The organism is Streptomyces sp. NPDC040410 (assembly GCF_055595715.1).
On the sequence record NZ_JBVIVK010000035.1, the window covers coordinates 1 to 53,136 of the forward strand.

Here is a 53,136-nt window from a genome sequence, read left to right on the forward strand (position 1 = left end):
CCGCAGAGACCGTGGGTTTCCGATGAACGTCCCTCAGTCACGCTGAACCCACGGCCGTCGTGCCGGTAAGAACTCTGTCACCAGCCGCAAACGGCAGTGATCTTGTGGGTGTCACCCGTGTGGGTGAGTCCTGGGTCGTACAGCTGCGCGGGATGAATACCCGAGAGGACGATCGACGACCGTGGCCCGTACCCCTTTGGACCTGGACGACCTGGTCGAGCACTGGACGCTATTGAAGGACGAGCAGGGGCTCGTGTCCGGCAAGCGCGGTGCGACGCGACTGGGCTTCGCCGTGTTGCTGAAGTTCTACACACAGTACGGCCGGTTTCCCCGGGGCCGGTTCGAGCTGCCGGGCGAGGCGGTGGAGTTCGTCGCCCGGCAGGTACAGGTACCCGCGTCCGAGCTGGACGCGTATGAGTGGAGCGGTCGGACGGTCGAATATCACCGTGCGCAGATCCGTGGGCACTTGGGCTTTCGTGAGTGCAGCGTTGCGGACGCGGACAAGTTGGCGGCCTGGCTTGCCGAGCACGTCGCGTGCAAGGAGCGGCGGCCGGAGCAGGTGCGGGTGGGGCTGCTGGCCCGTTGTCGTACGGAGTGCATCGAGCCGCCCACCCCGGGGCGGTGTGACCGGATCGTGGGGGCGGCGCTGCGGGCCGCCGAGGAGACTCTGACGGCGCGGATCTCAGCAAGGCTCACGGTGGAGAGCACGGAGCGGATCGTGGCCCTGGTCGCTGGCGCCGACCAGGACGACGGCGCGGTGCCCGGTGATGCCGGTGTAGGTGAGGGCGAGGACGGTGTGCCGGTCCTGAGGAAGATCAAGGAGGCTCCGGGCAACGTCAGCCTGGAGACGATGCTCACCGAGATCGACAAGCTGCTGGCGGTCCGGGCGGTCGGGCTGCCTGCGGATCTGTTCGCGGACGTCGCGCCGAAGGTGGTGGCCGGCTGGCGGGCGCGGGCCGCAGTGGAGTCCCCTTCCCATCTGCGCACGCACCCGCTGCCGTTGCGGGTGACGCTGTTGGCCTCGCTGCTGCACGAGCGGGAGCGGGAGATCACCGACACGCTGGTGGAGCTGCTGATCTCCACGGTGCATCGGATCGGCGCGCGGGCGGAGAAGAAGGTTACCGAGCAGTTGGTCAACGCGTTCAAGAAGGTGTCGGGCAAGGAGAGCATCCTCTTCAAGCTCGCTGAGGCGTCGATCGGTGAGCCTGAGGGCACGGTCCGGGAGGTCGTCTACCCGGCGGTGTCCGGCGGTGAGCAGACGCTGCGGGAGCTGGTGCACGAGTTCAAGACCCGTGGTCCGGTCTACCGGCGCACGGTGCAGACCACGTTGAAGGCGTCCTACACCAACCACTACCGGCGTGGGCTGATCAGGCTGCTGGACGTGCTGGAGTTCCGTTCGTCCAATCACACCCACCGACCGGTGGTCGAGGCCCTGGTGCTGGTGGCGCGGTACGCGGCGGCGGGCAACACCACGTACTACCCGCTGGGCGAGACCGTGCCGGTGCACAGGGCGATGGGCGGGGACTGGGCGGAGGTCGTCCACCGCACCGACAAGCGAGGCCGGCGCCGGGTGGTGCGCATGGTCTACGAGGTCGTCGCCTTCCAGGCCCTGCGCGACCAGCTCAAGTGCAAGGAGATCTGGGTCATCGGCGCCGACAAGTGGCGCAACCCTGATGAGGACCTTCCCCAGGACTTCGCCGAGAGGCGCGAGGAGAACTACCGCGAGCTCCGCAAGCCGCTGGACGCGGCCGACTTCGTCGACGAGCTGCGCGAGCAGATGACCACCGAGCTGACGCTGCTGAACGACCAGATGCCGCGGTTGAGCTGGCTGGACATCGCCGAGCGCAAGTCCGGCGCGATCCGGCTAACGCCGGCCGAGGCCCAGCCCGAGCCGCGCAACCTGCGCAGGATCAAGGCCGAGGTGCAGAGGCGTTGGGGCATCGTGCCGCTCGTCGACATGCTGAAGGAAGCCGTGCTGCGGACCGGCTGCCTGGACGCGGTCACCTCCGTCTCTGGCGGGGGCAGCCTGTCGGTGGAGGTCCTGGCCGAGCGCCTGCTGCTGGTCATCTACGCGTACGGCACGAACACCGGCATCAAGGCCGTCGCCTCCGGCGGCCACGGCCACACCGAGGACGAACTGCGCTACGTGCGGCGCCGGCACCTGTCGGCGGAGGCCGCCCGCGCCATCGCCGTCCAGATCGCGAACGCCACCTTCGCCGCCCGCAGCACCGAGTTGTGGGGCCAGGGCTCGACCGCGGTCGCCTCCGACTCCACGCACGTGCGCGCCTACGACCAGAACCTGTTCACCGAGTGGCACTCGCGCTACGGCGGCCGCGGGGTGCTCATCTACTGGCACGTGGAGAAGAAGTCCCTGGCCATCCACTCCCAGCTGATCAACTGCACCGCCTCCGAGGTCGCCGCGATGATCGAAGGCGCCATGCGGCACGGCACCACCATGGACGTCGAGGCCAACTACACAGACTCGCACGGCCAGTCGGAAATCGGGTTCGGCATCACGAGGCTGCTGAACTTCGACCTGCTGCCGCGCATCAAGCGGATCAACAAGGTCAAGCTGTACCGGCCCGTGGCCGGCGAACCGGACGCGTACCGGCAGCTGACCCCGGCGCTGACCCGCCCGATCCGCTGGGAACTCATCGCCCAGCAGTACGACCAGATGATCAGGTACGCGACCGCGATCCGCACCCGCACCGCATCCACCGAGGCGATCCTGCGCCGCTTCACCCGCAACGCCTCCCACCCCACCTACGCGGCGATGCTGGAGGTCGGCCGCGCGCAGAAGACCATCTTCGTGGCCCGCTACCTGCGGCTTCGGGACCTCCAGCGGGAGATCGAGGAGGGCCTGAACGTGATGGAGTCCTCCAACGGCGCGAACTCCGTCATCGCCTATGGCAAGGGCGGGGAGATCGCCTCGAACCGGCGCGACGAGCAGGAGATGTTCGTCCTGTGCCTGCGCATCCTGCAATCCGCGCTGGTCTACGTGAACACCCTGATGCTCCAGGACATCCTCGGCGAACCGAGGTGGACCGAGGTTCTCACGCCTGCCGACCGCCGCGGCCTGACCCCGCTGTTCTGGTCCCACGTACGCCCGTACGGCGAGGTGAACCTCGACATGGGCGCCCGCCTCAACCTCGCTGCGGCCTCCGTACCGGGCCCCGGGCACCGGCCGACCAGACCGCGCGAACCACCGTAAAAAATGAATGAACCCGCGCCAGTACAGCGCTGCGGGCGGGCCGCGCCAGCGTCTGGCGTGGCGCGACCTCGACACGCGGCTGCCCCGGGCTCGTGCCTGGGCCACCATGCTGGCCTCTCTGGCCTGAAGTCCCAGCTCGGGCACCCGAGAACAAGTAACCCGCCGGTAGGTTCCGGATGTTCAGCGATGGCAGCGGGCCCGACTTGGTCAGCTCCCAATTCAGTGGGGTCGGGGGCAGGTCAGCAGTGGGCCAGCACCGCCACCTCCCGGCCGAACCCGAGCACCAGCCAACCGTCCGAAGTGATGGCCACCGCGTTCACCTCAGCGGGGAACATCAACTCCGGTTCGTCTGGTCGGCCGGTGGCCAGGTCCCACACCCGCACCGTCTCGTCACCGCCGGTGACGGCGACCGGTCGGCCGTCCACCACAGCCGTCGCCACCGCACACACCGCACCGGCTGGGTCCTTCCTTCGTTCCCGTAGCTCCTTGCCACGAGGCGTCAACAACGTCATGTCCTGCAGCGTCCCGCCCGCGCGGGCAGAGTCACCTTGAGGAGGGATTGGGTCTCCAGGGCACGCTCTTTGAGGTAGCAGGGGTCCGCGACCCGCAGGGTTGCGCTGGTCATCTCGAAGGTCCCACGTCGTACCTGGTGCCCGCCGGGATGGCACCACCGTGGTCGAGGAGGAGGGCGAGGTCGGTACATCCCAGGTAGACCGGCTTGCGCCACCCGATATTGATCGACAGCCCCGCGTCGTCCGCGACCTGATAAAGCCGCTCCGCCCAGAAGGCCTCAGCCCGTTCTGCGTCATCGGAGCGGGTCGCCAGGGCGTGCAGGCGATGGTCGGCCGACGGCGGCAGGTCCCGCAGCACACGGCCGATGGCCCGGCCCTGTTCGATAAGGAAGCGCTGGCGGGTGCAGAGGCTTCCTGGGCGCAGGCCGGGCAACTCCCAGCCGAGTACCGTCTCGCTGATCTCCACGGCATCGAACAACGGCCGCACGACCCGTTCCGCGGCCTCCCGGTCGAGGACGCACAAGCCTGCGAGCCGATCTGCCGCCGCCACCACGGCTTGTGCCACACCGAGTATCTGGAGCAGGTCGTGGGGATCGCATGTGTCGTCGGTCAGCGGCTCCCCGATCTTGACCCTGCTTCCGACAGGTACGCGCAGCGCCCTGCCGTCGAGTAGGCCGAAAAGCCATCCTTCCCGATCTCCCGACGAGCACATGACAGCCCCGCCTGCCGTCAGTGACCTCCTGACCGCCGCGTAACCGTCCCCGGGAGTGGCTTCCTCGGTGAGCAGATAGCCCCACCCCGCCTGGCTCAGATACCCGGTCATAGGCGCGATCCAGGCGGCTCGCTCAGGCTGGTTCGCTCGGAGGATGCCCGCCACCGCCTCGGGTTCCTTCGTCGTCGCCACCGACCGTACGAGCCGCTCGGCGTCCTGCGCCGACACACCGGACCCCGTCAGAACGCGCGTCAGGTCATCCAGGAGTGAGGGCGACAAACCTGACTCATCGGCAACGACCTGCCCCCGCAGGAGATTCGGCGGCACCGGCTCATCGGACACGTCCTGACATGTTTCCTGCGTGACCGTTCGCCGGTTCTTCCGGCCGTCCATACGGAGGGTCCACACATGACCGCCGTTCCCGGAGCCGGAAGCGGTGTACCAGGTGCCGCCGCCCAGTGCGGTGGGCTGGCTGGTCACCGTGAAGGGGTACCTGATCTGCTCGGGAAACTGTGCCTGGGAGGCGTCGACCAGCCAGTGCCGGCCGTCGACGGTCCCGGTGATCACGGTGGTCTCGTCCAGGAATCCCCCTGCCTGGTCCCAGCAGGGTCCGTCCTCGTTGTCACCCGGCTCCACATCCGGGTGGCGTGGAGCGGTGGGGGCGAACACCTCTGCGATCACGGAGTGGTCCCGGGCATCCTGAACTTCGAGGGAGTCCTCAACGTGGTTCACGGTCAGCAGTCGACTGCCCGACGGGCTTACTCCGACCACATCCTGATCATCCAAACACTCCACCGCCAGGTTCAGGCCATCCCAGCGCCCCCAGTGCACCATGGGTCCATAGGGCCCGTTACCGCTCAGCCCCATCTGGCGGGGGTCCGGGTGGGGCACATGGGTGCTGCCGAGAAGGTCCGCCCCGATCTCCGTACGCGCCAGCACCCGCCCGTCTGCAGTGTCCAGTAGCAGCCACTCGTCCACCGCACCCCGGGCCGGACCCGGTTCTGGCAACGGTCCCATCACATACGCCCACACCAGTCGTCCGTCCGCCGAGAAACCGGCCGATCCCGAAAGTGCAAAGGAGTGGTCCTGGCTGCCCGCGTACTCGTCGAAGGACAGGTGCATCTCCTGGCAGGCCCACTGCCAGCAGCCGTGCCGGAGCTCCCAGCGGACCTTTCCCGACGGCTCCACCGCCCGAAGCGCGTGCACGCCCGCGAAGACGGCCAGGCTCCGGTCCGGAGCCACCGCGCAGGTTCCGTACCGTCGTGGCCAGGGAGCCGGAAACCGAACCGCTGCCTGCTCGGCCTGTGCCGGCGCTCCGCCCACACCGCAGACCACCAACTCCCGGTCGCTGCGCTGCCCGAGCATCATGCGTCCTGGCCGGCCCTCCAGGACCGGTGCGTCGGCCTGCGACGAGGGCAACGGGGCGGTCACTGTGGCAAGCAGTCGAGCCGTAGCAGGCATGTGAAACTCCGAGGGTTGAGGTGAATTTTGTGAACACTACGACGCGGCACAGACAACGCTGGCGCCCATAGCTCCGCCGAGCGATGATCGGCAGTTCCGACAGGGGCAGAGGTCGAACGCGAGGAGTTCAAGGTCGATGAACTGAACTTCCAGGGCGGCGTCATCGGCGGGCTTGCGATCAATGGGGCAGCGGTTCGCAGCCAGGCGTCAAACCGCAATGTGCTCGTCTCAACGGGGGGTCAGGACCGCGACCTCCCAGCCGAACCCAGCCACGAACTGGCCATCGGGAGTGAGGGCCACCGCATGGACCGGCGCGGGGAACACAAGCTCCCGCCCGACCTGTCGCGCCGGCCGCGACCGGTCGGCCGTCCACCACAGCCGTCGCCACCGCGGACACCGGGTAGTTGTGGCCGGTGAGGGTTTCGCCGACGGGCCGGCCGGTGGCCAGGTCCCACACACCCGCACCGTCCTGCCGGGGCCTCCGGTGACGGCGACCGGGCGGCCCTCCACCACGGTTGTCGCCACCGCCCACACCGCAACCCCGGATCCTCCAGTCGCCCATCTACTTCGGCGGATTGCACCCCGGCAGCGTCAACACGCAGGTCATCAGACATACCCGCATCCAACCAGCCCCCACCGACACATCCCCCCGGCCCAGCACCCGCACCACACGATCAAGTAGTCAGTTGCGTAGCCTCACGGAGAAAGTCCCCACAGTCCCAGCCCGGACAAGACTCGTCCCAGGCCCCGCATCTCACCAGATCAAATCAGGCGGGTCTTTGTCGGCCCTCTATCGCTCGGCAGGCCGCCAGGACGGTACCGCGGTAAATACCGGATTTACTGCGGCAGAGCCCCTACCGTGATCACAGCGACCTGCGGCGGGGTGATCCGGCCGCAGGAGCGAGGTGTACGCATTTACTGCGGCAGGGTCGGAGGGTGGAGCAGGCATGGCGATCGAACCAGTGACCGAACTCTGGAGCGGAGGCGCACTCCGGCTGCCGCGCGCCCGGGTCGCGCCCCTGTCCGCCCCGCCGTCGTCGTACACCGCAGCAGTCGAGCAGTACCTCACCGGCGCGGGGATCGCGAAGTCCTCCGCGAGGATCTACCGGATCTCGCTGACGACGTGGGGGTGGATGCTCGCCGGCGAACCGGCGCCGACCGGCCCCGCCCGCCGGGGTGCGAAGCCGCCCGTCTTCCCCGTCGCCGCGATCGACGACCCGGCGCTGCCGGAGGTGCTGGCCGAGCTGGCGGCGGCGCGGGCGGACGAGATGGACACCGACACCGTCAACCGGGAGCTGTCCATCGCGCGCAAGGCGATCGGCTGGTGGCAGCGCCAGGGCTGGATCGAAGGCGATCCGACGATCGGCATCGAGCGGCGGCCGGCGCCGCCGGACCGCACCAAGGCCTTGGCGGAGAACCAGATCGCCGCCCTGTGGCGCCTGGACGTCGCCCTGCGGGAGAAGACGCAGTGGAAGATGCTCTACGAGTCGGCGGCGCGGGCCGATGAGGTGCTGTGCCTGAACGTGGAAGACCTGTACCCGCAGGACAAGCGCGGGAAGATCACCGCGAAGGGCGGGGCGACGGAGTGGATTCACTGGCAGTCCGGCACCGCCCAGCTGCTGCCCCGCCTGATCGCCCGCCGTACCCGCGGTCCGCTGTTCCTCACCGACCGCAAGGCCCCGGCCGGAACGCCGACGCTGGACATGTGCCCGGAGACCGGCCGGGCCCGGCTCTCCTACCGCCGGGCTGAGGAGATCTTCGAGGAGAACACCCGGCTGCTGGCCAACCCGCTCGCCTCGCCCGAGGACATCGAGGACCTGGACGGCTGGACACTCCACCGGCTACGCCACAGCGCCCTGACACACGACGCCGAGGACGGAACCTCCACCCCGATGCTGCTGGCCCGTTCCCGCCACGCCTCTGTCCGCTCCCTGGAGCGGTACGCCCGTCCCGGAGTCGACGCGGTCGCCCGGCACGTCGGGGAACGCGACCCCGCCGCACGTCGCCGCACGTGACACCCATCGTTTGCGGCTGGTGACAGCGTTCCTACTGGCACCCCAAGTCCGCTGCGGTTCGGCGGTGCCCCGTAGGCGCGGGCTTGTATCGATGTGCGGCTCCGCCGCGTGGGCGCGACCAGCCACGATGGTGCCGCGGACGATCGACGGCGCACCTCGCGGCCCCGCGGCGGAGCCGCACATCGGCACAGCCAGCGGAGCGCTCAGCGCGCGCTCCGTGGGCGGCAGACCATGGCGGTGAAGTCGTGCCCCACATCCGGCAGTGCCGCGTCCTCGGCGGCAAAGCACCGCTCCAGCAGCGCCAGCGTCTCCGGCTCCTGGTCACGGAAGTTGTGCGCGATCCCGGAGAACGCGATGTGCAGCACCGTGCCCCCGTACGGCCGTTCCTCGACGACCTCGAAATGGCGCCGCAGGCCCGGCAGCAGCGCCGCCGCGTCGACCGCCTCCGAGGGGTCGTCCAGCACCATCGACAGTCTGCTGGGCCGCACGACACGGCGTTTGATCCTGCCGTCGGCCAGCCGTCGGCGCTCCTCGGGGAGCTGGACCAGCAGCGCGTTCGCCGCGTCCAGTTGGCCGTCGGTCCACTGGAACCGGGTGGGGCCGACGAACTCGTCGATCACGAACATCCCGCCGGGCTCGATCAGTTGGGACAGCCGCGGCAGGGTCTCGTCGAGGTCGTCGAAATGGTGCAGCGACTGCAGGCCCAGCAGCACGTCGAAGCGTTCCCCGTCGCTGGTCATCCGGTTGACGTCGGTGACCCGGAAGCGCAGGACGTCGGCGAGACCGTTCTCGGCGGCGGCGCGGGTGGCGAAGTCGATCCGTTGCTGCGCCACGTCCACGCCCTCCAGGAGACCGAACGCACCGGTCTTCGCCCAGAGCAGCTCGTTTCCGCCGGTGCCGCATCCCAAGGACAGTCCGCGCAAACCGGTGCGCGGCGCGAAGTGCTCGGCGGCCACGTACTCGGGAAACGAGGTGTCAGCGTCGCCGGTCATCAGCAGATTCCACCGCTTGACGACCGCTGGTATCGCCCACCACTCGGTCAGCGACGGATCGACCTGAGACCAGTGCTGGACCACCCGGGCGCCACCGCGTACCCGCAGCTTGGCCAGCACCGGATCGAGTTCCAGCCGCCGCACCTTGCGCAGCAGCCGGTCCGCGTCATGTCTGTTGATCAGGTTGTTCAGCACGCGAGCTCCGTTCGTACGGCTGTCAGCGACTTCGTCGCACCGAGCACCCGCTCGCTGAGGAGCACGGATCCGGGGAACAGGTAGCGCATCTCGGAGCGTGTCAGCAGCTCGATGTTGATCACGGCGTTCATCGCCGACTCCGGGCTGTCGGGACGGCTGTGGACGAGCGGCCAGTGCCTCACCAGACGTGCCCTGGCGGCCAGTGGCAGGAACTGGAAGCCGGGCGCCACGAAGTGCGGCTCGACCGGGAAGTAGCGGTACGGCGTCTGGATCCAGTGCAGCGGCGCCAGGGACTCGACGGCGGCGACGAACCGGCGGCGCTGGCTGTGGCCGCCCACGTGCTCGATGGTCGAGTTGGAGAACACCAGGTCGTAGCCACCGTGGCTGCTCAGTTCGGCGGCGACCGCCGGGTCGGTGACGTCGGCGACCTCCGCGGTGATCCAGTCGGGCAGTTCGGCGGGATGTTCCTCCAGGTTGATCAGGTGGACGTGCTTGGCGCGCACCGGTGCACGCAGCCACATCTCGGCCGTCCCGCCCAGGTCCACGACGCTCATGCTCTCGATGCCGGGGAAGCAGCGTTGGAACCTTTCCCAGCGGGCGATGCGGAGTCGTTCGCCCAGCGAGCCGGGCGCGTCGACGAATCTGTTTCTGAGGGCGCGGGATCGGGGCACGGGATCAACCACCTGTGGTCGGAACGGAAGGGGAGCAACGGTACGCGGAGCCGGCCGCTTCAACTGGGCTGTGACCATTGGGTGTAGAAGCTGGCGGGGTTCATCAGGTACCGGACGGTGGGGTGCGGCACATGGAGCACCCGGTGCCTGCGGCCGTACCGGCGGATCAGCTCCCAGTCCTCACGGGGCAGCACCTCCGGTGTCCGGCGCAGGCGGCTGAAGTGCAGTGAGCGATTGCGGCGGGCGACGAAGGCGTTGGTGTCCAGGAAGGACTCGCGGGCGGCCCGGCGCCTGTCGTAGGGCACCGACAGGACGTCGCGCTCGCTTCCGTCGGGCAGGACGCGGCGCAGCGCCGTGTAGACGCCGTCGGGGCCGCCGGGTGACTCCAGCACTTCCAGCGCCCGGGCGAGGTGGTCCGGCTCCCACAGGTTGTCGTCGTCCAGGAACGCCACATAGCGGGACCGTGTGAGCCGGATCCCGACGTTGCGGACGACTCCGGCGGTGCCGGTGTTGATCGCCAGTGAAACGGCGAACAGCCTTGGGTCGTCGGGTAGTTCGGGAAGCCCGGCGCCGTCGTCGACGACCATGACGACCTGGTCGCGTACGCTCTGCGCCAGGGCCGAGCGCACCGCGGCGCGCAGCGCCTCGGGGCGGCGGTGGGTGGCGATCACCGTGGCGACCAGCGCCGACGGCCGGGACGGGAGGCCGGCCGCGAGCCGTCGGGTCTCGGCGTTCTCGACGCGGCGGAGCCTGATCGCGGAGGGGGCCAGCACGATCTTGTTCCTGGCCTCGAAGAGCACCAGCCAGCCGAACGCCGCCTTGAGCAGCGTCCAGGGCGCGCGCGCGACCCGACGCATCATGTGGTTGCCTCCCGGTCGGGTGCCCCGCTCACGAGGACGGCTCGGGGTGGATCAGGCGGCCGTCGGACATCCTGTTGTTGCGCCACACGTTTCCGGTGCCGCCCTCGTTCCAGTGGGCGACGACGCCGTATCCGCCGGAGGCGGGGTGGTACTGCGTCGAGAAGATGTTGTCGGTGACCTTGATCCCGGTGGCGCCCTTGTCACCGCCGTAGAGGGCGTACGCGCCGCCGGCCACCCAGTTGTGGTCCACGGTGACATTGCGAACCACTCCGGTGTCCGCGAACAGGCCGATGCTTCCCGAGGCACCCTGCTTGAGGCTGGTCGGGTTGAGCAGGGTGTTGTGGCGGATGATCAGATGCCCGGTGTTGCCGCCGCCGCTGATCACCGCGTTGGTGTGCTGCCACTCGCCGCCGAGGTTGATGAATGGCCTGATGTCGTGCACGTAGTTGTCGTGGATTTCGCCCTGGCCCATGGACAGGGCGTCGCCGAACACCGAGACGTCGCACCAGCCGACCTCGATGGAGCTGCCCCCCATGTTCGACACCGCGTAGTCCACGCCTCCGTTGTCCGGCCCCTTCCCGGGCACGGCGGTGATGGTGGAGTGCAGGACCCGCAGGCCGCTGTAGCCGGGGCGCAGGTTGATGCCCCACCAGTTGTCCGAGGTGATCTTGGTGTCGATGACGGTGACGTCGTTCGCGTAGATGTCGAGCGAGCCGGTGATGTCCCAGCCCCGGATGACGAGCCCGTCGGTACGGACGGCCATGTACCCGGTCTTGTGGGGCGTGAGGGGGATACGCGGACCGGTCGTTCCGGCGTCGGGGAAGCCGCAGGCGCCGGGAGAGGCGCAGGCGGTCCTGGCCGCGGGTTTGTCGGGCGCGCCGCTTGCGCCGGCCGTCACGGTGGGCTTCCGCGTCGGGGACGGCGAGGCGTCGGGGTGCCCCGTCGCCTGGCCGTCCGCGGTCGACGGACCGGCGGTCGGTGAGGCCGAGGAGCCGCTCGCGGGGCAGGTCAGCGCGTCGTCCGGGCAGTCCGGCAACGCGGACCGGTCCGATCCCGAGCAGGCCGCGCCGACGACCGCCAGTAAGGCTGCAAGCAGCAGCCCCGCGAGCGAGCTCCGGCCGATGCGCCGTGACATCCGGCTCACCTCATGTCCTGTTGGGTAGGCCGAACCGGTGCGGACGCCCGGTGCCGGCTGTGGGACCGGTCGCCGCGGCCGACGCCGCGCAGGAAGTCGCGGCTGGGCAGTACGCACACCGTGTAGCCGGCCAGGGCGATCGTGCCGATGGCGAGGAGCGCGAGCCGGCCGTCGCCGAACTGGCGCTCCAGGCCGAGGATGATCGCGGCCATCACGGCCCCGCCGAGGAAGGGCCACGCGCAGGCCCTGGCGATCCGGCCGACGCCGATGCCTCCACGGCTGAGCGCGACGAGGAAGACGGGCACCACCATGCCGCCCGCGACCAGGACATGGGCCTGTGAGACTCCGACAATGCCGTTCAGGCGGGCGGCGACGAGGAGCACCGGGATCAGGGCTGCCAGCCACAGGCCCTGGACCAGGAAGAGCGACCGGCGTTGTCCGATCGCGACCAGGCAGTCGTAGGCGAGTTCGCCGCCGATGCGGATCAGGCCGAGGGCCATCAGCCAGGGCAGTGCCGCGGCGGCGGGAGCCCACTGGCTCCCGTAGATCAGCTGGATGACCGGCCCCGCGAGGCCGGCCAGCAGCAGGCACAGCGGGACGGTGCCGGTGATCAGTACGCCCAGGGCGCGGCTGAAGCCCTGGGCGAGCGCCTGCGGCGAGTCGGCAAGGCGGGAGAATCCGGCGAAGGAGACCCTGCGAGCGGCCTCGGAGATGATCCGCACGGGCCAGCCGGAGATGTTGAAGGCGAGCACGTAGAAGCCCAGAGACACGTTGCCCAGCGTCGCGCCCACCACCATGGTGTCGACGTTGACCACCGCGAGGGCCAGCATGCTCGCGCCTGCCAGCGGAAGCCCGAACCTCAGCAGCGCCCGGGCCTGCCCGGGGTTCCAGCCGTATTTCAGGGTGCCCGGTGCGGCCAGCCAGCAGCCGATCAGCGTCACGATGTTCCCGGCCACGGCTCCCCAGGCGAAGCTCATCGCGCCCCAGCCGTCGAAGGCCAGCAGCAGCGTCACCGAGGTGCTCAGCACGAAGTTGAGCCCGTCGATGATCATCCGCTTGCCCTGGGCGAACTCACGGGTGAGGAAGCCGCCGGGCACCTGTGCTATGCCGTCGATCACCACGCACAGGCACATCACCCGCAGTACGCCCGCGGCGTCCGGCGAGCCCACCAGGCCGGCCACCGTCGGTGCCGCCGCGAACAGCGCCACGTACAGCAGGCCGCTGGAGAGGGTGCTGAGAGTCAGTACGGTAGGCGCGAACCGCCGCGCGTCCCCCTCCCAGCGCACGATGGCCAGGCCTACGCCCAGCTCGTTCGCGGACAGCAGGACCAGCAGCACGGTCTGGGCGATGCCGTACACGCCCCATTCCGCGGGGCCCAGGGCGAAGCGCGCCAGGACGATGCCGGTGGCGAAGTTGCCCAGGCGCATGACGACGGTGTTGATCAAACTCCATCGGGCCGCCGAACGGACCTTCCGGCCGAGGGAGGGAGATGCGGGGGGTGCGGGGTCGGGGGGTGCGGGAGCGGGAGGAGCGGGGGCGTCGCTCGTCTCACCGGTCTCGCTGTCCGGTGCGCGGGCGGTGTCCATGAGTCGACTCCTCGTCGAGCGGCTCGGCGGCGGACGCCACGGCCATGACGGGCCGTGGCGTGGGCTCTGCGGCGGCTGAACCGTCCTCGGCGGACCGCGACCAGCTGGGCGGCCGCCGGATGGCAAGCGTCCCTTCCACGACCGATTCCTCGGTCGAGGGGATGGGGGTGGTCGTCTCCTCCTCCGGCTCGGCGTGCCGGGCCTCCAGCTCGGGCACGGGCTCGGGCACGGGCTGGAGCGACCTCTTGCGCGCCTCGACGTAGAAGGCGGCGACCAGGGTGAGTACCAAGCCCAGACCCCCGGCCATGACCATGTACTCGAGCCGGGTCTTGGTCTGCGCCACCGGGTTCTGCGGGGCCACGATGGTCGTCATGCGGATCATGGCCTTCGGGGCGACCGACTGCTGCTCCTGGAACTGCTCGAGCCGCTCCTTGGCATACGCGGTCAGGACGCGGTTCGAGGACAGGGCGGCGGCCTTGTCGGTGCCGGTGACGGTGAGCCACATGAGCGGCCCCTGGGCGTTGTCGGCGAGTTTGGCCTCGAAAGTCCCGGTGGCCCCGCGGGACTTGAGCTCCCGGACGGAGTCGTCGGAGTTGAGGTTGCGGGCCAGGCTGTCGGCCATGCCGGTGAGCGAGGTCTGCGTGCTCAGGAAGGGGTTGCCGTCGTAGGCAACGGTGGCTTTCTGGGAGTTGAGGAGAACCACCGTGCTCTGCGACTGGTAGGTGACCGGAACCACCAGGGTCACGGCGACCGTCAGGCCAGCGGTCAGCAGCAGTCCGGGCAGCAGAACGTACCAGCGCCTGCACATGACACGGAAGATCTCAGCGAGATCCATGGTGGTCCCCCCTCGCGGCCCGACGCCCGACGAGCATATGTTGCAATCGGATCATATGAAGGGCGTTTGATCGGTCGGTCTCGGCCTCGTACCTGCGGTGCCTCCCTCCAGCAGCACGTCGGCGATCCGGTCGCTCGCGCGGCCGTCCCACAGTTCCGGCCGACGCGGCTCGGGAGGGCTGTCCAGCACCCGGTTCACGGTGGCCACGATCCGCTCCGGATCCCGGCCGCCCAGCACATTGGTGCCCTGCTCGACGGTGATGGGCCGCTCGGTGTTGTCCCGCAGGGTCACGCACGGCACGCCCAGCGCGGTGGTCTCCTCCTGTACGCCGCCCGAGTCGGTCAGCACGAGGCGGGCGGAGTCCTGCAGGGCGAGGAAGTCCAGGTATCCGGCGGGCGGCACGAGCCGGATGCCGCCGGGGACGCCGATGTCGGTCAACCGTTCGGACGCGCGCGGGTGCACGGGCAGCAGGAGCGGGCAGCGGCCGGCGATCTCGCTCAGGGCCTTCAGGAGCGCGGCGAGGACCCCGGAGTCGTCGACGTTGGCGGGGCGGTGCAGGGTGACCAGGCCGTACTCGCCCCTGATCAGGCCGTATCGGCTGAGGATGTCCGAGGCCCTGGCCCGCTCCAGGTTGGCCAGCAGCGTGTCGATCATGACGTTGCCGACGAGGTGGATCTGGTCGTCCCGGTACCCTTCCGCACGCAGGTTCTCGGCGGCGTCGGGCGAGGGGGCCAGCAGATAGTCGCTGACGCGGTCGGTGGCGACGCGGTTGACCTCCTCCGGCATGCTCCAGTCGCGGCTGCGCAGGCCGGCCTCGACATGGGCCAGCAGCGGCCCGGCCTTGGCGGTGACCAGGGCGCAGGCCAGCGTGGAGTTGATGTCGCCGACCACGACGACGATGTCCGGGGACAGCTGGCCGAGAAGCGGCTCGAACGCGGTCATCACGCGTCCGGTCTGCTCGGCGTGGGTACCTGAGCCGACCCCGAGGAAGCGGTCGGGCGGGCGGATGCCGAGGTCGGCGAAGAACACGTCGTTCATCGCCGGGTCGTAGTGCTGACCGGTGTGGACGAGGATCACCTCGGCGCCCCGGCGTTCCAGGGCGTCCATCACCGGTTTGATCTTCATGTAGTTGGGTCGCGCCCCGGCGACGCAGACGACTCGCGGCATGGCTCAGAGCACCTCGATCGTGGGTCCGGCCGACAGCCGCCGACGGCAGTCGAGAACGAAGGGGGCGTGTTCGGCTATGAGTTCGTAGTCGAAGCTGTCATGGTCGGTGAGCAGGACCACCACGTCGGCGGCCGCCAGCTCCTCCTGCGCCGGTTCGACCCGCACCAGCCGGGTGTCCACCGGCAGGCTTTCGACGACGTGCGGGTCCGCCGCCCTGACCTGGGCCCCCATGTCGAGCAGCAGTTGGGATATGCGCAGGGCGGGCGACTCGCGTGCGTCGCCGGTGTTCTTCTTGTACGCCAGGCCGAGCAGCAGGATGCGCGAGCCGTTCACGGAACGACGTCTTTCGTTGAACAAGTCACTGATGCGGCGCGCCACATACTCGGGCATGTGGTTGTTGATGTCGTTGGCCAGTTCCACGAAGCGGAAGCTCTGGCCGAGTTCACGCTGCACGCGCCAGGACAGATATGAGGGGTCGATCGGCAGGCAGTGGCCGCCAACGCCCGGTCCTGGCGTGAACTTCATGAAGCCGAAGGGCTTGGTGGAGGCGGCGTCGATGGCCTGCCAGACGTCGATGTCCAGGTGGTGGGCGAACATCGCGACCTCGTTGACCAGCGCGATGTTCACATGACGGAAGGTGTTCTCAAGGAGCTTGGCGAGTTCGGCCTCCTTGGGCGAGCTCACCGGCACGGTGGTGTCGACGAGCTGGGCGTAGAAGTCCTGGACGGCTTTGAGGGACGCCGCGTTGACGCCGGATACGACTTTCGGGGTCTCCTTGAAGCCCCATACGGCGTTTCCGGGGTCGATCCGCTCCGGGCTGTAGCCGAGGTGGAAGTCGGTGCCCGCGGTCAGGCCCGAGCCGTCCTCCAGGATCGGGGCGAACAGGTCCTGGGTGGTGCCGGGATAGGTGGTCGACTCAAGGACGACTGTGGCTCCGGGGCGCAGGTAGCGGGCAAGGGTGACCCCCGAGTCCTTGATGTAACGGAGATCGGGAGTGCCCTCGGCCAGCGGGGTCGGTACGGTCACGACGGCGACGTCGAAACCGCCGCAGTCGCGGGCCGATTCGCTCGGCCGGTACGCGCCGCGGTCCATTGCCGCGCGGATCCGCTCGGAGGAGACGTCCTCGACGAAGGACTCACCGGCGGCAAGGCTCTTGACCCGCCGGGAGTCGACGTCGTAGCCGATCACCTCGTGTCCGACCTCGGCGGCGCGGATGGCCAGTGGCAGGCCGACGTATCCCTGTCCGATCACGACGACGCGCATCAAAGACTCCTGTTCGCGGGAGCGGTCGACGGGGTGAGCCGGATGAACTCTCGCGCCGTCATGAGGACGAAGGCGGCATTGGTCGTGAGATAGCGCCGGCCCAGGCGGCGCGGCTCCTGCAGCGCGCGGTAGAGCCACTCGGCTCCCCACCGCTGCCAGGACTCGGGGGCCCGCTTGGTGACCCCGGCCAGGATGTCGAAGGAGCCGCCGACTCCGTGCACGAGGCGGGCGCCGGTGCGGGCGCCGTAGGCGGCGGTGAAGATCTCTTTCTTGGGCGAGGTCATGCCGAGGAACAGCATCTGGGCGCCGCTGTCGGCGATCGCGCCCGCTATGGCCTCCTGCTGGGAATCGTCGAAGTAGCCGTTCCGGCTGCCGGCCACCTTCAGGCCGGGAAAGCGGTCGGACACCCGGCGCAGCATCTGCTCCAGCACATCCTGTCTGGCGCCGAGGAAGTACACGGACATGCCTGCCGATTCCGCCTCGGCCAGCAGCCGCAGGAACAGGTCGATACCGGCCACCCGTTCCGGCAGCGGGGCGCGCAGTATCCGGCCGGCCCAGACCACGGCCTGTCCGTCGGCGAGGACCAGATCGCAGCCGGCCACCGCCTTCGCGAGCCGGTGGTCGCGCCGCATGTTCACCAGCTTCGCGGCGTTGACCACCCCGATCTCGAGCTGTCTGCCGTCCCGGACCGATTCGAGGCAGCGCTGTACGGTCTCGTCCATGGTCAGCGGGTCCAGCTCGATCCCGAACAGAGACTGACGCTCGTTCATATGCGGCCCCCCTGCCAGGCGTAGAGCATCCAGCCGAATTCGTACGGCCGGCATTCGCGGTCCACGGAGGCGGGGCGGTACACCCGGTCCAGGGACTTCAGCCGGATGTTCGGAGCGACTCGGGTGCCGAGTCCTCGGGCGGCGCGTACGGCCTTCTTCGGATCGCCCCGGTAGACCTTGCGCCAGGTGGCACCGAGCTCGTCGAGGATCAACGGCTCCTGGTTCTCCGGGCGGGCGGACAGTTCGGGGACGTCCGTCATCCAGCGCAGGCCCTTGCGGATCGACGCGCCGAAGTCGGTGCCGCCCGCGTCGGCAAGATCTAACAGGGCGGTCGGCGCCATCGCGTGCTGGTGGACGCTGTAGACCGGGTAGCCCTCCACGACACCGCCGGTGCGCGCGTCGTAGTGCCACCACCACTGTCCGCCGTCGCCCTGCAGCTCGCAGATGCGCGCCGCGCACGCCTCGGACGCGGCCAGCGCCTCCGGATCGCCGTCTCCGTCGCCGCTGGCGTGTGCGCGGGCCAGGGCCTGGAGCGGGTATGTCTGGTCGGCGAAGCAGCTCACGTGCGCCCGGTACCAGGGCACCAGGCCGGGCCCGGTGGCGTGCGGGAACAGCGGGCTGTCCCCGATCCGAGCCCGCAGCAGACGGTCGCGGGCCGCGGTGAGTCGTCTCTCCACATCGACCGTGCCTCGGGCCGCCGCGAGGGCGGACAGCACCCACGCCGCCTCGACCGTGTACTGCGGCCGGCCCTCCTCGTCCAGGGCTTCGACCCGCGCGAGGGCGTCGGACACCTTGGGGTGGCCGGTCTCGGCGGCGGCCCAGGCGATGAGCGCCGCGTCACCGAGGTTGGTCACCGCGGGCAGTGACTCGACCAGCAGACCCGTGAACTCCTGGGCGGTACGCCCTCCGAGCACCGCGCGCTGACGGTCCTCGGGGAGGAACCGGGCCCCCAGCGCGGTGATGGCCGCGTACCGGGTGCTGGTCCCGCGCCGCTCCAGGGTCCAGGAACCGTCGGGTGCCTTCCGCCCGGCCATGGTGAAGGGGAAGGCCTCTCCGCCGGGGAGCAGCATCGACGCAAGCCCCAACTCGGCCACCATGAGCAGTCGTTGGGCGAGCGACAGCAGCGGCTGCTCGTTGCGACCGAGCACCGCCAGACGTGTGATGGTCATCGTTTGGGCACACCAACCCCCCTGTGGGTCCTCTTTTTGAACAGCTCGTGATGGCCGCGCGGCTGATGGCCACGCGGCGGAAGGCAGACGTCAGGCGTCGGAGCGGTCGTCGCTCCTCGCTTCAGGCACAGGTGTCCCCACCCCGTACCCCCCCTGGGCACGACTGACTTGTGCACTCACTGTGCTCGGTCTGCACAGATCGCACACATGTTATGCCTGCAGATGTTCGAGGATCGGCGTTTTGAGGGAATCAGGGGGTCATGCGCGTTCGACGAGCTCGCCGTCCTTCTCGTCGTACAGCGCGCCCGTCTCGGGGCACTCCCATCCGCCCGACTCGCCTTCCCACGCGACCAGTCGAGCGCCTGCCCGGCCGACCCATCCGATCCGGCGCGCCGGAACGCCCGCCACGAGTGCGAAGTCCGGCACATCCCGGGTCACCACGGCACCCGCCGCGACCAGCGCCCAACGACCGACGCGTACCGGCGCCACACACACCGAACGTGCCCCCAGCGACGCCCCCTCGGCCACCACCACTGCCACGGCCTCCCAGTCGCCACCGCGCTTCAGCCGGCCCTCCGGGTCCACAGAACGGGGGAAGTAGTCGTTGGTGAGGACCGCCGCCGGGCCGACGAACACCCCGTCACCGAGCACGGCGGGTTCGTATACCAAGGCGTAGTTCTGAAGCTTCACGTTGTCGCCGATCCGCACCCCCGGACCGACATACGCTCCCCGGCCCACGATGCACCCGCTGCCCAGCCGGGCGTCCTCCCGTATCTGGGCCAGATCCCAGACCGTCGTCCCGTCACCGATCGTGGCCGTATCGTCGACCTGTGCGGTCGGCTGGATCTTGAAGCTCACCTGGCTGAACCTTTCCCTTCGTCGAGCAGAGCCGGTAACGCCGTCTCGAGCGCCTCGCGCCAGGGACGGACAGGTTCGATCCCCGCCCGGCACCGGCGCTCGCGTCCCGGGACGCTGCCCGCGGGGCGGGGAGCGGACCGCACGAAGGCGGTGCCGGTGGTCGGCCGGACGTGTCCGGGGTTGCGGTCGCCGAAGCGCCGGTCCGCGCCGAGCAGCCGGAGGCCCTCCGGTGCCAGGCCGGACCAGGTCATCTCCGTACCGCTCGTGCCGTGGCCGGCCCTGGCGGGCGCGGTGACGGCGAGGGCGGCCTGCCCGAGCCGTACCAGCCGGTCCGCGAGGTCCACCGTCCAAGTGGGCAGTCCGCGCTGGTCGTCGACCAGGTCGACACGTCGGCAAAGTCGGACGGCGTTCTTGACGGACTCGAGTCTGACCATCCTGCTGATGAGAGTCCCGCCCCCACTCCGTACAGCCAGGCCGTACGCACGGCATGGCCCGCGCCCGGCCCGCCCGCTCCCCCACCGGCTTGGTACGTCCGTATGTACTGCGCTGCGCGGTGCCGTCGAGGCGTCCTCCGGGTTCGGGCTGATGCAGTCGTCTGCGAACACGCAGTCCGTCGAGACCCGCGTCAGCCTGGCGTCGGCCCTCGCGCACGCCTCGACGAGGTGCCAGGGGCCCGCCGCCGTCCACCCGCGGGAACATCCGCCTCGCACGCCTCGTCGTCGTCAACGGCCGCCAACGCGGCCCGGTTGCCCTGGATTTGGGGCCGGTGCGCACCGACCGTGCCGTGCACCGTGCCGACGCCGGTGATGTCGAGACTGCCACGGGCCAGGCCGACGGCCTTCTCGCCGTCCCGGCGACGCGATGCCGGCCCCGGCGATCGCCTCCAGGGAGCAGAACGGCAGCGGCTTGTTCGCGACCGGTACAAGTCGGTTCGCCGATGTCCGGGACATGGGGCGCAAACGGGTACCTGAGCCACCAGACGACAAGAGTGCCTTCATGGACATCACCCTACTTACGCCGGACTCGCAGACGGGGGGATTCCGCATACCGTATGGCCCGTCCGGGACGGCCCAGTGTGCCGGCCACGGCCGGGTAAGCGGCGCAGGCCCGCCCCAGGGCCGGCGAACGGAGCACCGCGAAGTCGAAAGACGGCTGTAACTTCGCCAACTGTTGGTGTAGATGTGTCAGTTGTTGCATCTCCTTGATCGCAACAGGCGGTGATCGCGATGACTCCTCAGTCGCTCTGCCCGCGATCGCCGATCCCCTCACACACCGCGAAAGGCACACGTATGGCGAACAACCGCAGGATGCGGTACGGCGGACGGATGCTGGCGCTCTCGGCGATTGCCCTGGGAACGGTCGCCGCGACGGCCGTACCGGCCCTTGCCGAGGACGAGCCCACCCGGGCACAGCTCATAGCCGACTGCGACTCGGGAGAAGGGCAGTGCACCTTCAACGAGCCCCGGTTGGGCGAGGCGTATCTCGGAGCCTTCCACCGGGTGTCCGACTCGCTCTACAACTGCAGCACCTCGCCTGCCACGCAGTCGATGACCTGGTCCGACACGGTCGGTTCCACCGACTCGGCGGGCGTTTCCGTGACCGCCGGCGGCAAGATCGCGGGCATCATCGATCTCAGCGTGACGGCGACGTACAGCCACACGTGGTCGAGCACGCACTCTGAGACCAGCTCCGTGAACATGACGGTGCGGCCCGGTGAGGTCGGCTGGATCTCCCGTGCGCAGGTGATGCAGACCGTCTCCGGCACCTGGCAGACCCACTACGACGACCCGAAGTGGGGCCACTACTTCTGGTTCGTCCCGGACGCCGTCACCGGGCCCGCCCCGAACGGAACGGACGGCCAGAGCAACGCGGTGGTCGTCAAGTCCCGCAAGATGACAGGGGAAGAGAAGCGGTCCTGCTCCAGCCGCTCCAGTAAGGCCAAGACCTTCGTCGTCCAACGCTGATCCGGCAACCCGGCGCTTGGCTGCCTCGCGGTCCCGACACCCGCGAGGCAGCCCGGCAGTCCCGCGGTACGGGCGGTCAGGCGGCCATGCCCCGGCGGGCCTGGTGAGACAGCGTTGTCCCGCAGATCCGCAACGAGTGCCTGCGCCGCGAGCCGGCGACGCTGCAGGACCGCACACCGCTGCAGAACACCACCGGCGCCCTCGCTGGTTGTTGAGGCTGTGCCCCCTGTCCCGTGAGAAGGGCCGGGCCGATCACTCCTCGTCGGCATAGAAGTCGCTGTAGTAGGCCGACCGGTCCTTCACCGTGAAGTCCTCGAAGTCCCCGGCCGCCTCACAGTCGAGCAGTCTTTTGAGGCACCCCCGAGCGGCCTCGGACGACGAGGGAGGCGCGGGACGCGATGCCAGAAACGTCTTTGTCTCGGTCAGACCGGCTCCGCACAGCAGCTGGACGTCGATCGAGCAGTCGGCGTCCATGCTCGAAGATTTCGCATGCCATATGCGCAGTACGTCTTCGAGGAGGCCGCTGTTGAACAGCTGGACGCAGCACAGAGCCATCAACTCGGTGTCCCCGAGCCCCTGCTGGTGGCGTTCCCGGCGCGTCTCCTCGTCCAGCAGTGCACGCACCTCGTCCAGCGGGCCACCGCGCGGCTGCAGCCCGTAACGGTGAAGGCATTCGTCAGCGGTCGGCACGTACGTCCTCCTCGTCCGTGGTTGTCCCTGGTGCAGGCCCCATCCCGGGGGAGGCTCCCACATCGTCCCCGGAGAGTGTCAGACCCGGGTGCCATGCTGTCGCCATGCTTCAGCAACTCGACACCGTCAACTGGGCCGGCCTGACACACGCGTACGGCGGCGCCACCGATGTGCCCGACCAGATTCGCGCCCTGCGCTCCGCCAACTCGGACGTCCGTGAGAAGGCGTTGCACGACCTGTACGGGAACATCTTCCATCAGGGCACCCGCTACGAGGCCAGCGCCCACGCCGTGCCGTTCCTTCTGGAGCTGCTCGCCGATCCCGCGACCCCGGACCGGGCGGAGATCGTCGGGCTGCTCACCCACCTTGCGATCGGGTACGGCGAGTCCCACCTGCCGTCGGGATACGACATCGCCGAGCACCGTGCCGCCGCCGTCGGCGGGGACGTGCTGCTGGCGGCCGGCAAGGCCCATGCGGACGATGACGACGAGGACCACGACGAGCACGAGGACGACGAGCCCGGCGGCAACTGGCTTGAGGAGCCGGCCTTCTACTCATACCTGGAAACGCTCGACGATGACGACGCCCACCGGGTCCACTCGTATGTCGAACTGGCGGTGTACGACGCGGTGCGCGCCGGGCTGCCTCTGATCCGGACGCTGCTGTCCCACGAGGACCCCGTGCTCCGTAGGACGGCCGCCTACACGCTGGGCTGGTTCCCGGAAGAGGCCGCGGAGAGCCTGCCCGCTCTGACCGCGGCTGCCCAGGACACCGATGCGGCGGTGGCCGCCACCGCCCTGGTGGCGACTGGCCTGAACGCGACCCCCGACGAGCCCCGGGCGATACGCCTGCTGGAGGCCGCACTGGACGATCCGCGGGAGCTGGTGCGCTGGGGCGCTGCCATCGCCCTGGCCCGGGTGCACGGACCGGCCGCTGCTCCGCGGGTCGCCGAGGAACTGCGCAGCTGGGTAGGGCGCGACGCCGAGCCGCGCGACTTCGTCCCCTTCTACGACGGGGACCTGCGGGGCTGTGCGGCGCAGTCACTGCGTCTGCTCGGTGACGCCTACGCGGACGGCTCGTTCACCGGCCTGCTGGCCTGCCTGCGCGAGGTGTCCGGCACGGAGGCGCTGCCGATAGCCGACGCGGCCCTGCGGCTGGCCTTCGCTGACGTGCCGCTGCCCAAGGGCACACCGTTCAGCGCACTCGACGAGCGCCAGCAGCGGCTGGTCCGCGTACTCGCCGAGTCTCCCGGCACCTGGCAGTTGGGCGAGATGAGGTTCGGCAACTTCTGTCTGCTGGTGTCGGGCTACGGGCTGCCGGGCACCCCTGAGGCCATGGCCACGTACTCCGCGGGGGGTTCCTGACTTGCAGGCGTGGACGAAACGTTCTGTCAGCCCTGTTGGCCGGATGCCCGCGCGACGAGCCGCGACAACGCCGTACGGGAGGAGATATCCAACTTGCGGTAGATCCGGCTGAGGTGGCTGTCCACCGTCCTCGCGCTGAGGAAGAGCTGTTCCGCGATCTCCCGCGTACGCTTGCCCACCGCCGCCAGTTCGGCGATCTCACGCTCCCGGTCGGTGAGGACGTCGAGGCAAACCGGCTCGTACATGCCAGCAGGCCACACCGACGAGCGGCCGGCGAGGATGTCGGTCCTGACCCGGGCAGCCTCCTCGCGTATCCGCTGCGCGCCGCAGTCACCGGAAAGCTCGGTGGCCGTCTCCAGCCAGGTGAGCGCCTCTTCCTCACCCCGCACCAACTGGACCGAACGCGCGCCGTTCACCAAGGTCAGGGCCTGGACGAGCGGCAACCCGCTCCGCCGGAAGGAGTCCGCCGCCCGGTCGAACAACCCGGCGGCCAGATCGTGCCGCCCTTCGGCCGCGTGCAGCATGGCGCGGGCCCGGGCCGCGTGCTGGGCCTGGAGCGGCAACTGCAACCGCTCGGCGGCGTCGTCGGCGGCGTCGGCCCAGCGGTGGGCCGAGGACATGTCACCACACCGTAGGGCAGCCATGGTCAGGATGCCCAGCAGGAAAGGGTGGAAGGGACGCTGCAGCCGCGGCAGCCCTTCACCACCGCCCTCCTCCAGCAGTGTGCGGATGCAGCCGGCCGCGTCGTCGGCGAACAGCTGGACCTGGGCGTAGAGTCCGACCGCGGAACAGCGCCACCAGCCCCGTCCGTGGGAGGTTCTGCGCAGCCCGTTACGAGCGAGCGCGACCAGCCCGGCGCTGTCGCGTCGGGACCTCGCCCACGTCAGCGCCGCCGCCCGCGTCACCATGGCCAGCCCCACACCGTCGTCCACTCCCAGGGATCTGGCCAGCAGTTCGGCGTCAAGCGCCCGGCGCCGGGCGTCGGCCAGCTGACCCGTCCACTGATCCAGCAGGGACAGGCCCATGAGCTGATTGAGCACGACGGGCTTCCGACTACCGCCGCATGCCGCCTCAAGTCCTCGGCCCAGATGACGGTAGGCGTCCGTGAACCGCTCCAGGTACATCTCGGCACGGCCCAGCATCGCGAACGCTTCGGGCGTGGCCGCGGCTGTCGCATCCGGCAGGCCGTCCACCAGCCGGGCGCACTCCGTGACCTTGTGGGCGGCCTCAGGCAGCAGGCCCAGCTGGGTGTCGCCGAACGCCGCCAGGACACGCAGGCCGTACGCCGTCCCCCCGGCCGCTCGGTCGGCCTCGCCGACCAGGTCGCGTTCCTTCCGGTACGTGCCCCACTGCACCGCGATGTGCCCGTGGGCGACGACCAGTTCACGGGCCGCGTCCGGCAGCGGACTGGGCAGTGGCCGCGGCAGCAGGTCCAAAGCCAGCCGTACCACCGCGTCAGCTTCCTGGTAACGGCCCAGCAGCCGCTCGATGTCGCCGCACACGGCCGAGGCCATGAGAAAGACGTCGTCGGGCAGGTCCGAGCGGTGCCGCAGCACCTCGTGAGCAAGGGAACGTGCCTCGTGGAGACGGCCGGCGCCGGCAAGCGCGCGACAGCAGTCCAACGCCAGAAGCGCGCGAGCCGGACCGACCCGTTCCCCCACGGGGAGGGTGTCCAAGGCCAGACGCAGCCAACGCGCCGCAGCAGCAGGTGTCTGCGCCATGACCTCCGCCGCCCCCTCGACGAGCGTCTGGAGCGCTTCCTCCCCACCCGAGCCCAGCAGATGCTCGGCCTGGCGCGCGCGGGCGACGGCGGGCGCCCGACGTCCCGTGAGCAGGCGCAGGGCCCGCCGGTGGGCGGCGAGCCGGAGGGCGGGAGGCGTGCACTCCAGCACGACGTCCGCCAGCACCGGGTGGCGGAAGGCGTACCGGCCGCCCCAGGCAAGCGGACGTATGAGGTCGTTTCGGCTGAGTTCGTCGAATGCGTGCAGGGTCCGGTCTACATCCACATCGCAGACGGCCGCGACGTCCTCCGGAACGAAGGAGCTGCCGAGCACCGCGGCGCCACCGGCCACGACTGCCGCGTCCTCGGTGAGGGCATGGACCTCCGCCGTGAGGGATGCAGCCTCGCGCCGCAGACCCTCCCGGTCCGGGCCGGCGGACAGCAGCGGCCAGCCATCCGGGTCCCACCGGGAAGCGGCCAGGATCCTCACGATGCGCGGATTGCCTCCCGACGCGGCGTGCAGCCGCTCGGCGTACCCATGGAAGATCACCGCTTCCTGAGGAACGCTCCACGGAAAGCAATTCCGGTTCGGAAACATGGCAAAGGAACCCTCCTCGTCCTCCACCCCGCTCGTCGCATGCTCCACCACCGCAACGCCGCTCTGGCCGGGCTCCTTCTCGGCGGCTTCCTCCTCCGCGACCTCCTCACCACCCCAGCCGTCCAGCACCCCGGCGACCGCACTCACCTTCAGAGGAGCGGGTTCCAGGCGTGTCACGGCGCCGGTCTGCACTCCGTACGCCAACGCCTCCAGCAAGGCCGGACCGGTCTGTCGCGGACGGTGCGCCAGCGCCAGGACGAACGGTCCGAGCAGCGGGGTGCTCACCAGTCGGGCCACTGACGCCGCCGACTGCTCGTCGCACAGGTGCAGGTTGTCCAGGAGCAGCACCCCGCCGCGACCGGCTGACCACTGCTCCAGGCGCATCCGCACCTCAGCAGCGAACTCGCAGTCGCTCATCGCCGCCTTCGGCAACGCCGAAAGCTCCACCCGTTCCTCGTCTGTGGAGCGACGGACGGCGGAGCAGGTCTGCAGCACGTCGGTGAACAGCTGATAAGGAACCTTGGGGCCATGAAGGGCATGAGCTCGGGCGACCCTCACACCCATGTCCACGGCCCGCGAGGCCAGAACTCCCAGCAGGGTGGTCTTTCCGATGCCGGGCTCACCGCTGATCTCCACCACCGCCCCGCGCCCGGCGGCGAGCGTCTCCAGAACGGCGTCAAGACGTTTGACCTCCGCGTCCCGGCCGACCAGTGAAGCATCGTCGTCCTGTGACGTCACCTCGAACACCGAGTCCCTCCAGCCTGATTTTGATCGCATATGCACTGACAACACCTGGGCCTCCTCCGGTTCCGCACTGACGGATCGTTCGGCAACGGCCTTCTGAGGCCGAGGAGAAGGATGACGCCGCATATCAGTGCAAGGAGGGCTCGGTGAGACACCCTGGTACACCGGAAGGGACCGGGCCGGTGGAAGTACGGGCCCTCTCCGGCGCGGATCGTGATGTGCGTGAGACGAGGTCCGGTGACGACCCGACGGGAACGGATGCACGGTGGAGCAACACGGGGCTCCTGGTGAAACCAACGGCTCGCTACAGCAGCTCGCCGCACCCGGCGCTGTACGGGGCCGGCGTGAGAGCTCGCCGGGGGTGCATGGGGCAGGCCCCCGGGGCCTTCTGGCCTCGGGGGCTTCGTAGTCCGGTGCTCCCTCCTGTGCCGCGTGCTCACATCCCGCTGCCGGTTGCGTGGATGGTCTGCCGACTAGCGCGCTACTGCTCGCGTCACTTGTGGGGTTCTCAACTCCTCGACTGCTGCCTGCGGTACTCCTCGGCCGGCAGTCCCCCGATTCCCCAGTCCTCCAGTTCGACCTCGTCGATGACCACGAACGTCGTGGCAGGGCTTTTGTCCAGCACCCTCACCAGCAGATCGGTGACGCCCGCGATGATCTCGGCCTTCTGCCCGGCGGTGGCGCCCTCTCGCGTGATCTTCACATTCACGTACGGCACGGCAGTCAGCCCTCTTCCTCAAGCGTCTCGAAGTGGAAGACCTTCGAGATGATCTGCCACCGCCCCTCAGCCCGCACCAGCGTCAGGAAGTCCCAGTAACGCCTCGGTCCCATCGAGCACTCCACTCGGGCCAGTGCCGTCACCGGGCCGACGAATTCGACCGACGCGATGCGGTCGCGCCGCACCTCGCCCCGCGCCGACGGCGGTTCGCGGCGGCGGACCACTGCGAAGTACTCGTCCATGGTCAGTCGCAGCAGCGGCCCGTCGCCCCCACCCTCGGTTGCGGTGGCGTATACGGCATCGGGGTGGAACACCTGGCCGAGCAGGTCCGTGTCCCCGTGGTGGAGGCCGTCGAAGAGCTGCCGGAGTACCTTCTCCACATCGTGCCGGGTGCTCATCATGAGCGCCCTGTCACATGGCCGCCGTCCACGCGCAGGGCGTGGCCGGTGATGAACTCGGCGCCTGCGAGGTAGACGACCGCGTCCGCGATCTCGGCGATCTCGCCCACACGGTTGAGCAGTGCGAGGCCGCCGAAGGAATCCACGTCCGAACCCTCGTGCAGCGGGGTTCGGATCACGCCCGGCGCCACCAGATTGACGCGGATCCCGTCGGCCGCGAGTTCGGCGGCCAGGCTGGTGGTGAGCGTGTGCACGCCGCCCTTGCTGATGACGGGAGCCGACGCGGGGAAGCCGGCGATCGCGTGGTCGACCAGCACCGTACCGATGTTGACGATGCTTCCGCCGCGGCCCTGCTCCCGCATCCGGCGCACCACGGCCTGGGTGGTCAGGTAGGTCCCCTTGAGGTTGCCTGCCAGGTACCCGTCCAGCTCCTCCTCACTCACCTCGGTGAACGGCTTGGGCGCGAAGGTGCCGGCGTTGTTCACGAGGACGTCCACGCCCCCGAACCGCTCCACGGCCTCCCGCACGAGCGCCTGACCGGTCGCCGCGTCCCCGATGCCGCCCGCGACCTGTGCGATCCGTTCGCCGTGACCGAGCTTGGCGGCGGCCTTCCCCAGCCGGTCCGCATCCCGGCCGTTGATCACGACATTGGCGCCTGCGGCAAGAAAGGCGTGGGCGATCCCCAGTCCGATACCGCTCGATGCCCCGGTGACCACCGCGGTGATGTTCCTCGACACTCAAACCACTCCTGATCCGCTGTCATCCATTGCGACGTACACGAACCTAGGAGCCGGCGATCAATAACACCACGTCGAAGTTTGAAGTATGTGATAATCCAGGGTTATGACTGTGGATTTGCGCGATCTCGAACTCCTGGCCGCCACCGCCGACTCCGGCTCGCTCACCGCGGCGGCGGAGCGCCTCTACGTCAGCCAGCCCGCGCTCAGTCAGCGCCTCACCCGCCTCGAGGACCGGCTCGGCATGCCGCTCTTCGACCGCACCGGCCGCAGGCTTGTCCCGAACGCGGCCGGCAGACGCCTGCTGGTGGCGGCCCATCAGGTCCTGGACGAGCTGCGCTCGGCGACCCGCGACCTTCAAGAGATGCGTGACGGCCGCGACCGCCGGGTGCGTTTCACCGCGCAGTGCAGCACCACCTTCCAGTGGCTGCCCCCGGTCATCCGCGCCTTGCGTGAGCGGCACCCCGAGGTCGAGGTCCGTATCGAATCCGTCCCAGACGACGCACCGGTCCCCGCGCTGCTCGCCGACCGTGTGGACGTCGCGCTGGTCACCAAGCCGGACCGGGAGATGGAACGGATCAGTCTGACCCGCCTCTTCGACGACGAGATGGTGGCCGTGGTCGCGTCGGACCACTCCTGGGCGCAACGCCCCCACCTCACGGCCGAGGACTTCACGGACGCCCACCTGATCCTCTACGACGCCTACGACCAGGCCCGGATACCCGCCATCCCGCTGCCCCTGCCGCCGCAGGCCCGGCCGGCCCGTATCACCACGATGCCCGTGATCACAGATTTGGTCATCGAGATGGTCGCCGCAGGCCAGGGCGCGACGATTCTCCCCAACTGGGTCGCCGCGCCGTACACGAAGTCCCACGACCTCGCGCTGATCCAGATCGGCACCACCCCCATGGCCCGCACCTGGTACCTGGGCACCCGCCAGGGCCCCCGCACACCTCACCTGCGGGCGTTCGTCGACGAGCTGACCACCCACCTGACACGCCCGTAGCCGAGCATCCGCGACGGCCCCTGCCCTCTTCCATGATCAGGAGTCACACCGTTCGCTTCTCGGTCCCCTCCCCGGGACTGCGCCCGACGGCGTGCAGGAGGCACTTGGAATACCGGTCGATGATGTGCTCCACGGCGAACGTCGGCCGGGAGGAGAGTGCTTGCTCAAGAGTGAGCCAGAGGGGTGCCTCACCTTCCTCGTTCACCATCAACTCCCCCTGTCCGGCTGCCCGGTGGTCGTCGACGTCCAGAAGGTATGCGTGCCAACGATGGGCGTCGGATCCCCTCCTGCACATGTCGCCGTTGAGATGCTCGTCCGCAACGATCCGGAGTCCGTCGTGCGCGTCGGGGATTCCTACTTCCTCCCAGAGCTCGCGCGCTGCCGCGCGCTTGGGGTCCTCTCCGCGTTCGACATGGCCTGCGGGTACGGTCAGACGGTAGGGAAAGGCAGTTCTCTGGAAGAAGAGAAATCTCCCTCGTGGGTCCCGTACGAATACGCCGGAACTCTCATGCCAGTACTCGCCGTCCGAATCGGTCCACCAGCGGATGCGGGGATCGATGACGACGGCTCTTCCCGCCTCACGGCCGCACGAACGGCAGGTGCACCGTTTTCTCCCGTCCACGACCATCCATTCGACGGTCTCGGCGTGGCAGTACAGGCAGTATTCGCCTTTGGTGTCGTCCCGCAGCGGGACGAAGTCGATTTTCATCCTGCGCCTTTCAAGGAGAAGGCCGCGGACAGCCGGACGGCATTCGGAACCCCCCACAGTCGTGGCTCGGTCAGATTCTGTTGCGGTCGGGCTTGCTGACGTCCGGTGCCTTCCGCAAGGGCTTCGGTCCCTCCCCCACGTCCGCACCGTCCGGTGCGTCGAGCGACCGGGAGGCGCCGTGTGCAGTGCCGGTCGCGCACGTGCGGGCGCCCGTCAGCAGAAGGACTGTGCCAAGTCCGCCGAAGAACAAGGTCCCGGCAGCGACGGCACCCCATCCCGCCGCAGCGATGGCCAGGCCGAAGACCGGTGGTCCCAGCAGCATTCCCACACTGCCGAGTTGGTTGAGGATGCCATTGGCGACATCGACATGCTCAGCACGGCTCACCGCGGCGGGGACGGCAGCGAAGACTGCGGAGATCAGCAGTCCGTCGACGAGGAGAACAAGCGTGGCGGCGCCGCCGCTGACCGCGAGTGGGAATTCGGCCGAGAAGGCGGGGAGGCAGGCTACCGGCATCAGTACGCCCAGCGGGACGAGCGAGGAGAGGGCCACGCCGCGCCGCAGCAGCCAGCTGGCGGTAAGCCCCCCGACCGCACTCCCCAGGCAGACGAGTGCCACCACGGTACCGGCCACCGCCGGCGTCACCTCTCGGCGCTCGGTGAGGAAGAGCGGGAGGACCATCACCACAGCGACACCGACCAGCGACAGACTGCCGTACGCCGCGCCGAGCCTCAGCGCCCCGTTCCAGGTGCCGGCTGCGCGATGCCGGTACTGCACGGGGGGCCTCGGCAGCCGAGGCAGGACGGCGGTGAGCACTCCGGCCATGATCAACGGACCGAGCGCCGTGAGGGCCAGCCATCGGTTCCACGTCCACCGGGATGCCAGGACTCCGCCGGTGGCCGCGGCGATTGCCAGGCCCGTCGGAACGCAGGTACCCCACAACGCGAGCGCTGCCGATCGGATGCCGCCCTGCGTCATGCGGGTGAGAACGACCGGACCCGCCACGAAAACCAGCAGGTAGCCGACTCCTTCCACGACACGCGACCCAAGCAGCAGGCCCCAGGATCCGGCGGTCGCGCTGATGGCGGCCGCTACCGACATGACGACCAGGCCCCAGGACAGAGCCCGGTGGGCGCCGAAGCGGCGGATCCACCATCCCGCCGGGATGCCGAGGGCGGCGCTCACGGCCGTAATGCTCGATGTGGCCCAGGCGAGCGCACTGGCTGACAACCCCAGTGACGAACGCAGGGCGGATCCCACCGGTGAGACGGCACCCAGGCCGACTGCCGCCAGCACACCGGCGAGCCATGTCGCCACGACGTACTTCCAGGGTGACGTCGACACGCGGCGGTGGCTGTCTCTCTTCCAGTCGCGCACGGGTTCTCCTTGTGTGGCCGGCGTGTTGCCCCGCACGGCCGTCGTCCAGGGCCGGGTGGCCGGTGCCGCGTGGCGGGAAGGCCGATCTTTTGAGCACCTCCCGCCACGCGAGTCCGGATCAGTCGTCCAGGCCGAACTTGGCCAGCAACTCCTGATGGCCTGCCACATACGAGGTGTCGGTGATCACGGTCTGGTCGGAAGGACCGCGGCTGCACATGCAGAGGTGGCGGCTGCGGGAGGTGACTCGCACGGCTTTTGCGCCGCCGGAGGACATGATCTCTTCTGCGATCTCCTTGACGAGGTACTCCTGGATCTGGAAGCGCCGGCTGAACGCCTGGACCAGGCGAGGGAATTTCCCGAGTCCGAGAATGCGGTCACCGGGGACGTAGGAGATGTTGACCTTCCCGAAGAAGGGCAGGAAGTGGTGCGCGCAGATCGAGAAGAAGTTGTTCTCCTGGACACGCACTACGCCGGTGTGCTCGCCGTTCACCAGGCAGGTTGTCTTGAGGATCTTTGAGGTGTCGATCTCATAGCCGCTCAGCAGCTCGCGATAGGCCCGGACGATGCGGTCCTCGCACTCCGGGCCGCTGTACCAGCCGAGTGCCCTCGCGTCGGTGGTCACATTGGATTTGAGCCAGTCTTCAATGGTCACGTGCGGCCTCCATTCCCACTTCCACCAAGGGCTCCGAAACCCGGTGGAGTTATTTCACTATCCACCCGGTTGCATTCGTTGAGAACATCGCCTGCTTGGCTGACACCCGATCAGACCAATGCACGGGTGATATGCCAATACCTAAGTATTCAAAGCACTGGCGAAAGTTAACGTTTCCCCGATGCTTAAGCCAGGTGGCTGGCGGGAACCCGGCGCTCGAATGGCAAAGAAAAACCGCCTGTTGAGCGCCGGAGCACGGCCCGCTCATTCTGCCCGTCATGCCATGCCCCAACACTGCGCCCCAGGGCGGGCCGGCACTCGGGGAGCGGAGCCGGAAGACACCATGCGCCCGACGCAGGAACCGCCACCCAAAAGACCCCCGCGATCAAGAAGTGGGCTGGCCCACCCCCCGGTTCCATCTGCACTTCACGCCGACCGGCTCGCCCTGGCTGAACCTCGTCGAGGGGTGGTTCCCCGAACTGACCAGCAAGCAGACACGGCGTGGCGTTCACAGGGCTGTCCGGGCACTGGAGAAGGGCATCCGCAACCGGATACACCGACCCGGGCACTAGAGGGGGTGATGTGTTCCTGGAGTATGTCCGAAGGTACGGCGGAAGACATCGATGAACGCGCTGGCGGACGACCAGCCGCACATGTGGGCCACGGTGGTCACCGGGATGTCCTCGGCAAGCAGGACCAAGGCGTGGTACAGGCGCAGTTGGGTGCGCCACTGCGGGAAGGTCATACCGAGATCGGCCTTGAAGAGGCGGGAGAGAGTGCGGTCGCTGGCGCCGACCTCCCTGCCCAGTGCGGCCAGGGTGCGGTCGTCGGCCGGATCGGTGCGCAGGATGTCGCACACGGCCTTCAGCCGAGGGGTGGTCGGGGTAGGCAGGTGCAGGGGCTGCTGGGGCGAGGCCCGCAACTGGTCAAGCAGCACGGCCCGCAGCCGCCCGCGTTCGGGACTGTTGTCGTGCGGGGTGTGCGTGTAAGCGAGGATCAGTTCACGAAGGAGGGGCCCGACTGTCAGCACGGTCGGCTCGTCCAGGCCGAGCGGGTTGTCACACGCGGGCAGGCCGACCAGGTGGAGTTCGATTTCGCCGTGAGCCTGGTGGGCATGCACGGTGCCGGCCGGTACCCAGATGGCGCGAGTACCCGGCGCGATCCACGAGCCCGTGCCGGTCGTGACGGCCAGCACTCCCCGGCCCGCGTAGACGATCTGGTGGTCGTCGTGGCGGTGGGCGTCTATGGCGGCTCCGGGCGCCAGCCACTGGGTGCGGGTCGGCGCCACAGGCTCGTGGCGGATTTCTGTCATTGATTGGCAGTTTATCGGAAGCGCGACATGCTGCTCGGCGATGACCATGGCGATGTGCCAAGGAATAGATCGATCATCATGCTGTCGGTCGGCCATGCCTGCGTGGACATCTACCAAGGTGCTGTCGCGTCGCTCGTCCCTTTCTTCGTCGCCGAGCGCGCCTACAGCTACGCCGAGGTCTCAGGCATCGTGCTCGCCGCCTCTCTGCTGTCCTCGGTGGCGCAACCGGCGTTCGGCGCACTCGCCGATCGCTGGACGATGCCCTGGCTCCTGCCGGTGAGTACGATCCTCTGCGGGCTGGGTGTCGCCCTGAGCGGTTTGACTGGTTCCTACGTTCTGACGCTGGCGTTCGTGGCAGTGTCCGGCATCGGGGTCGCCGCCTACCATCCCGAGTCCGCCCGCGTCGCGCGGATCGTCAGCGCTGGCAGCCATGGTGAGATGGGCTGGTTCTCCCTCGGCGGCAACCTCGGCTTCGCCGCGGCACCGCTCATGGTCACGGCCATCGTCGCCTCCGGCGGTCTGCGTCTGTCGCTGCTGCTGGTGGTACCCGCCCTCGCCGGCAGCGCGCTGTGCCTGCCCGTCCTGCGCGCACTGGAGAAGACGGTACGCGGCCGCCCCGGCAAGGCAGTTGCGAAGGTGGCCGACGACAGGGCCTCGTTCGTGAAGCTGTCGCTGGCCGTGGTCTGCCGGTCCATCGTCTTCACCGGCCTGACCACCTTCATCTCGCTCTACGCCCAGGAGCGTCTGGGAGGAAGTACGGCAGCGGGCACTGCGGCGTTGTTCGTTCTCTATCTCGGAGGCGCGGTGGGCTCTGTGCTGGGCGGCAGCCTGGCCAAGCGCTGGGACAGGGTCACTGTCGCCCGCTGGTCGTACCTGGTCACGGTCGCCGCCGTCGGGGGGATCGTGTTCGTACCTGGCCCGGCGATCTACGTGTTCGTGGCACTGACGTCCGCCGGCCTGTACGTCCCCTTCTCACTGCAGGTCACCCTCGGCCAGGACTACCTGCCCACGCGCAGCGGCACCGCCAGCGGAATCACCCTCGGGCTGACCGTCGGCACCGGCGGCCTGGTCAGCCCTTTCATCGGCAGCGTCGCCGACGCGACCTCCCTGCGTACCGCCCTGACTCCACTGATCCTGATGCCCGGCCTGAGCTGGCTGTTGTTCCGCACAATGCCCGAACCCACCGCGCCGAAGCCTATGGCGGCGCCGCAGCAGACCGGAGACGACACGGATGCCGAACTCTCTCCCGCGCGCGATCACCGCTGACCAACCCGCACGTCCGGCGGCCGGGCAGCCGCAGCGGACCGACGACGGGAACGGATTGGCGAGCACGTCGTCGCACGACACGTGCCCCTTGAAGGACTGGGGCTGCCTGGCCCCTCAGCGACAGCCTTCCTGGCAGCTGCTGTCCCGTCACTCGACCTCCACAGGCGAAGTCGAGTACTGCCGGTGCGCCTGTGACGCGCTGGTGGTCCTCCACAACGGTGAGCTCGCGGCCTTCACCGGACCCCGGCACGCCTAGACGGTTTCGTTCGGACATGTGCTGACCAGAGGAAGGTGCCCGCGATGTGGAGTCCGGACAGGCGGTCGATGGCCGGTGATCTCCGCCCCCCGCCCCGGCGGCCGCTGTGCAGCCGGTGGCCGCCCGAGACGCGGGTCAGGTGTGCTTCGACAAAGCGGCGCTGTTCCCTCGCGAGGGCCCGACGTCAGCCGACGGCCGCTCGGCCAGAGCCCCAAGCGTTGTCGCCGAGGCGGGGGAAGTCGTAGAACGCACGGGCGCTCAGCAGGTCGCAGGTGTGACACAGCGCAGCAAGCGGCCTCATGACGCGGTCGTTGGGCGAGTAGTCGCTGTCCCGGACGCCTTCGACGTACTGCCAGGCATTCTGCTGCTGAGGCGAGAAAACTACGCCGTACTCCGCCAGCTTGCGCTCCGCGAACGCCTTGCGGGCGGACTTGCCTGCGAGTTGGGGACGGATGACCAGGCCGCCGTCGGCATCGAGGACGGGCTTGCCGTCCACCAACAGGCAGCGCCACGGCTTCTCGATGTCGTGCAGGAACAGCACGGGCAGACCATCGGCAAGAGTGAACTGCTCCTCGGGTGCCAGTTCGGCCAGCCGCCCGGTGGTCGCGAAACCGCGATACAGCAGGACCCACAGATTCATGACCTCGACGATGTGGTCCCAGTAGCCGCCCTGCCACGCCTGATGGTTGTGGGACGAGCCGGGCGCTTGCTGCAGCAGCTCCCGGTGATCCTCGATGACGCGCCGGCAGGCGGAGCGGTTCGGCTCGTCCATCATGCCGATGAGTTCGTCCATGGAATAGTACGGCGGCGGGCTGGTCGTCAACATACTCACCTGCTTTTCAGTTAGGTGCGGCGATTTTCGCGCTGAACCAAGTATTCGTGACCAGTCATCGCCGATGACGGCGGGCCGGTCCGGGACGACGGCCCACCCGGCCGGCAGGGCAGCAGGCCGCCGCACGGGCGGCGTAGCGACTGGGGTATCCGTTGCCGGACAGTTACTCGGACGTGTATGCCTTCACAAGCTCCGTAAGCCAGTTGAGCCTGTCTCGGCCGACATCCCCACCGCGCCAGGATCGCCGCCCTGCCGGCGTAACCAGCGGGCAGGCCGGAGCACTTCGAGCCGACGGTCGGCCCGGCACGGTGTACGGCCGGACCGAGCATCAGGTCCAGCACCCGAAAGGGCCCCACGGGTGGTGTGCCGACTTCCAGCAGCCTCCAGTTGTGGGGTCGCACGCCGGGCTCCGGCTGCCGCTCGCGGTCGTCCCTCATGGCGCGGCCCCGCGCGATTCGCCCTCCACGGGCGTCAGCCGCCGCGGCGGACCGGCACGAAACGGACCGGCAGTCCAGGCCGAGCCTGGGCGGCCGCGCCGAGACTGCGCTCAGGCACGACGCCGATGACCGGATAGCCTCCGGTGGTGGGGCAGTCGGCCAGGAAGACCACGGGTCTGCCGTCGGGCGGGACCTGGATGGCCCCGACGACCATACCCTCGCTGGCCATTTCCTCGTGTACGGCGCGCTCCAGTACTGGTCCTTCGGTCCGCAGTGCGATGCGATTGCTCTTGGGCGAGACCAGGAAGCGGGCGCCGGCGAGGGTGTCCAGCGCGGCGGGTGTGAATCTGTCGTCCCGCGGACCGACCAAGGCGGGGAGCACGAGTTGCCGCGGCGGTGCCTGCCATACCGTCGTGTCCGAATGGAGCGGACGGCCGACCGCTTCGCCCACGGGCAGGATGTCGCCGTCCCGCAGCGGAGCGGGACCGAGCCCGGAGAGGAGATCGGTGGAGCGACTGCCGAGGACCCGGGGGACGGTGAATCCTCCGCTGACGGCCACATAACTGCGCAGGCCGCAGGTGGCCGTGCCCACTTCGAACAGGGCACCGGCGGGCAGGTACACGGGCGCGGCCCACGCGGCGGGTCTTCCGTCGACACTTACGGGGGCGGGTGCCCCGGTCACGGCCACGACCGCCGGCTCGGTGGTGTGAACGGCCACGCCGGTCAGCGTGGTTTCCAGGGTGGCTGCTTCGGGCGGGTTACCCACCAGTCTGTTCGCCAGCCCGTGTGCGGGCTGGTCGAGAGCCCCCGACCGCGGAACGCCCAGTCCTGCGTGGCCGAAACGGCCCAGGTCCTGGACAGTGGTCAGTGCTCCGGCGCGCACGATTTCCATCCTGCAGCCGATCATGCGCAGAGCCTTCCGGCGTTCATCGTGCCGGGGGACATGCCCGGGGCGTGGGAGGGCCCCGACTGGGGAACGAAACGCACCCGCATGCCCGGTGTGAGCAGTGCCGCCGGCTCACGGTCCATGTCCCACAGGCACACCTCGACAGTGCCGATCAGCTGCCAGCCTCCGGGCGAGACACGCGGGTACACGCCGGTGTAGGGGCCGGCGAGCGCGACGGAACCGGCTGGGACGACGGTGCGCGGTTCCGCCTTCCTGGGCACGTGACGGGTCTCCGGCAGCCCCAGCATGTAGGCGAATCCGGGGGCGAAGCCGCAGAAGGCCACCCTGTGTTCGACAGAACTGTGGAGACGCGCCACTTCGTCCTCGGTCACGCCCCACAGGTCCGCGACGGTGCCGAGGTCCGCGCCGTCGTAGCGCACCGGGATCTCGATCAGCGGGCCGCTCCCGGCATCCAGGGCCGGTACGGACCATTGACGCAACTCCGCCTCCATGGCCTCCACGTCCGTGACTCCGTACAGCAGCACGGTCCTTTCGCCAGGCACTATCTCCCGCACCGGCGTCAACGACGCCCGCTGGTCCAGCAGCCGGCAGTGCCAGGCCTGCGCCTCCTGCGGCGTGTCCAGATCGATGAGGAGCGAATCCGCACCGACCGGCATGAGCCTCATACGAAGGCCTCCACCCTGACTCCGGCCTCCCGCAGTGCGTCCCGCACGCGCCTGCCGAGTTCCACCGCTCCGGGGGTGTCCCCGTGCAGGCACAGCGAACGTGCACGCACGACGAGGTCGGTGCCGTCGAGGGCCTTGATGTATCCGTCCCGTACCAGGGCGACCGCCCTCCGGGCCATGTAACCGGCATCATTGATCACCGCGCCGGGGACGGCACGTGGCACCAAGGTCCCGTCCGCCGTGTAGGCACGGTCGGCGAAGGCCTCTTCGACGCCGGGCAGGCCAACCCGTTCGGCCTCCTGGAGCATGGCTGAGCCCGGCAGACCAAGGACGGGAAGTCCAGGGCTCGCGAGCCGTACGCCCGCGGCCACAGCCGACGCCTGCTCACGGTCCGACACCACGCGGTTGTACAGCGCCCCGTGCGGCTTGACGTAGGCGACGTCCGCTCCCGCCGCACGGGCGAACACCTGGAGCGAGCCGATCTGGTAGGCGATCTCGTCGGCCAGTTCCTCCGCGGGGACATCCATGGCACGTCGGCCGAAGCCGGCCAGATCACGGTAGGAGACCTGGGCGCCGATTCTCACCCCGCGCTCGACCGCCTTGTCGCAGACCCTCCGCATGATGCTCGGATCGCCCGCGTGGAAGCCGCAGGCGACGTTGGCGCTGGTCACGATGGACAGCATGGCCTCGTCGTCGGTGAGTGACCATCGGCCGTAGCCCTCCGCGAGGTCGGCGTTGAGGTCGATCACGATGTCTGTCATCGCTGCGTTGTCTCCTTGGAACAGTCCTCCCGGCACCAGACACCACTGCGCACTCATGCGAGTCGGTAGTCCGCGTCCCGGGCGTCGGTGATGAGCATGTAGCCGGGCGCGTGCGTGATGGCGTAGGGGGGCTTCGACTCCATGAGCGCTGCCTGAGGAGTCACCCCGCACGCCCAGAACACCGGTACGTCGCCCGGCTCGGCCTCGACCGGGTCGCCGAAGTCGGGGTGGGCCAGGTCCTCGATGCCGAGTGCGGCAGGGTCGCCGACGTGCAGGGGGCTTCCGTGGACGGCGGGCATGAGAGCGGTGACCCGTGTGGCGGTGTCCACGAGATCGGCGGGTATCTGCCGCATGGAAACCACCACCGGTCCTTCGAGCCGGCCACCGGGCCTGCACGCGAGACTTGTTCGGTACATGGAGACGTTGCGGCCCTGGGCCACATGGCGCAGCGGGACACCGGACTGCGCGAGCGCGGTCTCGAAGGAGAAGCTGCAGCCGATCAGGAACGTGACCAGGTCCTCACGCCAGGCTCCGATGACGTCGGACGGCTCGTCGACAAGCCGTCCGTTCTCCCACACGCGGTAGCGGGGGATGTCGGTTCGCAGGTCGGCACCGGGCGCGAGGAGCGTCGACCAGGAGCCCGGGTCCGTGACGTCGAGGACGGGACACGGCTTGGGGTTGCGCTGGCAGAACAGCAGGACGTCGTAGGCCCACTCGGCCGGTACCGCGATCATATTGACCTGGGTGTGGCCGGCGCACCAGCCCGTGGTGGGCACGTCGGCCCCGTCACGGAATCGGGACCGCGCCTGCCCGGGGGTCAGAGCCTCGGGTGTGGCAACACTCGTCATCGATCGTCCTCTCATCACGGGAAGCAGTTCGGGCTTCCCCTGCGGTCAGTGCCGATCCGTCGGCAGCCGGGGTGACGCGCCCGGTCGCCGCTCCTGCGTGCCTTGTGCTCACGCAAAATCCGTCGCCGCCGTGGTGGCCGCCCGACCAATACTAGAGGATCGTTGAACAATCCAACAGGGCTGTTGTTGTTTCGCTCATCGCTTTCCGGTTGACTGGTCCTGTCCAAATGACAGACCCGGCCGTACTCAGCCGTCGGCCACAGAAAGGAATGAGCCATGTCGACCGGAGTGGATGCATCGGTTCTCTTCGGTGACAGAGAGCGTCTGGGCCGTTCCAGCACCGCGGACCGCGTGGCCGACATCCTGCGGGCGCGTATCGCCGAAGGCCACCTGCCTCCCGGCAGCAAACTGTCCGAGGACGCCATCGGCAGCGCACTGGGCGTCTCACGCAACACGCTGCGGGAGGCCTTCCGGCTGCTGACCCACGAACGACTGCTCGTCCACGAGCTCAACCGCGGGGTCTTCGTCCGGATCCTCACCGCGCAGGACGCGACCGACATCTACCGGGTCCGCAAGCTGATCGAGTGCGCGGCCGTCCGCGCCCTCGGTCTCCCGCCCTACGAACTGAGCCGGGCGGAAGCCGCGGTGGCAGAGGGCGAGAAGGCGGCCGCCGAAGGCGCCTGGCTCGAGCTGGGCACCGCGAACATTCACTTCCACCAGGCCGTCGTGGGCCTCGCCGGGAGCGAGCGTCTTGACGAGCTCATGCGCGGCCTCCTGGCCGAACTGCGCCTGGTCTTCCACGCCATGGACAATCCACGCGACTTCCACGAACCGTACCTGGGGCGCAACCGGCAGATCATGGTCGCTCTGAAGGCTGCGGACCGGGTCCGTGCCGAATTGCTGCTGGCGGACTATCTCGACGACGCCGAAAGGCAGATGCTCCGGAGGTACTCCGAACTCACGCAGGACTGACCCCCCCCCGGCCGCCCGGCTTCGCGCGGCTTTCCGCGAAGCCGTGGGCCCGGTCGGCCACCGTCCTGACGGGTTCGTTCGGTCGGGGCCCGAGGAGCTCGCCCGGGGCCGGGCGGTCGTCGTCCAGGCGAGCGCGGCACCAGCAGCGCACTCTCGCCACACACCACTCTATTGTGGTATTGTTGAACAACCTTCTCTCGACGTTGCGAGTGTCACCCTCCGGCCACAACGGCCTCCGGGTAAGCGCCTGCCCACGGGCTTCAGCGAGGCACCCGGGCCGCACCCAAGGGCGCAGCGAATATGCAGGACCATTTTCCATCAGAAGGTATTTCATGCTCGAGATGCGTCGCTTGAGGCTCCTCGATGAACTTGACCGACGGGGAACCATCGCGGCCGTCGCGGCCGCCTTGCATTTTTCACCTTCAGGCGTTTCCCAGCAGCTCACACAGCTGGAGGGAGAGGTGGGCCTACAGCTGCTGGAGAGAGTCGGCCGCAAGGTGCGCCTGACCGAGGCGGCGAAAGTCCTTGTGGGGCATGCCAAAATCCTTTTGAAACAGATGGAGTTGGCGGAGGCGGAGCTCGCGGCCTTTTCTCATCAGCCAAGGGGAACGGTGCGTGTTGCATCGTTCCAGACGGCAGCTGTCGCTTTCCTGCCTGCCGCACTTGCCGCGCTGCGCGCCCACAGAGGGCTTCGAGTCGAGTTCTGTCAGGCAGAGCCGGAGGACGCGCTGCCAAGGCTCTTCGCTCATGATTTCGATATCGTATTCTGTGAGGAATACACCGGATTTCCCGGCCCCATGTCCTCGGATGTGGCCCGTGAGACGCTGTGTGTGGACTCTCTGAGCCTGGTCAGGCCGATTCCCCCCTCCCGCCCGATGGACACGCGGGCGGCCGTGGCCGCGGCACGTGATGACGTCTGGGTCATGGAACCTGTCGGCAGCCTCTCGAGAAGCTGGGCCACGGCTCTGTGCCGTTCCGTGGGATTCGAGCCTGACGTCCGCTTCGAAGCAAGTGATATGTCGATCCATGTGGAGTTGGTTCGGCAGGGCCACGCCACTGCGTTCCTGCCCGGCTTGGCCTGGCGCGGCCAGCCTCGCCCCCCTGGCCTGGTGACGCTGCCCGACCATGCGCGGTATCTGTCGACCGTGGTGCGGCCCGGGAGCGAGACAAACCCCGCGATAAGCGCCGTTCAGAGCACACTGCTGATCGCGACAGGCCAAAGCGGCGCCTTGCCTCAGCCTCGGAACGGCATCCGGTCACCCGAGCGTCTCAGCGCGGGCACGCCGGAGGACGAGTGACCGTCGCCCATGGGTGAATCAGTTGGCGAGCGATTACCGATCTGACCTCGGGACGCAGAATCGTAAGTCCAGCTGACGGGTGCGGCTCAGGAATTGTTGCTTTTCCTGAGCTGGGGCGCCGCGGATACTACTGCCGTGACGAACAACGAAAACCGGGAAACCGCACTCGACCCCGATCAGAACCGCCCTGCACCTGCCGTGGCGTTGACAACCGATATAGGCGAGGGTTTCGGGCGCTGGTCCCTTGCCGATGACGACCGTCTTCTGGAGACAGTGACGGGAGCCAATGTGGCGTGCGGGTTTCATGCAGGAGACCCCGACATCATGCGGCGGACATGCGAGACCGCTGCACGCAGGGGTGTCTCGATCGGCGCACAGGTGAGTTACCGGGATCTCGCCGGGTTCGGCCGACGCTATGTTGCCGTCCCTCCCGAGACTCTGACCAACGACCTTCTGTACCAAGTGGGCGCCCTCGACGCGTTCGCTCGCGTGGCTGGTACGCGTGTCTCCTATGTGCGGGCCCACGGCGCCCTCTACAACACGTCAGCACGCGACCGCGACCATGCCACGGCGATAGTCATGGCGGTCCAGCTGTACGACCCGGGTCTTCCCCTGCTGTGCCAGGCCGGCACGGCCACCTGGGAGATCGCCCGGGAGTGCGGGATCCGCACGATCGCCGAGGCGTTCGTCGACCGGGCCTACACCGCCGAAGGACTCCTCGTACCGCGTGACCGCCCCGGCGCCATGGTGGAAGACCCCGAAGTCGCTGCGGAGCGGGCCGTCGCCATGGTGCTCGATCGACGTATCACATCGATCGACGGGGGCGTGGTGCCGCTGGAGGCCCGCGCTCTGCTGGTCCATTCCGACACGCGAGGTTCGGTGGCGATCGCCCGGGCCACCCGCGCGGCGTTGCAGTCCGCGGGCGTCGAACTGACACCCCTTCAGTGAGGCTCCCCGGCCGCTCCCTGAAGACCTCGGCGAAGCCGTCATCACCGGACCGCCCACCGGTAGGGAGAGGGCATTGCTCTCGGCGTCGTACGTGAGCGCCTAAGGGGCCACCCCACCCGTCGCAGGCGGCCGTGCCATGGGCGGTCGCAGCAGGATTGCTATTTCGGATTATTCCGAAGTAAGCTGCTCGTCGTGGTGGAGCCGGAGGACCTGGACGAGCTCTTGCGCGCGACTGCCAACAGGCATCGACGACGCATCCTCTCCGAGGTATGGGGACGTGAACGGAGCGCGGGAGAGCTCGCCGAAGAACTCGGCCTGGCCCCGGCAAGCGTGTCGGAGCACCTGAAAGTGCTGCGCAAGACCGGACTGGTGACCATGAGAGTGGATCGCACGTACCGGCTGTACCGGGCCTGCCCCGAACAGTTGCATCGGCTGGCCGACCTGTTGCTGGAGGCGTTCCCGGCCGACGTTCGCCCCGGGGGCGGCAATGAGATTCCCAGAAGGACATGACATGGATGAGCAGACAGAACGCCCGGCAAACGCCGTGGTGCATTTCGACATCAGCGGCCCCGACGACGTGGACCTTCGCCGCTTCTACGGCGGCCTGCTCGAATGGCAGGTCGACGCCAAGGGCCCTGGTTACGCACTGGTGCAGACGCCCGGCGGCTTGCGCGGCGCGATCGTCGGCAGTGAGCAGGCCGGCCTCACTCTGGGCGTGGCGGTCCCAGACCTTGATCGAGCGGTTCGGAGCGCAATCGACCTGGGCGGTGTCGTCGTCATGCCGGCCACTGACAACGGGTGGGTGACCAAGGCCCAGGTCAAGGATCCCGCCGGCAACCTCCTCACCCTCATCCAGGCATGACAGGCGCCAAGGGGGCAGGGGGGTATTCCGGCACCCCCCTCGCCAAGAAGATCGGGATCAAGCCGGGTGACCGTATCCGCTTCGTTCACCGGCCCAGCCATTGGGAAGTGCCGGGTTGGCCCGACGCCTGCCGGGTGTACGACGACACCGGCGGCGCCGAAGATGCCGACATCACCCTCGCCTTCCACAGATCTCTTGCCGGTCTGGTCGCAGAGGGCCCAGGGCTGGTCGAAGACCTGGCCGATCACGCGATGCTCTGGATCGCCTGGCCCCGACGCGCAGCAGGGCACGAAAGCGACATCACCGAGAACGCTCTGCGTGAACTGTTCCTTCCGCTGGGCGCCGTTGATGTGAAGGTTGCCGCCCTCGGTGACGACTGGTCGGGGCTGAAGTTCGTCCGGCGCAAGGAGAACCGGAGTTCCTGACTCTGATCTCGCGAGATGCTTGCGGGCTCTCGGCACGCCATCCCGCGTCGGCGGTTCAGGTCCGCAGTCCTTCGCACAGGAATCCACCGGCCGCACTCGCTCAGAGCTCGCGACGGGGAGGAACGTTTTTGTAGCGTACTTCGAACGTCACGCAGCCCTCCGGGGAAACCCAAGGCCCATGTGGCATTCCCGGAGGCCGGCAGGCGTACATGCCGGCCGTGAAGGTCCTGCCCAAGCTCAGGTCCTGGATGCTTCCTTCCAGGATGTAGACCTCCTCCCAGAAATCGTGGCTCAGAACGCCGTTGGGCGTGGTGTCCGTGCCGGGAGCAAAGCGAAGCATCCGGCTTGCCACCCCCTGCTCCGGATCAGCGGCAAGCACGCGCTCGGTCAGACCGGCGCACACGCTGTCACCTGGCGGCGCCCACTCCACACCGGCCACGGAAAAGAATTCAGACTCGGGTTTGCTCACGGGGCCTCCGGTCGCGCTGGTTTGTCGGGGACACGCTGTTCCTGGCGGGCTCTCTGACCCGCCGTCATGCGGCGGGTACTCACACTCGTGTGCTGACTGGTGACGGGCGGCCGGCCAGCACAAAGCGAACAGGAAGGCCGGGTACCGCCTGGGCGGCGGCGGCCAGTTCCCTCTCGGGCACCACGCCGATCACCGGGTAGCCGCCGGTGGTGGGGCAGTCGGCAAGGAAGATGACGGGTCTGCCGTCGGGAGGGACCTGAACCGCACCGACCACCATGCCTTCGCTGGGCAGCTCTTTGTGCACGGCACGCTCCAGAGCGGGTCCCTCGGTCCGGAGGGCGATGCGGTTGCTGTTGGACGACACGGAGAACCGGCCCGTGGCGAGGGTCCGCAGTGCGGTGGCTGCGAACCAGTCGTCCCGGGGGCCGGGTATCACGGGCAGCACGAGCTCCCGCGGCGGCTGCGTCCAGAAAACGGTGTCGGCGTAACGCGGCCGGCCCGATGCCATCCCCAGGGGCAGGACGTCTCCGTCCCGTACAGGAGCGGGGCCCAGCCCGGAGAGCAGATCCGTGGAGCGGCTGCCCAGAACGGGGGCGACGGCTATGCCTCCGCCCACTGCCACATAGCTGCGCAGGCCGCTGGTGGCGTTTCCCACGTCGAGGACCGCACCCGTCGGCAGGTACACAGCGCTTCCCCAAGCCGCGGGTTGGCCGTCTACCCGCACAGCGGCGGGCGCGCCTGTGACGGCCACCGTCACCGGCCGCGTGGCACGAACAGCCACCCCGCTCAGGGTGGTCTCCAGGGTGGCGGTGTCAGCGGAGTTGCCCACCAGCCGGTTCGCCAGCCGGTGGGCCGGCTCGTCGAGCGCCCCGGAGCGAGGCACGCCCAGGTGCGCATGCCCGAATCTGCCGAGATCCTGAACTGTGGTGAGGGCGCCGGACCGTACAACCTCGAGCTTGCCGGCGCTCATGCGGACCTCGCGCCAATGCCCGGTGTCGCGGGGGTGACCGAGTCGGCGGCACCCCGGGGCCGTGCCGGGCGCCGTTCCTGGGGAACGAAGCGCACACGGGTGCCGGGGGCCAGGAGCGCAGCCGGTTGACGCCCCATGTCCCACAGCGGAGTTTCCGTGCTTCCGATGAGTTGCCACCCACCCGGTGAGGAGCGGGGGTAGATGCCGGTGTAGGGCCCGGCGAGCGCCACGGAACCGGCAGGCACAGAGGTACGCGGAGCGTCGCGGCGTGGCACGGAGTAGGCCTCGGGGAGCCCGGTCATGTAGGCGAATCCAGGTGCGAAGCCGCAGAAGGCCACCCGGTGCTCCGTGCCGCTGTGCTCCCGCACCACCTCATCTTCGGTCACACCCCACAGTCGGGCGACGGCGCGAAGGTCGGGCCCTGTGTATTCAACAGGGATCTCCAGGAGCGGACCGCTCTCTGCCGGTGACTTTGGAACGGCCCACCCGCTCAACTCGGTGCGCAGGCTCTCGATATCCGGGACGCCGTAGAGAAGAACGGTTCTCTCCCCGGGAACGATCTCTCTGGGCTTCAGGCTGCCGATGGTGCGACGGCGCAGGAGTTCGGAGTGCAACGCCTGGGCCTCCTGCGGCGTGTCGAGGTCGATCAGCAACGAGTCCTCTCCCACCGGGAGCAGCTTCATGCGTGCGCCTCCACCCCGGCCCCAGCGGCCTCCGGCGCATCGCGTACTGTCCTCGATCGCGCCTGCACGTGCACCGGTGTGCCGGCCGACGTCGGGGTGCGTCCCTCCGTGGCCGGCATGGGTGCCCGCCGGGTGATCTGCCCCGGCTCGCTGATCACCGACCCGGGGGTGCTCCGCGGAACCAGAGTCCCGGCCTGCGTGTACGCACGGCCGGCGAACGCCTCGGTGACCTCCTCCAGCCCAGCCCGTCGGGCTTCCCGGACGATGGCGGCGCGTGGGAGGCACATCACCGACAGGCCGGCGTCGGCCGGCAAGCCGCACATCGCGAACACCATGGCGTCGTCGCTCAGGGGCCACCGCACATACCCCTCCGCGAGGTCCGCGTCGAGGTCGATCAGTGTCTCAGTCATCATCCGTCTCTTCGGGGTCACTCATGTCTTCGTCCGTGGTTCTGCGCGCCACCTGGCGTCAAATGCGGCCCGGCTCAGGTGTCGCGGGGTGGCGGCCGTGCTTCCGGCGGTGCGTTGCCGGGAAACGGGCGCTCATCGCAGGGTCGGCTCATTCCGGCTGAACGGGCCCGGTGCGACTGCCCGCGACGCCACCAAAATCCGCCCCCCCATACAATAATGGATTGTTGAACGATACGACAAGACTAGCGGACTGCCACGCTACAGGACCGCGCCGCGCCGGGCCGAGTGGGGCGGCCGGCCCGGCGGGCGCAGGGGCCGTGTCACTGACCACCGCCGCCTGCCATGGGCCACTGCAGCTGTGCGCGTGCCACATCGAACGGGTACACGAGGCGGTAACGGCCGTTGTGGATCTGCTCAATGATGCCGCGGGCTCCGGTGTTCTGGTGGTTGTCGTCGAAGGTGACGCCGTCCCACGGCATGATCGTTTGCCGGCCCGGGATGTCGATGTTCACCAGGGCGGAGCGGATGTCGGCCGGCTCGGCGGATCCGGCGTCGTCGATCGCCTGGGCGAGGGTCATCACGGCGGTGAACGCGCGGGCCGCGTCGTCGTTCATCGGCGTCCCGTACTTCCTCCTGTAGAGATCAGCCACCCCCTTGGCGGCCGGGTTGTCCCGGGCCAGATCGGCGGACCAGGCGAAACGGCTGCAGACACCCTCCGCTGCGGCCCCTTCCCTGCGCTGGTAGTCCGGGTCCGCGTATCCCCCTCCGAACGCCATGAGCGCCGGCGGGCGGTAGGACAGGGCGGCGAAGGAATCGCTCAGGGCAACCGCCTGGGGTGTGTACAGCAGGGTGAGGACGACGTCCGGCGCCGCCACCGCGACCTCCCGCGCCTGGGCCGAAAGCTCGTCGGACCGCGCACCGACCTTGAGATCGGCGACAACCGTCCCGTCGACATAGGAGACGAGGCGCTTGATCATCGCCGCCCCGTCGTTGCCGTACTGATCGTCCGTGCGTACGACAGCGACACGCTTCACGCGGGTTCCCTTGCTCTGCTGTTCCTTCAGCAGAGAGAAGACGACGCGACCGTAACTCAGCTCCGACGGCCCCGTACGGAAGAACCAGTCCATCCCCCGCTCGGTCAGCGACGACGCCGAGGATCCCCCGTTCACGAAGGGGATTTCCAGTTGCTCGGCACGCCGGCTCGCCACATCGGTGACAGCCGATTCGTACCCGCCGGCCACGGCCGCCACCCGCCGGGTTCGCACCAGCTCCGCCACCTGGTCAGCCCCGCGCCTACGGCCTCCTGCGGTGTCGGCGGCGAACATCCTGAGCCTGGCGTTGCCCATCCCCGGAAGGCCCTTCCCGGGGCCGAGCGGCAGAGCGATCGAGGGCTGATCGCCGTTGACGATGTCCACGGCCAGCTCCGCACCTCTCGTCGTGTCCGTGCCCGCGGAAGCGGTCGGACCAGTCATCGGCGCCAGGAACCCGATGTCCACCGTGGCCGGCCTGCTCCCCCCTTCGGAAGTCTGGCTGGAGCATGCAGAGCCGAGGAACAGGGCGATGCAGACAAGAGCGGCCGCGGCGGTTGTCGATCTCGGCATCAGGCTTGCCCTCCTGCGGATGGGTGGTCGTCCGGGACGTCATGAGCGATGTGGCGAGAGGCGTGCCCGGATATGCGGTACGGCTTCTCCGTGCCGTGCAGCCCATCGGAGAACCGACGGTGGTTGAGCCATTCCTCCGGGGACCCGATGATCGGCGTGGCGTCGGGGGCAGGTCCCGGCGGCCGGACTTCAGCCCCTGCGACGCCGGGCGGTTCACCGGAGAGGGCCAAGGCGACTTGAGCGGGCCCCGCAGCGAGAGCCGCCGACTCGTCGTATGCGGGCCGATGCTCTCCGGTGCCCGGCAGTGGCTCGGCCAGCAGCTCCCTTGGGATCGTCACCAGCGCCGTGGTTCCCCGGCGATCAGGGCAGACCAGGCGTACGCGGATGCCGTGCTTCGTCGCGAGCCGACCAACGACGAACAATCCCATGCTGTGCCCCGAGCTGGGATCGAGTGACAGGTCGGAGTCCAGCCTGTCATTCAGGACGGCCAGTTGCCGGGGGTCTATCCCGATCCCCATGTCCGTGATGGATACCAGCAGATCCGTCATGTGGTTGGGCACCGGGCGACAGGCCACGACGACCGTGGAATGGGCGTGGGAGAAGACTGTGGCATTTTCCATCAGTTCGGCCAGCAGGTGCAGCAGGTCGGTAACGGCCTCCGCCCGGATCACGACCCCGGAGACCGGCCGGCAGCTGATGCGTGTGTACTGCTCCACCTCGGCGCTCGCGGCGAGCAGGATGTCCGACAAGGGCATCGGCTGGGGCCAACTGCGCCCGGTGCCGGAACCGGCCAGAACCAGAAGGCTGTCGTCCGTCCGCTGCATCTGTGTGGCCAGATGATCGAGGCGGAAGAGCTGGGCCAGCCGGTCGGGGTCGTGCTCGTTCTGCTCCAGGCCGCCGATCTCGGAGATCAGCTTGCTCACGAGGTCCTGACTGCGGCGGGAGAGGTGCAGGAACATTCCATTGATGTGCGTACGCAGTGCGGCCTGGTCCGTGACCAGTCGGACGGCGGCGTCCTGCACAGCGTCGAAGGCCTGGGCGACCTCGCCGATCTCGTCTTCGGACACCACTCCTGTCGGTATCGTCCGGAAGTCGCTGAGATCGTCGACGTCTGCCAGCCGCAGACGGCTCAGCGCATCCGGCAGGTGCTCGTCGGCGACCTCGAGTGCCGTGGCACGGAGAGTCTTGAGTGGACGGGTCAGGGACCTGACAACGACGACGACCACGCCACCGGTCACCGCGAAGACCACCACCAGTCCGATCGCCCCCCATACGGCTGCCTGGAGGCGGGACGCGTGCGTCTGCCCGCTGACCGTGATGAGATCGCCGAGGATGTGCCACTGCACCTCGCGCATCAGCGCGATCTTGCGTGAGGAGTCCTCGGACCATGTCGCCGGGAGAATGTCGAGCCGGGCGGCCTGCACCTGCTCGCCGGCCTGCTCCTGGATGGCCAGGGTGCCGCTGACGGGCGCGCCCTTGACCGTGTCGGCATAGAGTTTCTGCTGGTCCTCGTCAGCCGCGGCCAGAAAGCCGGCCGTCGACTCCTGTTGCCGTGCCACCGCGCTGTTGAACTCGGGATACTGCCCGACGAGGAAGGTGCCCCGTACGAGGACGGTGTTGAGCGTGGCCCGGACGCGGCTGGTGTCCTCGACGGCACGTGACAGCGCATTCAGCGCCCGGACCTGCCCGGCGGTCCGGCCACCGCCGTTGTGTTCTGCGAGAATCGGCCCGAGTTCCATGATCTTGGCGATCATGGTGGTGTAGTTGGCGAGGATGGAGCCTTCGGTGAGGTTGGCCTCGTCCGCCGACGTGCGCAAGACCCGCAGTGTGCGCAGCTCCGCCGCGCTCGCGTTGATCGCGGTGAGCAGCTGGCCGTCGCCGGTGTCGAGTCCTCGGACAGCGTCCCGGTAGGCGGTGACCGCCTCGTCGACCTTGGCGCGACGGTTGTGGAGACTCCCGTCGGCGGACTTCTTCCGCCCCCCGGCGATGAATCCGGCCGTGACGTCACGCTCGTCCTGCAGCGCATGGATCAGCCGGAGCGCGGGCCGCTGGAACTCGGCGAGATCCGAGAACCGCCCGTAGTCGTGAACGTCGCTGACGGCGCGGGAGAGGCTGGCGGCTGCGAGGCTGCCGGCCAGGACGCCGGGGATCAGAACCACCGCGGTGAGCTTGCTGCGCACTCGCCAGTTCCTGGGTGTCGCGAGCAGGCGGACGGTGTGAGGAAGGGGCAGGTGCCGGAGTCTTCTCCGGTGCGGCCTGCTGGCTCTCTTGTGCAAGGGCGGACCTTTCGTGGTGGACCACGGACCTGCCGGCGGAAGGGAGGGCCGCGACCGGCTCGGCGAAGGCCATGGCTGCCGGGGGCTCCTGCCCCCGATCCGGCGCTCCAGGAGGCGCTGGGGTTCCGGACGTGGCGGTGGTGGCCGGTGCGTCGATCGACCGGCCACCACCGATGGGAGGCCACTTGTGCAGGGACCTGCCCGGGCTGTGCGGGGAGCGTGTCAGGTGAGCTCGCTGCCCTTGGTCTCGGGCAGGCCCAGGAGGGCGACGAGCGCCAGGACATAGCCGACGGCGCCGTAGACCAGGGCGCCGCTGACGCCGGCGGAGGTGAAACCGCCGGCCGTCGGGAAGATCGCACCGAGGGCGCGTCCGACGTTATAGGTGAAGCTCTGGCCCGTCCCGCGGACCGCGCGAGGGTAGAGCTCGGCGAGGAACGAGCCGAAGCCGGAGAAGATGGCCGAGGCGCTGAAGCCGAGCGGGAAGCCGAGGACCAGGAGCAGGTTGTTGGAGCCCTGGGGGATGTTGATGTAGGTCATCAGCAGGCCGCCGCTGAGGAAGGCGAACAGGGTGAAGCACTTCTTGCGTCCCAGTCGGTCGACCAGGTGCCCTGCGGTGACATAGCCGCAGAAGGCGCCGCTGATGAGCACGGAGAGGTACCAGCCGGTGCCGACGACGGACAGACCGCGCTCCGCCTTCAGGTAGTTGGGCAGCCAGGTGAGGAATGTGTAGTAGCCGCCCATCACACCGGTGGCCAGCAGGGTCGCGAAGAGCGTCTTACGGGCGAGCCCGCCCGCGAAGATGGAGGACAGCGGAACGCGGGCCTCCTTCTTGGCCAGCTGCTCCGCCACCTCGGGAGCGTCCTTGACGCTGACGCGCACGTAGATCAGCAGCAGGGCGGGCAGCGCCCCGGTCCAGAACAGAACACGCCAGGCCAGGTCCGGGTCGACGTTGTTCATGACGTTGGTGCCGACGATGACGGCCATTGCCCAGCCGATCGCCCAGGCACTCTGCACCCAGGCCAGCACCCGGCCCCGGTAGCGCGCACTGGCGTACTCGGCGACCAGGATCGCTCCGGCCGCCCACTCGCCGCCGAAGCCGACGCCCTGCAGCCCGCGCAGGACGAGCAGCATCGGATAACTCGTGGCGAAGCCGCACGCCACGGTGAACAGGGCGTAGGTGGCCACCGTGATCATGAGGGTCTTCACCCGGCCGATCCGGTCGATCAGTACGCCCGCGAGGATGCCGCCGAGCGCCGATGCGAGCAGGGTGACCGTGCTCATCAGGCCGACCTGCGCGATGCTCAGGCTGAAGTAGGCCGCGATGGCCACCTGGCCCATCGGCAGCACGAGGTAGTCGTAGGAGTCGAGGGCGTATCCGCCGAACGCTCCCTTGAAGGCGCGGCGGCCTTGCTGGGGCATCGTCCGGTACCAGGCGAAGGGACCAGTTGCCTCGCTGGCCGCTGGGGCCTGCGTTCTGGGGGAGGTGGATGTCACGGTGACCTCACGGGAAAGAGGGAGAGGCAGGTCAGGAGGCGTTTGAGGAGCCGTGGAGGGACCAGTCTGCACGGGTCCGGCTGCTGTGGCCTCGGCGGTTGCGCACCTGCCGCGATGTGGGGAACAAGCTAGGGGTTGTTGAACAATCCCTCAAGAGGTTTGAAGGATTTTCCTACGTTGCCTGCCTTGCCGGCTGCTGACGGCTTCCGTGATCCCGGCTCAGCGGGCCCGGGAATCCCTCGGCCGCGGCTACCGGGAACCCCGGCGCCGGCGAGGCCCCGACCGGGAGTACGGCCCACACCAAGAGGCCGTGCGGCAGGCGCACGACACCCCAGTCCGAAGCCAGCGCCTCGATCAAGGCCAGGCCGCGGCCGCCCGACTCAAGGGCATCCGTCGCCCCGCGAGGGGCGGGGATACCGCTCCATGCGGAGCCGTGATCACCCACTTCGATACGGATACTCTCGCCAGCCTCGGTAGACATGTAACGCACAGTGTGCCAAACCGGACCATCTCCATGAGATATCGCGTTAGTCACGAATTCGGAGACGATCAGCGTGGCGTCATCGACGGCGTCGGACAGCCGCCACCGGGACAGCTGGGCGGCAAGCTGGCGGCGAGCCACCCGAGGGGAGTCCTCGGCCGCCGGAAGGTGCCACGTCGCCCACCTCCCAGGAGTGACGCTTGACGGGGCCAACTGCGCCCGAAGGCAGATGAATTGGGTCATGTCGCACTCGCAGGAGAGTGGGCTTGCGCCGAGATGGCGCCTGAGGGCCGCCTGGCACACTCGCCGGGCAGGGCTCGCGAAACGGGGATTCGACAGCGGTGCCGCACTACCGGCCGGCCCACGCGGAAGCCATGCGCTTCGACTTCATACCGATTCGGCGAGCTTTTCGTGGGATCGTTCTACGATCCTTGATTATGACGACATGCGGCGACCTGTCAACGGCCCTCGTCGCCACTTAAAAGTGCCAGTAGAGGCTCACCCTGACGCGGCCGCACCCCGCCATCGGTGACCTGATCACGTCTTTCACGCGCCCTGGACGCCGACAGTCAGGGAGTATTGAAGGATTGTTCGACGATCTGTACTGTCAGCTTGCGGCGAAGCCCGGCACCGAGCGATCTCGCTGCCGGGACTCCCTGGCCCGGCGCCTCCTCACAGACCGCTCGGGTACCTCAGCCGGGCTTCGCCGCGCCCGCCGCATGACCAAGACGATGCGGTGTCACTTCCCCCGACCACACGTATCCCGGTCTGAAAGAGAAGCCATCGTGCGCAAGGTGCTCATCGCCAACCGTGGCGAAATCGCTGTCCGCGTGGCCCGGGCGTGCCGGGACGCCGGGATCGCGAGCGTGGCCGTCT

The 53,136-nt window shown here is 68.8% G+C and carries 50 protein-coding genes and 1 pseudogene; 14 read left to right on the forward strand and 37 right to left on the reverse strand.

Annotation, left to right across the window (positions count from 1 at the left end; all coding sequences use genetic code 11):
* Window positions 1-181 precede the first annotated feature (181 nt).
* On the forward strand, window positions 182-3,211 hold the full coding sequence (locus ACZ562_RS36140; protein WP_471188426.1) for a Tn3 family transposase: 3,030 nt from the start codon (window positions 182-184) through the stop codon (window positions 3,209-3,211).
* A gap of 239 nt (window positions 3,212-3,450) precedes the next feature.
* Here the strand turns inward: ACZ562_RS36140 and ACZ562_RS36145 are convergent, their stop codons facing one another.
* Both ACZ562_RS36145 and ACZ562_RS36150 read right to left on the reverse strand, forming a co-directional pair.
* Window positions 3,451-3,651 carry a hypothetical protein gene (locus ACZ562_RS36145; protein WP_471188428.1) on the reverse strand — a complete coding sequence of 67 codons (201 nt, stop codon included), beginning with the start codon at window positions 3,649-3,651 and terminating at the stop codon, window positions 3,451-3,453.
* A 181-nt stretch (window positions 3,652-3,832) separates the two neighbouring features.
* Entirely contained in the window at window positions 3,833-5,896 is a 2,064-nt protein-coding gene (locus ACZ562_RS36150; RefSeq protein WP_471188430.1) for a hypothetical protein, read from the reverse strand.
* A 947-nt stretch (window positions 5,897-6,843) separates the two neighbouring features.
* On the opposite strand from ACZ562_RS36150, the gene ACZ562_RS36155 reads away from it, so the two are divergent.
* The gene (locus ACZ562_RS36155) at window positions 6,844-7,911 is read left to right on the forward strand and encodes a tyrosine-type recombinase/integrase (protein WP_471188432.1); all 1,068 of its coding nucleotides are present in this window, start codon (window positions 6,844-6,846) and stop codon (window positions 7,909-7,911) included.
* 203 nt (window positions 7,912-8,114) lie between these two features.
* Here ACZ562_RS36155 and ACZ562_RS36160 read toward each other — a convergent pair whose 3' ends face one another.
* The 13 genes from ACZ562_RS36160 to ACZ562_RS36220 form a co-directional block, all read right to left on the reverse strand.
* Window positions 8,115-9,098: a class I SAM-dependent methyltransferase gene (locus ACZ562_RS36160; RefSeq protein WP_471188435.1), complete on the reverse strand. Its 984-nt coding sequence runs from the start codon at window positions 9,096-9,098 to the stop codon at window positions 8,115-8,117.
* Window positions 9,092-9,769 (reverse strand): class I SAM-dependent methyltransferase, encoded by a 678-nt coding sequence (locus ACZ562_RS36165; RefSeq protein ID WP_471188437.1) that lies wholly within the window; start codon window positions 9,767-9,769, stop codon window positions 9,092-9,094. Before ACZ562_RS36165 ends, ACZ562_RS36160 begins: the two co-directional genes overlap by 7 nt.
* A gap of 59 nt (window positions 9,770-9,828) precedes the next feature.
* Complete coding sequence (locus ACZ562_RS36170) at window positions 9,829-10,629, reverse strand: glycosyltransferase family 2 protein (RefSeq protein ID WP_471188440.1); 801 nt, start codon at window positions 10,627-10,629, stop codon at window positions 9,829-9,831.
* A 28-nt stretch (window positions 10,630-10,657) separates the two neighbouring features.
* Window positions 10,658-11,764, reverse strand: coding sequence for a right-handed parallel beta-helix repeat-containing protein (locus ACZ562_RS36175; protein WP_471188444.1), 1,107 nt, complete (start codon window positions 11,762-11,764; stop codon window positions 10,658-10,660).
* 5 nt (window positions 11,765-11,769) lie between these two features.
* Window positions 11,770-13,350, reverse strand: a complete 1,581-nt coding sequence (locus tag ACZ562_RS36180; RefSeq protein WP_471188446.1) for an oligosaccharide flippase family protein — start codon at window positions 13,348-13,350, stop codon at window positions 11,770-11,772.
* Complete coding sequence (locus ACZ562_RS36185) at window positions 13,313-14,185, reverse strand: Wzz/FepE/Etk N-terminal domain-containing protein (RefSeq protein WP_471188449.1); 873 nt, start codon at window positions 14,183-14,185, stop codon at window positions 13,313-13,315. Before ACZ562_RS36185 ends, ACZ562_RS36180 begins: the two co-directional genes overlap by 38 nt.
* A 51-nt stretch (window positions 14,186-14,236) precedes the next feature.
* Window positions 14,237-15,352, reverse strand: a complete 1,116-nt coding sequence (gene wecB, locus ACZ562_RS36190; RefSeq protein ID WP_471188452.1) for a non-hydrolyzing UDP-N-acetylglucosamine 2-epimerase — start codon at window positions 15,350-15,352, stop codon at window positions 14,237-14,239.
* 3 nt (window positions 15,353-15,355) lie between these two features.
* The gene (locus tag ACZ562_RS36195) at window positions 15,356-16,615 is read right to left on the reverse strand and encodes a nucleotide sugar dehydrogenase (RefSeq protein ID WP_471188454.1); all 1,260 of its coding nucleotides are present in this window, start codon (window positions 16,613-16,615) and stop codon (window positions 15,356-15,358) included.
* Entirely contained in the window at window positions 16,615-17,385 is a 771-nt protein-coding gene (locus tag ACZ562_RS36200; RefSeq protein ID WP_471188456.1) for a WecB/TagA/CpsF family glycosyltransferase, read from the reverse strand. Before ACZ562_RS36200 ends, ACZ562_RS36195 begins: the two co-directional genes overlap by 1 nt.
* On the reverse strand, window positions 17,382-18,554 hold the full coding sequence (locus tag ACZ562_RS36205; RefSeq protein ID WP_471188459.1) for a hypothetical protein: 1,173 nt from the start codon (window positions 18,552-18,554) through the stop codon (window positions 17,382-17,384). Before ACZ562_RS36205 ends, ACZ562_RS36200 begins: the two co-directional genes overlap by 4 nt.
* A gap of 258 nt (window positions 18,555-18,812) precedes the next feature.
* Window positions 18,813-19,412: an acyltransferase gene (locus ACZ562_RS36210; protein ID WP_471188462.1), complete on the reverse strand. Its 600-nt coding sequence runs from the start codon at window positions 19,410-19,412 to the stop codon at window positions 18,813-18,815.
* Entirely contained in the window at window positions 19,409-19,846 is a 438-nt protein-coding gene (locus ACZ562_RS36215; RefSeq protein ID WP_471188464.1) for a sugar nucleotide-binding protein, read from the reverse strand. The genes ACZ562_RS36210 and ACZ562_RS36215 overlap by 4 nt, the downstream gene beginning before the upstream one ends.
* A gap of 288 nt (window positions 19,847-20,134) precedes the next feature.
* Window positions 20,135-20,458: a sugar phosphate nucleotidyltransferase gene (locus ACZ562_RS36220; RefSeq protein WP_471188467.1), complete on the reverse strand. Its 324-nt coding sequence runs from the start codon at window positions 20,456-20,458 to the stop codon at window positions 20,135-20,137.
* A 243-nt stretch (window positions 20,459-20,701) separates the two neighbouring features.
* Here ACZ562_RS36220 and ACZ562_RS36225 point away from each other — a divergent pair, with 243 nt between their 5' ends.
* Window positions 20,702-21,376 carry a hypothetical protein gene (locus ACZ562_RS36225; protein WP_471188469.1) on the forward strand — a complete coding sequence of 225 codons (675 nt, stop codon included), beginning with the start codon at window positions 20,702-20,704 and terminating at the stop codon, window positions 21,374-21,376.
* Between the two features lie 252 nt (window positions 21,377-21,628).
* Here the strand turns inward: ACZ562_RS36225 and ACZ562_RS36230 are convergent, their stop codons facing one another.
* Window positions 21,629-22,066: a hypothetical protein gene (locus ACZ562_RS36230; RefSeq protein ID WP_471188471.1), complete on the reverse strand. Its 438-nt coding sequence runs from the start codon at window positions 22,064-22,066 to the stop codon at window positions 21,629-21,631.
* Between the two features lie 104 nt (window positions 22,067-22,170).
* On the opposite strand from ACZ562_RS36230, the gene ACZ562_RS36235 reads away from it, so the two are divergent.
* Window positions 22,171-23,430: a HEAT repeat domain-containing protein gene (locus ACZ562_RS36235; protein ID WP_471188473.1), complete on the forward strand. Its 1,260-nt coding sequence runs from the start codon at window positions 22,171-22,173 to the stop codon at window positions 23,428-23,430.
* 26 nt (window positions 23,431-23,456) lie between these two features.
* Here ACZ562_RS36235 and ACZ562_RS36240 read toward each other — a convergent pair whose 3' ends face one another.
* From ACZ562_RS36240 to ACZ562_RS36255, 4 genes are all read right to left on the reverse strand, one after another.
* Complete coding sequence (locus ACZ562_RS36240; RefSeq protein WP_471188475.1) at window positions 23,457-26,495, reverse strand: helix-turn-helix transcriptional regulator; 3,039 nt, start codon at window positions 26,493-26,495, stop codon at window positions 23,457-23,459.
* A gap of 505 nt (window positions 26,496-27,000) precedes the next feature.
* Window positions 27,001-27,201, reverse strand: coding sequence for a tautomerase family protein (locus ACZ562_RS36245; RefSeq protein ID WP_471188477.1), 201 nt, complete (start codon window positions 27,199-27,201; stop codon window positions 27,001-27,003).
* Window positions 27,202-27,215: 14 nt separating this feature from the next.
* The gene (locus ACZ562_RS36250; protein ID WP_471188479.1) at window positions 27,216-27,611 is read right to left on the reverse strand and encodes a nuclear transport factor 2 family protein; all 396 of its coding nucleotides are present in this window, start codon (window positions 27,609-27,611) and stop codon (window positions 27,216-27,218) included.
* The gene (locus tag ACZ562_RS36255) at window positions 27,608-28,345 is read right to left on the reverse strand and encodes an SDR family NAD(P)-dependent oxidoreductase (protein WP_471188482.1); all 738 of its coding nucleotides are present in this window, start codon (window positions 28,343-28,345) and stop codon (window positions 27,608-27,610) included. Before ACZ562_RS36255 ends, ACZ562_RS36250 begins: the two co-directional genes overlap by 4 nt.
* A gap of 106 nt (window positions 28,346-28,451) precedes the next feature.
* Here ACZ562_RS36255 and ACZ562_RS36260 point away from each other — a divergent pair, with 106 nt between their 5' ends.
* Window positions 28,452-29,351 (forward strand): LysR family transcriptional regulator, encoded by a 900-nt coding sequence (locus ACZ562_RS36260; protein WP_471188484.1) that lies wholly within the window; start codon window positions 28,452-28,454, stop codon window positions 29,349-29,351.
* A gap of 43 nt (window positions 29,352-29,394) precedes the next feature.
* Here the strand turns inward: ACZ562_RS36260 and ACZ562_RS36265 are convergent, their stop codons facing one another.
* The 3 genes from ACZ562_RS36265 to folE form a co-directional block, all read right to left on the reverse strand.
* On the reverse strand, window positions 29,395-30,060 hold the full coding sequence (locus ACZ562_RS36265) for an NUDIX hydrolase (RefSeq protein WP_471188487.1): 666 nt from the start codon (window positions 30,058-30,060) through the stop codon (window positions 29,395-29,397).
* Between the two features lie 70 nt (window positions 30,061-30,130).
* A complete protein-coding gene (locus ACZ562_RS36270; RefSeq protein WP_471188489.1) occupies window positions 30,131-31,435 on the reverse strand; it encodes an MFS transporter in 1,305 nt (434 codons plus the stop codon).
* A gap of 118 nt (window positions 31,436-31,553) precedes the next feature.
* On the reverse strand, window positions 31,554-32,087 hold the full coding sequence (folE, locus tag ACZ562_RS36275; RefSeq protein WP_471188491.1) for a GTP cyclohydrolase I: 534 nt from the start codon (window positions 32,085-32,087) through the stop codon (window positions 31,554-31,556).
* 407 nt (window positions 32,088-32,494) lie between these two features.
* Between folE and ACZ562_RS36280 the strand changes: the two are divergent.
* Window positions 32,495-32,608: pseudogene (locus tag ACZ562_RS36280) on the forward strand (IS630 family transposase); the annotation flags it as partial.
* A gap of 47 nt (window positions 32,609-32,655) precedes the next feature.
* On the opposite strand, the gene ACZ562_RS36285 reads toward ACZ562_RS36280, so the two are convergent.
* Window positions 32,656-33,399, reverse strand: coding sequence for a helix-turn-helix transcriptional regulator (locus ACZ562_RS36285; RefSeq protein WP_471188493.1), 744 nt, complete (start codon window positions 33,397-33,399; stop codon window positions 32,656-32,658).
* Window positions 33,400-33,477: 78 nt separating this feature from the next.
* Between ACZ562_RS36285 and ACZ562_RS36290 the strand changes: the two genes are divergently transcribed.
* On the forward strand, window positions 33,478-34,665 hold the full coding sequence (locus ACZ562_RS36290) for an MFS transporter (protein ID WP_471188495.1): 1,188 nt from the start codon (window positions 33,478-33,480) through the stop codon (window positions 34,663-34,665).
* A 440-nt stretch (window positions 34,666-35,105) separates the two neighbouring features.
* Here ACZ562_RS36290 and ACZ562_RS36295 read toward each other — a convergent pair whose 3' ends face one another.
* The 5 genes from ACZ562_RS36295 to ACZ562_RS36315 form a co-directional block, all read right to left on the reverse strand.
* A complete protein-coding gene (locus tag ACZ562_RS36295; RefSeq protein WP_471188498.1) occupies window positions 35,106-35,747 on the reverse strand; it encodes a hypothetical protein in 642 nt (213 codons plus the stop codon).
* Window positions 35,748-36,224: 477 nt separating this feature from the next.
* Window positions 36,225-37,082, reverse strand: a complete 858-nt coding sequence (locus ACZ562_RS36300) for a 5-oxoprolinase subunit C family protein (RefSeq protein ID WP_471188500.1) — start codon at window positions 37,080-37,082, stop codon at window positions 36,225-36,227.
* An 11-nt stretch (window positions 37,083-37,093) separates the two neighbouring features.
* A complete protein-coding gene (locus ACZ562_RS36305; RefSeq protein ID WP_471188503.1) occupies window positions 37,094-37,762 on the reverse strand; it encodes a 5-oxoprolinase subunit B family protein in 669 nt (222 codons plus the stop codon).
* Window positions 37,759-38,523: a LamB/YcsF family protein gene (locus tag ACZ562_RS36310; protein ID WP_471188505.1), complete on the reverse strand. Its 765-nt coding sequence runs from the start codon at window positions 38,521-38,523 to the stop codon at window positions 37,759-37,761. The genes ACZ562_RS36305 and ACZ562_RS36310 overlap by 4 nt, the downstream gene beginning before the upstream one ends.
* 53 nt (window positions 38,524-38,576) lie before the next feature.
* Window positions 38,577-39,371, reverse strand: a complete 795-nt coding sequence (locus ACZ562_RS36315; RefSeq protein WP_471188508.1) for a putative hydro-lyase — start codon at window positions 39,369-39,371, stop codon at window positions 38,577-38,579.
* A gap of 276 nt (window positions 39,372-39,647) precedes the next feature.
* Here ACZ562_RS36315 and ACZ562_RS36320 point away from each other — a divergent pair, with 276 nt between their 5' ends.
* The 6 genes from ACZ562_RS36320 (at window position 39,648) to ACZ562_RS36345 (ending at window position 43,876) form a co-directional block, all read left to right on the forward strand.
* A complete protein-coding gene (locus ACZ562_RS36320) occupies window positions 39,648-40,343 on the forward strand; it encodes a GntR family transcriptional regulator (RefSeq protein ID WP_471188510.1) in 696 nt (231 codons plus the stop codon).
* 332 nt (window positions 40,344-40,675) lie between these two features.
* A complete protein-coding gene (locus ACZ562_RS36325) occupies window positions 40,676-41,641 on the forward strand; it encodes a LysR family transcriptional regulator (RefSeq protein WP_471188513.1) in 966 nt (321 codons plus the stop codon).
* A gap of 198 nt (window positions 41,642-41,839) precedes the next feature.
* On the forward strand, window positions 41,840-42,589 hold the full coding sequence (locus tag ACZ562_RS36330) for a LamB/YcsF family protein (RefSeq protein WP_471188541.1): 750 nt from the start codon (window positions 41,840-41,842) through the stop codon (window positions 42,587-42,589).
* A 192-nt stretch (window positions 42,590-42,781) separates the two neighbouring features.
* The gene (locus ACZ562_RS36335; protein ID WP_471188515.1) at window positions 42,782-43,099 is read left to right on the forward strand and encodes an ArsR/SmtB family transcription factor; all 318 of its coding nucleotides are present in this window, start codon (window positions 42,782-42,784) and stop codon (window positions 43,097-43,099) included.
* Window position 43,100: 1 nt separating this feature from the next.
* Complete coding sequence (locus ACZ562_RS36340; protein WP_471188517.1) at window positions 43,101-43,451, forward strand: VOC family protein; 351 nt, start codon at window positions 43,101-43,103, stop codon at window positions 43,449-43,451.
* Window positions 43,448-43,876: a DUF3052 domain-containing protein gene (locus tag ACZ562_RS36345; protein ID WP_471188519.1), complete on the forward strand. Its 429-nt coding sequence runs from the start codon at window positions 43,448-43,450 to the stop codon at window positions 43,874-43,876. The genes ACZ562_RS36340 and ACZ562_RS36345 overlap by 4 nt, the downstream gene beginning before the upstream one ends.
* Before the next feature lie 100 nt (window positions 43,877-43,976).
* On the opposite strand, the gene ACZ562_RS36350 is transcribed toward ACZ562_RS36345, so the two are convergent.
* From ACZ562_RS36350 to ACZ562_RS36385, 8 genes are all read right to left on the reverse strand, one after another.
* On the reverse strand, window positions 43,977-44,345 hold the full coding sequence (locus tag ACZ562_RS36350; protein WP_471188521.1) for a cupin domain-containing protein: 369 nt from the start codon (window positions 44,343-44,345) through the stop codon (window positions 43,977-43,979).
* Window positions 44,346-44,424: 79 nt separating this feature from the next.
* Entirely contained in the window at window positions 44,425-45,315 is an 891-nt protein-coding gene (locus tag ACZ562_RS36355; RefSeq protein WP_471188523.1) for a 5-oxoprolinase subunit C family protein, read from the reverse strand.
* On the reverse strand, window positions 45,312-45,998 hold the full coding sequence (locus ACZ562_RS36360; protein WP_471188526.1) for a 5-oxoprolinase subunit B family protein: 687 nt from the start codon (window positions 45,996-45,998) through the stop codon (window positions 45,312-45,314). The genes ACZ562_RS36355 and ACZ562_RS36360 overlap by 4 nt, the downstream gene beginning before the upstream one ends.
* Entirely contained in the window at window positions 45,995-46,408 is a 414-nt protein-coding gene (locus ACZ562_RS36365; RefSeq protein WP_471188528.1) for a LamB/YcsF family protein, read from the reverse strand. Before ACZ562_RS36365 ends, ACZ562_RS36360 begins: the two co-directional genes overlap by 4 nt.
* 320 nt (window positions 46,409-46,728) lie before the next feature.
* Window positions 46,729-48,009, reverse strand: a complete 1,281-nt coding sequence (locus ACZ562_RS36370; protein WP_471188530.1) for an ABC transporter substrate-binding protein — start codon at window positions 48,007-48,009, stop codon at window positions 46,729-46,731.
* Window positions 48,009-50,189 carry a sensor histidine kinase gene (locus ACZ562_RS36375; protein ID WP_471188533.1) on the reverse strand — a complete coding sequence of 727 codons (2,181 nt, stop codon included), beginning with the start codon at window positions 50,187-50,189 and terminating at the stop codon, window positions 48,009-48,011. Before ACZ562_RS36375 ends, ACZ562_RS36370 begins: the two co-directional genes overlap by 1 nt.
* A 318-nt stretch (window positions 50,190-50,507) precedes the next feature.
* Entirely contained in the window at window positions 50,508-51,779 is a 1,272-nt protein-coding gene (locus ACZ562_RS36380; protein WP_471188536.1) for an MFS transporter, read from the reverse strand.
* Between the two features lie 172 nt (window positions 51,780-51,951).
* A complete protein-coding gene (locus ACZ562_RS36385; protein ID WP_471188538.1) occupies window positions 51,952-52,503 on the reverse strand; it encodes an ATP-binding protein in 552 nt (183 codons plus the stop codon).
* A 542-nt stretch (window positions 52,504-53,045) separates the two neighbouring features.
* On the opposite strand from ACZ562_RS36385, the gene ACZ562_RS36390 reads away from it, so the two are divergent.
* A partial coding sequence (locus ACZ562_RS36390; protein WP_308427085.1) for a biotin carboxylase N-terminal domain-containing protein occupies window positions 53,046-53,136 on the forward strand: 91 nt, incomplete at its 3' end.

Coding starts and splice junctions, on each gene's coding strand:
- ACZ562_RS36150 (WP_471188430.1), bottom strand. CDS start 5,896: ATGCCTGCTACGGCTCGACTGCTTGCCACAGTGACCGCCCCGTTGCCC.
- ACZ562_RS36155 (WP_471188432.1), top strand. CDS start 6,844: ATGGCGATCGAACCAGTGACCGAACTCTGGAGCGGAGGCGCACTCCGG.
- ACZ562_RS36170 (WP_471188440.1), bottom strand. CDS start 10,629: ATGATGCGTCGGGTCGCGCGCGCGCCCTGGACGCTGCTCAAGGCGGCG.
- ACZ562_RS36175 (WP_471188444.1), bottom strand. CDS start 11,764: ATGTCACGGCGCATCGGCCGGAGCTCGCTCGCGGGGCTGCTGCTTGCA.
- ACZ562_RS36180 (WP_471188446.1), bottom strand. CDS start 13,350: ATGGACACCGCCCGCGCACCGGACAGCGAGACCGGTGAGACGAGCGAC.
- ACZ562_RS36185 (WP_471188449.1), bottom strand. CDS start 14,185: ATGGATCTCGCTGAGATCTTCCGTGTCATGTGCAGGCGCTGGTACGTT.
- wecB (WP_471188452.1), bottom strand. CDS start 15,352: ATGCCGCGAGTCGTCTGCGTCGCCGGGGCGCGACCCAACTACATGAAG.
- ACZ562_RS36195 (WP_471188454.1), bottom strand. CDS start 16,615: ATGCGCGTCGTCGTGATCGGACAGGGATACGTCGGCCTGCCACTGGCC.
- ACZ562_RS36200 (WP_471188456.1), bottom strand. CDS start 17,385: ATGAACGAGCGTCAGTCTCTGTTCGGGATCGAGCTGGACCCGCTGACC.
- ACZ562_RS36205 (WP_471188459.1), bottom strand. CDS start 18,554: ATGACCATCACACGTCTGGCGGTGCTCGGTCGCAACGAGCAGCCGCTG.
- ACZ562_RS36215 (WP_471188464.1), bottom strand. CDS start 19,846: ATGGTCAGACTCGAGTCCGTCAAGAACGCCGTCCGACTTTGCCGACGT.
- ACZ562_RS36220 (WP_471188467.1), bottom strand. CDS start 20,458: ATGCGGAATCCCCCCGTCTGCGAGTCCGGCGTAAGTAGGGTGATGTCC.
- ACZ562_RS36225 (WP_471188469.1), top strand. CDS start 20,702: ATGGCGAACAACCGCAGGATGCGGTACGGCGGACGGATGCTGGCGCTC.
- ACZ562_RS36235 (WP_471188473.1), top strand. CDS start 22,171: ATGCTTCAGCAACTCGACACCGTCAACTGGGCCGGCCTGACACACGCG.
- ACZ562_RS36250 (WP_471188479.1), bottom strand. CDS start 27,611: ATGATGAGCACCCGGCACGATGTGGAGAAGGTACTCCGGCAGCTCTTC.
- ACZ562_RS36260 (WP_471188484.1), top strand. CDS start 28,452: ATGACTGTGGATTTGCGCGATCTCGAACTCCTGGCCGCCACCGCCGAC.
- ACZ562_RS36265 (WP_471188487.1), bottom strand. CDS start 30,060: ATGAAAATCGACTTCGTCCCGCTGCGGGACGACACCAAAGGCGAATAC.
- ACZ562_RS36285 (WP_471188493.1), bottom strand. CDS start 33,399: ATGACAGAAATCCGCCACGAGCCTGTGGCGCCGACCCGCACCCAGTGG.
- ACZ562_RS36290 (WP_471188495.1), top strand. CDS start 33,478: ATGCTGTCGGTCGGCCATGCCTGCGTGGACATCTACCAAGGTGCTGTC.
- ACZ562_RS36295 (WP_471188498.1), bottom strand. CDS start 35,747: ATGTTGACGACCAGCCCGCCGCCGTACTATTCCATGGACGAACTCATC.
- ACZ562_RS36300 (WP_471188500.1), bottom strand. CDS start 37,082: ATGGAAATCGTGCGCGCCGGAGCACTGACCACTGTCCAGGACCTGGGC.
- ACZ562_RS36305 (WP_471188503.1), bottom strand. CDS start 37,762: ATGAGGCTCATGCCGGTCGGTGCGGATTCGCTCCTCATCGATCTGGAC.
- ACZ562_RS36310 (WP_471188505.1), bottom strand. CDS start 38,523: ATGACAGACATCGTGATCGACCTCAACGCCGACCTCGCGGAGGGCTAC.
- ACZ562_RS36315 (WP_471188508.1), bottom strand. CDS start 39,371: ATGACGAGTGTTGCCACACCCGAGGCTCTGACCCCCGGGCAGGCGCGG.
- ACZ562_RS36320 (WP_471188510.1), top strand. CDS start 39,648: ATGTCGACCGGAGTGGATGCATCGGTTCTCTTCGGTGACAGAGAGCGT.
- ACZ562_RS36325 (WP_471188513.1), top strand. CDS start 40,676: ATGCTCGAGATGCGTCGCTTGAGGCTCCTCGATGAACTTGACCGACGG.
- ACZ562_RS36340 (WP_471188517.1), top strand. CDS start 43,101: ATGGATGAGCAGACAGAACGCCCGGCAAACGCCGTGGTGCATTTCGAC.
- ACZ562_RS36345 (WP_471188519.1), top strand. CDS start 43,448: ATGACAGGCGCCAAGGGGGCAGGGGGGTATTCCGGCACCCCCCTCGCC.
- ACZ562_RS36355 (WP_471188523.1), bottom strand. CDS start 45,315: ATGAGCGCCGGCAAGCTCGAGGTTGTACGGTCCGGCGCCCTCACCACA.
- ACZ562_RS36360 (WP_471188526.1), bottom strand. CDS start 45,998: ATGAAGCTGCTCCCGGTGGGAGAGGACTCGTTGCTGATCGACCTCGAC.
- ACZ562_RS36365 (WP_471188528.1), bottom strand. CDS start 46,408: ATGACTGAGACACTGATCGACCTCGACGCGGACCTCGCGGAGGGGTAT.
- ACZ562_RS36370 (WP_471188530.1), bottom strand. CDS start 48,009: ATGCCGAGATCGACAACCGCCGCGGCCGCTCTTGTCTGCATCGCCCTG.
- ACZ562_RS36385 (WP_471188538.1), bottom strand. CDS start 52,503: ATGACCCAATTCATCTGCCTTCGGGCGCAGTTGGCCCCGTCAAGCGTC.